This window comes from Helicobacter sp. (assembly GCF_022770205.1).
GTDB lineage: Bacteria > Campylobacterota > Campylobacteria > Campylobacterales > Helicobacteraceae > Helicobacter_D.
This window is the reverse complement of record NZ_JALEIK010000015.1, coordinates 1-57,228: the sequence shown is the minus strand read 5'-3', so window position 1 is coordinate 57,228 and position 57,228 is coordinate 1. Positions and strand designations below refer to the sequence as shown.

General features: G+C 36.2%; 62 protein-coding genes and 1 pseudogene (1 of these 63 only partly in view). 27 read left to right on the top strand and 36 right to left on the bottom strand.

Annotation, left to right across the window (positions count from 1 at the left end; all coding sequences use genetic code 11):
* Positions 1–1,204, top strand: partial view of a Vi polysaccharide biosynthesis UDP-N-acetylglucosamine C-6 dehydrogenase TviB gene (gene tviB, locus MRZ19_RS02585; protein ID WP_291030021.1) — the 3' portion only. It extends 65 nt beyond the left edge of the window; 1,204 of the gene's 1,269 nt are visible here — the last part of the coding sequence; the start codon falls outside the window, past its left edge; it ends in the stop codon at positions 1,202–1,204.
* 4 nt (positions 1,205–1,208) lie between these two features.
* Here tviB and MRZ19_RS02580 read toward each other — a convergent pair whose 3' ends face one another.
* From MRZ19_RS02580 to MRZ19_RS02540, 9 genes are all read right to left on the bottom strand, one after another.
* Positions 1,209–2,192, bottom strand: a complete 984-nt coding sequence (locus MRZ19_RS02580) for a hypothetical protein (RefSeq protein WP_291030019.1) — start codon at positions 2,190–2,192, stop codon at positions 1,209–1,211.
* Between the two features lie 243 nt (positions 2,193–2,435).
* Positions 2,436–3,614: a type II secretion system F family protein gene (locus MRZ19_RS02575; protein WP_291030017.1), complete on the bottom strand. Its 1,179-nt coding sequence runs from the start codon at positions 3,612–3,614 to the stop codon at positions 2,436–2,438.
* Complete coding sequence (locus MRZ19_RS02570; RefSeq protein WP_291030015.1) at positions 3,598–5,037, bottom strand: GspE/PulE family protein; 1,440 nt, start codon at positions 5,035–5,037, stop codon at positions 3,598–3,600. The genes MRZ19_RS02575 and MRZ19_RS02570 overlap by 17 nt, the downstream gene beginning before the upstream one ends.
* Complete coding sequence (locus MRZ19_RS02565) at positions 5,034–5,642, bottom strand: SH3 domain-containing protein (protein ID WP_291030033.1); 609 nt, start codon at positions 5,640–5,642, stop codon at positions 5,034–5,036. The genes MRZ19_RS02570 and MRZ19_RS02565 overlap by 4 nt, the downstream gene beginning before the upstream one ends.
* A gap of 40 nt (positions 5,643–5,682) precedes the next feature.
* Entirely contained in the window at positions 5,683–7,101 is a 1,419-nt protein-coding gene (locus MRZ19_RS02560; protein WP_291030013.1) for a pilus (MSHA type) biogenesis protein MshL, read from the bottom strand.
* 11 nt (positions 7,102–7,112) lie between these two features.
* Positions 7,113–7,418 (bottom strand): hypothetical protein, encoded by a 306-nt coding sequence (locus tag MRZ19_RS02555; RefSeq protein ID WP_291030011.1) that lies wholly within the window; start codon positions 7,416–7,418, stop codon positions 7,113–7,115.
* Positions 7,418–7,966, bottom strand: coding sequence for a hypothetical protein (locus MRZ19_RS02550; protein ID WP_291030009.1), 549 nt, complete (start codon positions 7,964–7,966; stop codon positions 7,418–7,420). The genes MRZ19_RS02555 and MRZ19_RS02550 overlap by 1 nt, the downstream gene beginning before the upstream one ends.
* Positions 7,963–8,586, bottom strand: a complete 624-nt coding sequence (locus MRZ19_RS02545; protein ID WP_291030007.1) for a hypothetical protein — start codon at positions 8,584–8,586, stop codon at positions 7,963–7,965. Before MRZ19_RS02545 ends, MRZ19_RS02550 begins: the two co-directional genes overlap by 4 nt.
* A gap of 4 nt (positions 8,587–8,590) precedes the next feature.
* A complete protein-coding gene (locus MRZ19_RS02540; RefSeq protein ID WP_291030005.1) occupies positions 8,591–9,100 on the bottom strand; it encodes a hypothetical protein in 510 nt (169 codons plus the stop codon).
* 91 nt (positions 9,101–9,191) lie between these two features.
* Here MRZ19_RS02540 and MRZ19_RS02535 point away from each other — a divergent pair, with 91 nt between their 5' ends.
* From MRZ19_RS02535 to MRZ19_RS02480, 12 genes are all read left to right on the top strand, one after another.
* Positions 9,192–9,437, top strand: a complete 246-nt coding sequence (locus MRZ19_RS02535; RefSeq protein WP_291030003.1) for a hypothetical protein — start codon at positions 9,192–9,194, stop codon at positions 9,435–9,437.
* Positions 9,437–9,940 carry a prepilin-type N-terminal cleavage/methylation domain-containing protein gene (locus MRZ19_RS02530; protein ID WP_291030001.1) on the top strand — a complete coding sequence of 168 codons (504 nt, stop codon included), beginning with the start codon at positions 9,437–9,439 and terminating at the stop codon, positions 9,938–9,940. Before MRZ19_RS02535 ends, MRZ19_RS02530 begins: the two co-directional genes overlap by 1 nt.
* Before the next feature lie 29 nt (positions 9,941–9,969).
* Entirely contained in the window at positions 9,970–10,209 is a 240-nt protein-coding gene (locus MRZ19_RS02525) for a hypothetical protein (protein WP_291029999.1), read from the top strand.
* A 17-nt stretch (positions 10,210–10,226) separates the two neighbouring features.
* Entirely contained in the window at positions 10,227–10,634 is a 408-nt protein-coding gene (locus tag MRZ19_RS02520) for a hypothetical protein (RefSeq protein WP_291029997.1), read from the top strand.
* Positions 10,635–10,698: 64 nt separating this feature from the next.
* Positions 10,699–11,574 carry an ATP phosphoribosyltransferase regulatory subunit gene (locus tag MRZ19_RS02515; RefSeq protein WP_291029995.1) on the top strand — a complete coding sequence of 292 codons (876 nt, stop codon included), beginning with the start codon at positions 10,699–10,701 and terminating at the stop codon, positions 11,572–11,574.
* Complete coding sequence (locus MRZ19_RS02510) at positions 11,571–12,830, top strand: adenylosuccinate synthase (protein ID WP_291029993.1); 1,260 nt, start codon at positions 11,571–11,573, stop codon at positions 12,828–12,830. The genes MRZ19_RS02515 and MRZ19_RS02510 overlap by 4 nt, the downstream gene beginning before the upstream one ends.
* Positions 12,827–13,261 carry a flagellar export protein FliJ gene (locus tag MRZ19_RS02505; protein ID WP_291029991.1) on the top strand — a complete coding sequence of 145 codons (435 nt, stop codon included), beginning with the start codon at positions 12,827–12,829 and terminating at the stop codon, positions 13,259–13,261. The genes MRZ19_RS02510 and MRZ19_RS02505 overlap by 4 nt, the downstream gene beginning before the upstream one ends.
* On the top strand, positions 13,258–13,812 hold the full coding sequence (locus MRZ19_RS02500) for a MotE family protein (RefSeq protein WP_291029989.1): 555 nt from the start codon (positions 13,258–13,260) through the stop codon (positions 13,810–13,812). The genes MRZ19_RS02505 and MRZ19_RS02500 overlap by 4 nt, the downstream gene beginning before the upstream one ends.
* A gap of 202 nt (positions 13,813–14,014) precedes the next feature.
* Positions 14,015–14,434, top strand: coding sequence for a 50S ribosomal protein L13 (gene rplM, locus MRZ19_RS02495; protein WP_291029987.1), 420 nt, complete (start codon positions 14,015–14,017; stop codon positions 14,432–14,434).
* Positions 14,435–14,444: 10 nt separating this feature from the next.
* Positions 14,445–14,834 carry a 30S ribosomal protein S9 gene (gene rpsI / locus MRZ19_RS02490; RefSeq protein ID WP_291029985.1) on the top strand — a complete coding sequence of 130 codons (390 nt, stop codon included), beginning with the start codon at positions 14,445–14,447 and terminating at the stop codon, positions 14,832–14,834.
* A 96-nt stretch (positions 14,835–14,930) separates the two neighbouring features.
* Complete coding sequence (locus tag MRZ19_RS02485) at positions 14,931–15,710, top strand: HesA/MoeB/ThiF family protein (protein ID WP_291029983.1); 780 nt, start codon at positions 14,931–14,933, stop codon at positions 15,708–15,710.
* Positions 15,711–15,748: 38 nt separating this feature from the next.
* Positions 15,749–16,759, top strand: a complete 1,011-nt coding sequence (locus MRZ19_RS02480) for an SAM-dependent methyltransferase (protein ID WP_291029981.1) — start codon at positions 15,749–15,751, stop codon at positions 16,757–16,759.
* Here MRZ19_RS02480 and MRZ19_RS02475 read toward each other — a convergent pair.
* On the bottom strand, positions 16,756–16,947 hold the full coding sequence (locus MRZ19_RS02475) for a hypothetical protein (RefSeq protein ID WP_291029979.1): 192 nt from the start codon (positions 16,945–16,947) through the stop codon (positions 16,756–16,758). The genes MRZ19_RS02480 and MRZ19_RS02475 overlap by 4 nt on opposite strands.
* 57 nt (positions 16,948–17,004) lie before the next feature.
* On the opposite strand from MRZ19_RS02475, the gene MRZ19_RS02470 reads away from it, so the two are divergent.
* Both MRZ19_RS02470 and MRZ19_RS02465 read left to right on the top strand, forming a co-directional pair.
* Positions 17,005–17,553 (top strand): queuosine precursor transporter, encoded by a 549-nt coding sequence (locus tag MRZ19_RS02470; protein ID WP_291029977.1) that lies wholly within the window; start codon positions 17,005–17,007, stop codon positions 17,551–17,553.
* Positions 17,550–18,128: an HAD family hydrolase gene (locus MRZ19_RS02465; RefSeq protein ID WP_291029975.1), complete on the top strand. Its 579-nt coding sequence runs from the start codon at positions 17,550–17,552 to the stop codon at positions 18,126–18,128. The genes MRZ19_RS02470 and MRZ19_RS02465 overlap by 4 nt, the downstream gene beginning before the upstream one ends.
* Before the next feature lie 12 nt (positions 18,129–18,140).
* On the opposite strand, the gene MRZ19_RS02460 is transcribed toward MRZ19_RS02465, so the two are convergent.
* The 11 genes from MRZ19_RS02460 to MRZ19_RS02410 form a co-directional block, all read right to left on the bottom strand.
* The gene (locus MRZ19_RS02460; protein ID WP_291029973.1) at positions 18,141–18,884 is read right to left on the bottom strand and encodes an aldolase/citrate lyase family protein; all 744 of its coding nucleotides are present in this window, start codon (positions 18,882–18,884) and stop codon (positions 18,141–18,143) included.
* Positions 18,881–20,329: an NAD-dependent succinate-semialdehyde dehydrogenase gene (locus MRZ19_RS02455; protein WP_291029971.1), complete on the bottom strand. Its 1,449-nt coding sequence runs from the start codon at positions 20,327–20,329 to the stop codon at positions 18,881–18,883. Before MRZ19_RS02455 ends, MRZ19_RS02460 begins: the two co-directional genes overlap by 4 nt.
* A 2-nt stretch (positions 20,330–20,331) precedes the next feature.
* Entirely contained in the window at positions 20,332–21,342 is a 1,011-nt protein-coding gene (gene iolG, locus MRZ19_RS02450; protein WP_291029969.1) for an inositol 2-dehydrogenase, read from the bottom strand.
* 9 nt (positions 21,343–21,351) lie between these two features.
* Positions 21,352–23,055 carry an L-arabinonate dehydratase gene (gene araD, locus MRZ19_RS02445; RefSeq protein ID WP_291029967.1) on the bottom strand — a complete coding sequence of 568 codons (1,704 nt, stop codon included), beginning with the start codon at positions 23,053–23,055 and terminating at the stop codon, positions 21,352–21,354.
* Positions 23,052–24,215 carry a Gfo/Idh/MocA family oxidoreductase gene (locus MRZ19_RS02440; protein WP_291029965.1) on the bottom strand — a complete coding sequence of 388 codons (1,164 nt, stop codon included), beginning with the start codon at positions 24,213–24,215 and terminating at the stop codon, positions 23,052–23,054. The genes araD and MRZ19_RS02440 overlap by 4 nt, the downstream gene beginning before the upstream one ends.
* On the bottom strand, positions 24,212–25,093 hold the full coding sequence (iolE, locus tag MRZ19_RS02435; RefSeq protein ID WP_291029963.1) for a myo-inosose-2 dehydratase: 882 nt from the start codon (positions 25,091–25,093) through the stop codon (positions 24,212–24,214). The genes MRZ19_RS02440 and iolE overlap by 4 nt, the downstream gene beginning before the upstream one ends.
* The gene (gene iolD / locus MRZ19_RS02430) at positions 25,093–26,937 is read right to left on the bottom strand and encodes a 3D-(3,5/4)-trihydroxycyclohexane-1,2-dione acylhydrolase (decyclizing) (RefSeq protein WP_291029961.1); all 1,845 of its coding nucleotides are present in this window, start codon (positions 26,935–26,937) and stop codon (positions 25,093–25,095) included. The genes iolE and iolD overlap by 1 nt, the downstream gene beginning before the upstream one ends.
* Positions 26,938–26,946: 9 nt before the next feature.
* On the bottom strand, positions 26,947–27,741 hold the full coding sequence (locus tag MRZ19_RS02425; RefSeq protein ID WP_291029959.1) for an ATP-binding cassette domain-containing protein: 795 nt from the start codon (positions 27,739–27,741) through the stop codon (positions 26,947–26,949).
* Positions 27,741–28,820, bottom strand: coding sequence for an ABC transporter permease (locus tag MRZ19_RS02420; protein WP_291029957.1), 1,080 nt, complete (start codon positions 28,818–28,820; stop codon positions 27,741–27,743). The genes MRZ19_RS02425 and MRZ19_RS02420 overlap by 1 nt, the downstream gene beginning before the upstream one ends.
* Positions 28,821–28,933: 113 nt before the next feature.
* Positions 28,934–29,833, bottom strand: a complete 900-nt coding sequence (locus tag MRZ19_RS02415) for a sugar ABC transporter substrate-binding protein (RefSeq protein WP_291029955.1) — start codon at positions 29,831–29,833, stop codon at positions 28,934–28,936.
* A gap of 70 nt (positions 29,834–29,903) precedes the next feature.
* Complete coding sequence (locus MRZ19_RS02410; RefSeq protein ID WP_291029953.1) at positions 29,904–30,812, bottom strand: sugar ABC transporter substrate-binding protein; 909 nt, start codon at positions 30,810–30,812, stop codon at positions 29,904–29,906.
* 354 nt (positions 30,813–31,166) lie between these two features.
* On the opposite strand from MRZ19_RS02410, the gene MRZ19_RS02405 reads away from it, so the two are divergent.
* Entirely contained in the window at positions 31,167–32,666 is a 1,500-nt protein-coding gene (locus MRZ19_RS02405) for a CoA-acylating methylmalonate-semialdehyde dehydrogenase (RefSeq protein ID WP_291029951.1), read from the top strand.
* A gap of 228 nt (positions 32,667–32,894) precedes the next feature.
* Here MRZ19_RS02405 and MRZ19_RS02400 read toward each other — a convergent pair whose 3' ends face one another.
* Positions 32,895–34,106: an argininosuccinate synthase gene (locus tag MRZ19_RS02400; RefSeq protein WP_291029949.1), complete on the bottom strand. Its 1,212-nt coding sequence runs from the start codon at positions 34,104–34,106 to the stop codon at positions 32,895–32,897.
* A gap of 90 nt (positions 34,107–34,196) precedes the next feature.
* Between MRZ19_RS02400 and MRZ19_RS02395 the strand changes: the two genes are divergently transcribed.
* From MRZ19_RS02395 to rlmN, 3 genes are read left to right on the top strand one after another with little or no spacing between them, the layout of a single operon-like run.
* Positions 34,197–34,442 (top strand): RNA-binding S4 domain-containing protein, encoded by a 246-nt coding sequence (locus MRZ19_RS02395; RefSeq protein WP_291029947.1) that lies wholly within the window; start codon positions 34,197–34,199, stop codon positions 34,440–34,442.
* Between the two features lies 1 nt (position 34,443).
* On the top strand, positions 34,444–35,034 hold the full coding sequence (locus tag MRZ19_RS02390) for a purine-nucleoside phosphorylase (protein ID WP_291029945.1): 591 nt from the start codon (positions 34,444–34,446) through the stop codon (positions 35,032–35,034).
* A 13-nt stretch (positions 35,035–35,047) separates the two neighbouring features.
* A complete protein-coding gene (gene rlmN / locus MRZ19_RS02385) occupies positions 35,048–36,112 on the top strand; it encodes a 23S rRNA (adenine(2503)-C(2))-methyltransferase RlmN (RefSeq protein WP_291029943.1) in 1,065 nt (354 codons plus the stop codon).
* 117 nt (positions 36,113–36,229) lie between these two features.
* Here rlmN and MRZ19_RS02380 read toward each other — a convergent pair whose 3' ends face one another.
* Both MRZ19_RS02380 and MRZ19_RS02375 read right to left on the bottom strand, forming a co-directional pair.
* A complete protein-coding gene (locus MRZ19_RS02380) occupies positions 36,230–36,409 on the bottom strand; it encodes a hypothetical protein (RefSeq protein ID WP_291029941.1) in 180 nt (59 codons plus the stop codon).
* A 6-nt stretch (positions 36,410–36,415) separates the two neighbouring features.
* Positions 36,416–37,510: a deoxyguanosinetriphosphate triphosphohydrolase gene (locus MRZ19_RS02375; RefSeq protein WP_291029939.1), complete on the bottom strand. Its 1,095-nt coding sequence runs from the start codon at positions 37,508–37,510 to the stop codon at positions 36,416–36,418.
* 73 nt (positions 37,511–37,583) lie between these two features.
* Between MRZ19_RS02375 and MRZ19_RS02370 the strand changes: the two genes are divergently transcribed.
* The gene (locus MRZ19_RS02370; protein WP_291029938.1) at positions 37,584–38,348 is read left to right on the top strand and encodes an MBL fold metallo-hydrolase; all 765 of its coding nucleotides are present in this window, start codon (positions 37,584–37,586) and stop codon (positions 38,346–38,348) included.
* A gap of 338 nt (positions 38,349–38,686) precedes the next feature.
* Entirely contained in the window at positions 38,687–39,268 is a 582-nt protein-coding gene (locus tag MRZ19_RS02365; RefSeq protein WP_291029935.1) for a Crp/Fnr family transcriptional regulator, read from the top strand.
* Between the two features lies 1 nt (position 39,269).
* Here the strand turns inward: MRZ19_RS02365 and fliR are convergent, their stop codons facing one another.
* The 5 genes from fliR to MRZ19_RS02340 form a co-directional block, all read right to left on the bottom strand.
* Positions 39,270–40,049 (bottom strand): flagellar biosynthetic protein FliR, encoded by a 780-nt coding sequence (gene fliR, locus MRZ19_RS02360; protein WP_291029933.1) that lies wholly within the window; start codon positions 40,047–40,049, stop codon positions 39,270–39,272.
* Between the two features lie 19 nt (positions 40,050–40,068).
* Entirely contained in the window at positions 40,069–40,707 is a 639-nt protein-coding gene (locus MRZ19_RS02355) for an ATP-binding cassette domain-containing protein (protein WP_291029931.1), read from the bottom strand.
* An 8-nt stretch (positions 40,708–40,715) separates the two neighbouring features.
* Positions 40,716–41,783, bottom strand: a complete 1,068-nt coding sequence (tsf, locus tag MRZ19_RS02350) for a translation elongation factor Ts (RefSeq protein ID WP_291029929.1) — start codon at positions 41,781–41,783, stop codon at positions 40,716–40,718.
* A 9-nt stretch (positions 41,784–41,792) separates the two neighbouring features.
* On the bottom strand, positions 41,793–42,605 hold the full coding sequence (gene rpsB / locus MRZ19_RS02345; protein ID WP_291029927.1) for a 30S ribosomal protein S2: 813 nt from the start codon (positions 42,603–42,605) through the stop codon (positions 41,793–41,795).
* A 178-nt stretch (positions 42,606–42,783) separates the two neighbouring features.
* On the bottom strand, positions 42,784–43,743 hold the full coding sequence (locus MRZ19_RS02340; RefSeq protein WP_291029925.1) for a D-2-hydroxyacid dehydrogenase: 960 nt from the start codon (positions 43,741–43,743) through the stop codon (positions 42,784–42,786).
* Positions 43,744–43,799: 56 nt separating this feature from the next.
* Between MRZ19_RS02340 and argB the strand changes: the two genes are divergently transcribed.
* The 4 genes from argB (at position 43,800) to MRZ19_RS02320 (ending at position 48,282) form a co-directional block, all read left to right on the top strand.
* Entirely contained in the window at positions 43,800–44,654 is an 855-nt protein-coding gene (gene argB, locus MRZ19_RS02335; RefSeq protein WP_291029923.1) for an acetylglutamate kinase, read from the top strand.
* Between the two features lie 112 nt (positions 44,655–44,766).
* Positions 44,767–45,774: a Fe(3+) ABC transporter substrate-binding protein gene (locus MRZ19_RS02330; RefSeq protein ID WP_291029921.1), complete on the top strand. Its 1,008-nt coding sequence runs from the start codon at positions 44,767–44,769 to the stop codon at positions 45,772–45,774.
* On the top strand, positions 45,771–47,372 hold the full coding sequence (locus MRZ19_RS02325) for an iron ABC transporter permease (RefSeq protein WP_291029919.1): 1,602 nt from the start codon (positions 45,771–45,773) through the stop codon (positions 47,370–47,372). Before MRZ19_RS02330 ends, MRZ19_RS02325 begins: the two co-directional genes overlap by 4 nt.
* The gene (locus MRZ19_RS02320; RefSeq protein ID WP_291030031.1) at positions 47,359–48,282 is read left to right on the top strand and encodes an ABC transporter ATP-binding protein; all 924 of its coding nucleotides are present in this window, start codon (positions 47,359–47,361) and stop codon (positions 48,280–48,282) included. The genes MRZ19_RS02325 and MRZ19_RS02320 overlap by 14 nt, the downstream gene beginning before the upstream one ends.
* Position 48,283: 1 nt before the next feature.
* Here the strand turns inward: MRZ19_RS02320 and cmoB are convergent, their stop codons facing one another.
* The 3 genes from cmoB to MRZ19_RS02305 form a co-directional block, all read right to left on the bottom strand.
* Positions 48,284–49,198 carry a tRNA 5-methoxyuridine(34)/uridine 5-oxyacetic acid(34) synthase CmoB gene (gene cmoB, locus MRZ19_RS02315; RefSeq protein ID WP_291029917.1) on the bottom strand — a complete coding sequence of 305 codons (915 nt, stop codon included), beginning with the start codon at positions 49,196–49,198 and terminating at the stop codon, positions 48,284–48,286.
* Positions 49,198–49,407, bottom strand: coding sequence for a hypothetical protein (locus MRZ19_RS02310; RefSeq protein WP_291029915.1), 210 nt, complete (start codon positions 49,405–49,407; stop codon positions 49,198–49,200). The genes cmoB and MRZ19_RS02310 overlap by 1 nt, the downstream gene beginning before the upstream one ends.
* 117 nt (positions 49,408–49,524) lie before the next feature.
* On the bottom strand, positions 49,525–50,118 hold the full coding sequence (locus MRZ19_RS02305) for an outer membrane beta-barrel protein (protein ID WP_291030029.1): 594 nt from the start codon (positions 50,116–50,118) through the stop codon (positions 49,525–49,527).
* Between the two features lie 116 nt (positions 50,119–50,234).
* Here MRZ19_RS02305 and MRZ19_RS02300 point away from each other — a divergent pair, with 116 nt between their 5' ends.
* Together MRZ19_RS02300 and MRZ19_RS08530 are read left to right on the top strand one after the other, a co-directional pair.
* A complete protein-coding gene (locus MRZ19_RS02300) occupies positions 50,235–50,438 on the top strand; it encodes an XRE family transcriptional regulator (RefSeq protein ID WP_291029913.1) in 204 nt (67 codons plus the stop codon).
* Between the two features lie 219 nt (positions 50,439–50,657).
* Positions 50,658–50,877 (top strand): annotated as a pseudogene (locus MRZ19_RS08530) (NAD(P)H-dependent oxidoreductase).
* On the opposite strand, the gene plsY reads toward MRZ19_RS08530, so the two are convergent.
* The 4 genes from plsY to dnaA all read right to left on the bottom strand — a co-directional run bounded on the left by plsY (position 50,874) and on the right by dnaA (position 56,390).
* The gene (gene plsY, locus MRZ19_RS02295; protein ID WP_291029911.1) at positions 50,874–51,521 is read right to left on the bottom strand and encodes a glycerol-3-phosphate 1-O-acyltransferase PlsY; all 648 of its coding nucleotides are present in this window, start codon (positions 51,519–51,521) and stop codon (positions 50,874–50,876) included. The pseudogene MRZ19_RS08530 and the gene plsY sit on opposite strands and share 4 nt — an antisense overlap.
* A gap of 11 nt (positions 51,522–51,532) precedes the next feature.
* On the bottom strand, positions 51,533–53,845 hold the full coding sequence (gene gyrB / locus MRZ19_RS02290; protein WP_291029909.1) for a DNA topoisomerase (ATP-hydrolyzing) subunit B: 2,313 nt from the start codon (positions 53,843–53,845) through the stop codon (positions 51,533–51,535).
* Positions 53,846–53,853: 8 nt separating this feature from the next.
* Entirely contained in the window at positions 53,854–54,921 is a 1,068-nt protein-coding gene (gene dnaN, locus MRZ19_RS02285) for a DNA polymerase III subunit beta (protein ID WP_291029907.1), read from the bottom strand.
* 176 nt (positions 54,922–55,097) lie between these two features.
* Entirely contained in the window at positions 55,098–56,390 is a 1,293-nt protein-coding gene (gene dnaA, locus MRZ19_RS02280; protein ID WP_291030027.1) for a chromosomal replication initiator protein DnaA, read from the bottom strand.
* Positions 56,391–57,228: the final 838 nt, after the last annotated feature.

The window sequence follows — 57,228 nt, the reverse complement described above, 5'->3', positions numbered from 1 at the left end:
GGTAGAATTTGGCAAAACTTATAAAGTGATAGGATTTGATATTTCTAAAAAGCGCATTGAGGAGCTAAAAAGTGGCTATGATTACACGCTAGAAGTAGATGCAGATGAGTTAAAAGCAGCAAAACATTTGCAATTTACAACACATTTAGACGACTTAAAAGAAGCACAAATCTACATCATAAGTGTCCCAACACCCATTGACAACTACAATAAGCCGGATTTAACACCGCTTAAAAACGCATCCATAAGCGTAGGGAGCGTGCTTAAAAGAGGCGATATTGTCATTTATGAAAGCACCGTGTATCCGGGCTGCACAGAGGAGGATTGCGTGCCAATTTTAGAGCGCAAGAGTGGATTGAAGTTTAATGTGGATTTCTTTTGTGGCTATTCACCAGAGCGCATTAATCCAGGAGATAAACAACACCGCCTTCCAAATATCAAAAAGGTAACTAGTGGTTCAACTCCAATTATCGCTGACGAAGTGGATGCGCTATACTCTAGCATTATCACTGCTGGCACGCATAAGGCTTCTAGCATTAAGGTTGCTGAGGCAGCGAAGGTGATTGAAAACTCCCAGCGCGACATTAACATCGCCTTTGTTAATGAACTTGCGTTAATTTTTGATAAACTTGGCATTGATACGCTTGATGTTTTAGAAGCTGCAGGGAGCAAGTGGAATTTCTTGCCATTTCGTCCGGGACTTGTTGGCGGGCATTGCATTGGTGTGGATCCCTACTATCTTACGCACAAAGCAGAATCGCTAGGCTATCACTCTCAAGTGATTTTAGCAGGGCGTCATATTAATGATAATATGGGCGTTGTGGTGGCAAATAAAGTGATTAAACTGATGGTGAAAAACTCCCATCAAATTGTTAAGGGCAAGGTTGCAATTCTTGGCATTACTTTTAAAGAAAACTGCCCAGATATTCGCAACTCACGCGTTGTGGATATTATTAAAGAACTCAAAGATTTTGAATGCCAAGTGGATGTGTATGACCCTTGGGCGGATACTAAAGAAGTTAAGCACGAGTATGGACTAACTTTGAGTGATTTTAATAAATTTAGTCTGCAAAACTATCAAGCCGTGATTTTAGCTGTTGCACACGATCAGTTTAAGACACTAGATTTTAGCAAGCGCGGAAAAGTCGTTGTGTATGATTTAAAAGGAATTTTGCCAAAAGAACAAGTTAGCGCAAGGCTTTAGAGCATTAGACTTTTGCCTCAAACACTAAGCTAGAGTGAGAGGCAATCTGCTCTATAAACGCTTCAATACTCTGCTCTAAATGCTTATTCACAGAATCTGCATCCTTAACTTCTAACTGCTCCACTTCTCCTGCAAAATATTCTTTTAGCACAGCCTTTTCCTCTGGCGTTAGCGATTCTATATCCCTATTTTGCTTAATTTTTGCAAGCAATTCCGCAGCCTTTTTACGTGCTTCCTCCTCCTCTTCCTCTGTGCTTTTGCCTTTCTTTTTTGGCTGCACCTTCATTTGCGCTTCTGCAAACATATCGGCAAGTTTATTTTCTTTTGCACTCAATTCTTTTTTGATAGCATCGCTAAAACTTCCTTGTGTTTGCTCTGCATAATCCTTTAAACCCACCTTGCCCTTTAAAGTCTTATCTGCACTAATAAACTCATTGACATAATCATCTAAGGTTTTAGAGAGAACAGAATCCTCACCCGCTTGGTAGCCCTGCACATTATAAACACCTGCACTTTTTCCAACAACTCCTTGTTTCTCACTACTTAAATCATAGGAATAGCCACTTGCAATCATCGCACGCTCTTTGCCTGAAAATTTACCATCCCCATTAATATCTGCCCTATCTGCTCCCATATTCTCTAAAAGCTCACTCAGCCAACCGCCTACATACGATTCTGCTTTACCGCTTAAACGCAACACCCCATCACTTCTTTGATAAAAATCATCTGCACTAAACTTCTCTCTTAAGCGCGCAATATTATCCTTTGTTAACATTAAATTGATACGCTCTTCATTAAGGCTAAACTGCACGATTCCATAGTTGTTTTTCTCATCTTGGTTTAGAAGTTTTACAGATTGTTTAATCCCAACATTTTTGTTTTGTAAATCCTGCTCTTCCTCAGCTTTAAGCATTGCTTCATCGCGACTTTTTGTCGCTAAATACACTTTGCTATACACATCAGCATTTGCGTTATTAATAAACATCATTCCTCCTTTATTGCCAAACCATAAAAACAGCTATAAGAATCTAACTTAGATTCTGCCCATGCCTCAACACCAAGGCTACCAATTAAAATCCCCACCAAAAAAATTTTCCTCATCATATACTTCTTAAAATTAAATTTTGTAGTGCAACTATTTTAGATTTTATAAAAACCAATACTTAATTTTTTATAAAACTATATAATTTTATTTTATAAATCCCAATCTTGTATCTTTTAGTAACAGATTCTACACTCCTTGCATTTGCAAGGGAAGTTCCCAAAGGGGCAGAAAAATTCCAAGCGCAAGCCATAACACAAGCACTCCAAGCACTAAAATCATTAAGGGTTCAATCGCTCCTAAAAGCACTTCTGAATGCGTTTGTCGTTCCTCCTGACACAGCTCTAGTAGCACTTCAAGGCTTTCTAAAAATCCCGCTTCATTATGTGTGCCACTTAAAAGTTGCACACCAAAGCCGTCAAACATCACACCAAGCGCATCTTTTAACTCCACGCCCTGTGAAATTCTGCTAAAGATTCCGCTTGCTTTGTGTTTAAAATACGCATTGTGTAACGCCTTGATAGAAATCTCTAAAACTTCTTGCAATGGGACTTTAGAGCGATACAGCCAAAAGAAGCTTAAAAGAAACTGCACCCTTTCAAAATCCTTTAGCACGCTGCCTAAAAACGGAATCTTTAAGAGCAGAAAATCAATGCGATACCTTAAGGATTCCATATTTTTATAAACCCAAAGGAATATTGCACAAAATAGGGCAAAAATACCCAAGCTAAAAAGCCCAAAATCAAGCACCACCCCACGCATAAAAAGCAAACTCCGACTCACAAAAGGCAGTTCTGTATCCACTCCACCAAATAGCACTTCAAATTGCGGCAACACAAAGAGCGTAATCCCTAAAAATACACACACCATTACACAAAAAACCACGCTAGGATAAAACATAACCTTTGTTAAGATTTTTTGATTTTTCTGCGTGTTTTTAAGACGCAAAATCACAAGCTCTACAGCTTCTAAGAGCAAATTTGTTTTTTGTCCAACCAAAAGCATCGCACAAATAAAATCTGAAAATCCCGCTTCCTTAAAGCTTTGCGCTAGATTTTTTCCAGAATTTAGCGCAAAAAGTGCCTTTTTAAAGCGTAGCCCTAGCATTTTATTTTTGCAGTGATTTTGGAGATTTTCTAACAAAATTTGCAAGGGCAAGCGTGCTTTTAAGCCTAATTTAAACTCATAAAATGCGCTTAAGTAATCCTTTGTGCTAATGTTTCTTTGCAATTCTAAAAGGCTTGATTTTGGCAGTATTTCTAGCACCCTAACGCCCTTTAGATTCCGTTCTAACTCCGCTTGTGAGCGTGCCTTAAACGCCTTTGTGTAAATTTTGCCTTGCAATTTGTATTTAACTAAAAAGCGCATTTTTTACCACGCGATACACTTCACATTCATCGGTAATTCCTAGTTTTACTAACTCTCTAGCCTTTTGTTCTAGCGTGAAATTTGGTGCAATGGAATCTAAAATTTCTAGCATTTTTGCTTTTTGGATTCTACCTTTTATAAAATTCTCTAAATCCCTAGAAGCGCACACCACCTCAACAATTGCAATCCGCCCAAAATAGCCTGTGTAATTGCATTTCACACAGCCTTTTGGCAGCCAAACTTCCCCTTCTTTTTGCTTACAATCACAGAGTTTCCTAAGCAATCTTTGCGCTAAAATTCCACTTAAGGCTTGCGTGATAAAATGCGCTTCCACACCCATATCTAGCAATCTTACAATGGAATCTAATGCGTCATTTGTGTGCAATGTCGCAAAGACTAAATGCCCTGTAAATGCCGCTTGAATGGCAAGCTGCAAACTCTCTTTATCCCGCACTTCGCCTAAACTTATCACATCAGGATCCTGCCTTAACACATTGCGCAACACACTTGCAAACTCCACCTCCTTGCTCATCGCCACTTGATTGATATGCTCCAAGCGGTATTCCACAGGGTATTCAAGCGTGATGATTTTTAGATTCCGCCCTTTTAAAAGATTTAAGATTCCATACATCGTTGTGCTTTTTCCACTGCCTGTTGGACCTGTGATTAAAATTAGCCCAAAAGGAAGCACGGATAAATTCTTAATCATCTCTAATTCTTGCTCCCCAAAGCCCAAAGATTCTAGCGGCATCAGCGTTTTATGCTTGTCTAAAATCCTAAGCACGATAGATTCTCCTTGCACCAAAGGAAGCGTTGAAACGCGAAAATCAAAGGTTCTTTGTAAATTATTATCATCTGTTAAGTTTAGACTAAAACGCCCATCTTGTGAAAGCTTGGACTCTGTTAAATTTAAATGCGCTAGAAGTTTTATGCTCGTGCTAAGTGGCGCAAACACCCACGATTCCAAGCAAAATCGCTCCACCAAAACCCCATCAATACGGAATCTAACACGCATATTTTGTAAATCTAGCTCAAAATGCACATCGCTTGCTCTCTCTAGCACAGCCCTTTGTAAGATAAAATGCACCAACTCCTGCACGCTAGATTTGCCACCATTTAAGCCTTTATCATTGGAATCTAATTTGATTTCTTGCTTGATTTTCTCTAGTAAATTTTGTAGCGTTTCTTTTTGCTCTACTTCTTGCAAATACTCTAAAAATTTGGATTCCGTAGTTTCTGTAAATTCCACTTCTAAGGGCTTAAAAAGGCTTTTTAAAGTGTCTTTATGCGGATTACTCTCTTGCTTTAGAAGTGCTAGTTTTAAGCATCCTCTATTGAAGCGTTCTTCGTTTAAGTATTCTTGGTTTTCCTCTAAAACCATTGCTCCAAAGTAACGCATTTGCGCACTATTTAAATGCTTCAAATTTTCTCTCCTCTGCGCATTTGCTCTAACAGCTCTAAAAGCCCTGTATCAGGGCGTTGCGCTAGGATTTTTTGCAACACTAACATTGCTTCATTTTTGTTTCCCTCTAAATACAAAGCCCTAGCAAAAATCTCCCAACTTGCAATGTTTTTAGGATTTTGCTGATTGATTTTTAAAGCAAGCGTTTTAGCCTTTGTATAATCTTGGTTAAAAATTGCAAGGCGCGCAAGCTGCAAATCATCTTCTTTTGGCGTTTTTTGCGTGCTTGTTAGCAAAATTTTAGCTTCTTTTTTAGACACAGAAGCATTTGCGAGCTTTGGCTTTTCCACCCTTTGATGAAGGCTTAAATACTTTGTAGAAACATAGCCACTAGCAAGGCGCAAAAATCCATTTTCTACACCAAAATATTCACACACTTTAGCGCCCTTTGACAAGGTCTGTAAGATTTGCGCTTGTGTGTTTGGGGCTTGCCTTACATTTAACGCATTTGCCTGCACATAAAAACAAATCTTTTCTTGCAAATTTTGCGCTTGTTTTGCCGTTTTGGATTCCAACATCAAAACCAACACCCCTAAACCCACACAAAACATAGCAATGCGCAACATCACTCCCCTCCTATTAGCGTGTATCCAAGTTTTGCCAAGCTTAACTCTTCTTCAATAATGCGTGGCGTGATGATAAACACCATCTCCTCTGTAAAAGCGCGTCGTGCGTGTAAGAAAACAGCGGCTTAATGAGTGGAATATCTCCAAAAAGCGGTATTTTATTACTCTCTTTAGTCATATTTTGCGCAATAAGCCCACCTAAAACCACCTTTTGATTATTCTTAACCTTCACAATGGAACTTAATTGATTTGTGGTAAGATTTGGTGGTGCATCAAACGCATTTGCAGCGATTTTTGTTTGTGCATCCTTTGTTTTTGTAATAGAAGGATTCACCTTAAGCATTATGGAATCCTCAAACACCAAAGGCGTAATATCAAGCAAAACGCCCGCAAAAATGCTAGGATACTCGTTGTTTGTATTTGTAAGCGTGGTTTGGGCGTTTGTATTTTGGTAAATGCTACTCTTTTTGTAGCGCAAAATATCACCCACACTGATTAATGCAGGCTGATTATTTAGCATTAGCACCTTAGGATTTGAGATAGATTGCACCTCACCATAACCCTTTAAAAACTCCACGATACGATTTAAACTAAGCCCCGCTGAAAAGATATTTAAACCATATTGCACAACCCTCCCTTCACTTCCACCAACAAGACTCAAACCACTTGTATTGCCCACCACATTCCCACCCTGCCCATTCCCGACAAATGTCGCACCATCACTAAAAGGTGGAATCGTAAGGTTTTGGAGATTGTAGAGAGAATCCCAGTTTATTCCCATTGTTTTAATATCACTATGACGCACGCTTAGAATTTGCACATCAATTAGCACTTGTTTTTGCAATCTTTTATGCAAAACTTCAATGTAGGATTCCACCTTTGCAAGCGACTTTTTATCGCCCTTTACACTAATTAGCCCAGCCCCCTTATTAATAATCACGCTTCCCTTATTTTCACTCATCCCAAGCAGTGCTAAAATCTCTGTGTGAATATGCTCCCAAAAGTTAAAGCCATCTTCACTTTTAATCCTAATCCCCGATTGACTAACCCCATCTTGTGAATTTTGATGCTCTTCGTTATTGATTGACACGGCGGTGTTGCTGATCCCTTGCCGATTTGTGCTAAGATAGTTGATTTTAAAAGTCTTAGTTTTTTGCGCATTTAAATGCAAGACATCTCTGCTAAAATCATAATGCAAATTTGCCGCACCAAGAAGTAAGTCTAAGATAAAATTTAAATCCTTATCCTTAATATTAACCATTGATAACTTTTGCTCTAAATGCGATTCCACCTCTGCTTCATTCCACACCACGCTAAAATGGCAAACATTTGAAAACTCACTTAAAATCTCCTGCACACTCGCTACATATTCTTGTATGCTAAGATTAAACACGCGATTTTTACACGCCCAAAGCTCCCCACCAAACACACAGAGAAAAATTACCAAAAACCACTTCACTTTAAACCGCCTCACTTTTGCCTGCCTTCTTTGATGAATTTAGGCTTATCCTTGCAAAGTTTTTGTCGCATTTTAGATTCCATATTTTCTACAACCACACAAGAATTTTGCAACTCTATAAGCTTGAAATTTACATTTTCTAGCACAGAATTTGTGTGCGTAAAGCTTGCATTAAGCCCCACCCACTGCCCATTAATGTTTGCCTTAGTGTGCAAAATTCCATAAAGCTTTAACTCCTTTTTAAGCTCCCTATCCCCATAATAAAATGGGTCGCTAGAGAGCATTTGAGCTAGCAAAATTATCACAAAATAGCGCATTAATCCCCTTGTATTTGCAAAGCTACATACAGCATTAAATCCCTTAAAGCTTGGTTTGGATAAAGCTGCATTGCAAAAAGTGAGAGTTTAGGCTGATTTTGCAAAGATTCTAAAAAATTAAGCATAGAAGGATATTTCCCCCTTGCCTCTAGGTAAATTGCCCCATTTTCTTGTGCGATTTTCACACCATAGAATTTATTAACATCTGTTAATTCTTTTAAAAAATACACGCTAAATTTCTCTAATGATAGCCTTTTGCGCTCCTCTTGTGTTGCAATTTTTTTCTCCATTAAAGCAATTTCTTTATGGATTGTTTCTGCGTCTTGCATATTTAAATTTTTCTGCGCCACAACCGCATTTTGTAAGGCAAGCAAGGATTGATTTAACTCCGCATTTAACGCCTTTTTCTGTGCAATTGCACTGCCATCAAACAACACCACAACAACAAGCGCAAATCCTAGCATAAAAAGTAACACAAAAAGTAACACCATCTCGCGCATTGAGCGCAGTTGTAAAAAAGATTCCATTTGCAAGCTAAAGCCCTTCATCGCTCAACCTCCCATCCTTTAATTTCCCACTTGTAAGTCTCCAATCTTTGAATCTCCCATTGAATTTCACTCCACAAAAATGCGCCATACTCCCGCATCACTCGCACTTTTCCTAAGGATTGCTTTTCTATTGCTTCTAAAATTTTTAGAGCGTTTTTTCCTATCAAAAGTAGCGTTACACTCTCTTTTTCTAGCCCAAAATATGCGATTTTGACATCAAAATTTTCTAAATGTGGATAAAGCACCCTAAAAAATTGCGCCACTTGAAAATCCGCCTTACCAAAACTCTTTAGCGATTCTAAATTTGCCTGATACACCGCTTGTAAATTTTGTAATTTTTCTTGCAAGTTTATTAGTGTATCTTGCGCTTGTGAGCGACTTTTTCCTAGCATTTGAAGTTCATTTTGTAGTGCATTAATTTGTGCGTTTAAAACTTGACTTTTTCTTTGTTCTAGCAATTCTAAAAAGGCTAAAACTCCCACTATCAAAAGCCCTAGCATAATCCCAAAGACAAAGCAACTAACAGCCACTCCCAAGCGCGTTTTTAGAAACGCAGGGGATTTCTCTAAAGGATTAAAATTACAGGACTCTAACAACTCTATGTTTTCTAAATTTTGCACAATGCTACGGCATAAGAAATTTAGATTCCAACTTTTTTAGCTTTTCGTTTTCAAGGGAAGCAATCTCCCCTACTTCCCACAACCAAAACATATCTAAACCCAATAATTCCAACTTTTCACACACTTTATCCAAATTCTCTAGCGTATAAAAATCCACAATATTTTGCTCTTTAAATCCTACAAAAACCCAATTTAAATTCCAATCTTTTATCAAAGCATAACCTTCTTTAACAAACTGCGCACACAAAAAGCAAGGATGGCTTAAATACTCTGTCGCATTGCTCACATAGCTTGCTAAAACTTCTTTGTCCAAAAGCACACAATGGTAAGCATTCCCACTATCAGACAAGCTATAACGCAAAAAATATTCCTGCTCTCTTGGCAAATTTAACACCAAGCAAATTTTTGCTTCTAAAAAGTCGCACAAATTCTCATTATTTATTTGATTTTGCATTTCTTTTTCGTCTAAAAACAGCGTGTAGAATATTATGCAATCGCTTTTAAAGCATTTCAAAATTTGATTCCTAAATTTTGATTTTAAAACTTAAACTTAACACAAATTAAAATAAATTTTACTTTTCAATCATAAGTGTATATAATTTTTTATGAAAGCCTTTGCACTCTTAGAATTTTTAGTTTTTATGGCAGTTTTAAGCGTTATTATTGTTGCGATTTTAGGAAATTTTAAGCAAAATTTTAGTGAAAATTCACAAAGCACACAGGATTTTTCCTATGAATTTGTAACATTTTGTAACAAAATAACTCCAAATTGCATTTTGGATTCCAACATCCCAACACCTTCACCACTCTTTGAAGTCAATACCACAGAGCCTTCTTTCAAGGACAATTAATGTTTAAAAACGCTTTCACACTCTTAGAAGTTTTACTTGCTTTAATTTTACTAGGAATTTTTGGAATTTTTAGCACAAAATTAATCTTAGGAGTCTATCAAAATTACAATATAAAAAACAAAAATTTTCAAAAACAATTAGAAGCACAAAATGCTCTTTTACAAATTAAACGCCTGCTTGAAAACGCCCATTTAGCAAGCCTTCAAATCCTTCCTAACGCACAAATCTCCACAACACCAACAAATCTGATGGGAAAATCTCTCATCTTTTATGAAAAACTAGAGCATTTTGCGCCACAAGGAGATTTTGCAATTCCGTGTTTTCACGGCGTTTTTAACCCAAAAAGTCTAAAGATTACAAACAATACCCTAAGCCTAGATTTTTTAAACCCTCCCCCACAAAAGCCTGCCCCTTTAACCTCCCAAAAACCGCCCTTATCATCACTGATAATTTTATCGCCCCGCAAGACTTTTATAACCCAAATTTTCAAGGCAGAATTTTAGCCTTCAACGCAAATTCTATAACACTAGAATTGCCCAACGCATTAAGATTCCAACCACTAATAAAAATTTCTCCCAAGCTTTATTTTCTAAATCCTCCCACGCTTTTGCACTTTCACAATGCCATTGTTTTAGAACAAAATGGAATCCAAATTACACTTTTAGAAAACCTAAGCCACTTTAGCATAAAATCCCACGATTTAGGGCTTTATATACGCCTTTGTTTGCAAAAGGATTCTTATTGCGCTAGTAGCGTGATTGTGGAGTTATGATGCAAAAGGGAATTGTTTTGCTTCCTTTAATTCTCTTTGCAATCTTAGGCGCATTTGTGCTAATCCTTGCTACAAAACTTGAGCAAAAATCCCACACGCTAGAGCATTTAAACCCACACATTTTATGGCTTGATTTGCATTTAGTAAGCGTCAAAGAAAACTTAAAAATTGCATTAAAAAACAAAACTTTAACACCCATTAATTTTACAAAATTTACATTGCAAATTGGGGATTATCACTACATTGCCATCTTAAAACAACTCACCCCCACACTTCAAACAGCACAATCCCAAACCCTAGCCTATTATTTTGTAGATGTTTTTGGAATCTACAACGACTCTAGTAAAGCAGTTTTGCAAGAATTTTCCACAAGGCGCAGCTTCATTTTAGCCCTACCCTTAGAACACCCCCACATAAAACCTTAACCCAAAGTTTTACACAAATATGCTACAATCTCTGTTTTTAAATCCAAGGGAAGGAAATAAATTTGTGATTTTAAGCCACGAGATTCCGCAAGGTTGCAAGCTTTACTTTGGCAAAAGTGCGCAACTAAAGCGCGAAATTGAAGCCTTTGCTAGTGCGATTTTGCAGAAAAATGGGTATCAAGAGATTATCACGCCGACTTTTGCATATTTAGAGCATCAGCGCGACATAAAAAGCAGGGAAGTTGTGCGCACTAATAATCAATACAATCATCAAATTGCATTGCGCAACGATTCTACCATTGACACAATCCGTCTTTTAGCACCACATTTGCGCGAAAATACCAAAAATAAGCGTTGGTTTTATATCCAACCCATTTTCATCTATCCCACAACAGAAATCCATCAAATCGGCGTGGAAAATTTAGAAAATTGCAACATTGCACCTTTCATTACAATGTCTTTAGAAATTTTGGATTCCAACTTTTTAGCAAACACGCCTTTAAAGCCCCATTTGCAACTTGCAAATGTCCGTATTCCACAAATTTGCGCAGAGATTTTTAAGATTCCACTTATTGCGTTTAAAAACATTGATGTAGAAGCCATCACAAAGGCTAATCCCATTATGCAAGAACTCTTATGCGTGCACAATCAACAATCCTTGCAAGAGTTTTTACAACGCAATAGCACGCTAGAGCGGAATCTAAAATACGCCCTAGAGCAACTCTTAGGGCTTGCAAAAGAAATTCCCTATGCAAATTGCACCATCTCACCTTTATATTGCGCACCAATGCACTATTATACAGGACTATTTTTCAGGTTTTTTGCAGAAAATTCCACACTAATTTTAGGCGGAGAATACACAATTTTAGAACAAAACGCTTGTGGTTTTGGAATCTACACAGATGATTTCATTCAATATTTATTAAGGAGCGATGGTTGAGCAAGGCAGATTTGATTGTGGGAATCCAATGGGGAGATGAAGGCAAAGGTAAAATGGTGGATTTGTTAGCACGCAATTATGATTTTGTCGTGCGCTATCAAGGCGGACATAATGCAGGACACACAATCGTTGTTGATGGACAAAAATATGCCTTGCATTTAATCCCATCTGGAATCCTTTATCCTAGCTGTAAAAATATCATCGGTAATGGTGTGGTGATTAGTCCAAAGGCACTCATTGCTGAAATGGCACAATTTGAAAATCTACACGGAGGGCTTAAAAACAGATTATTCATTAGCACAAAAGCACATTTAATTCTTTCTTATCACGAATTACTAGATAAACTTAGCGAAGAGAAAGCTAAAGTTGCTATTGGCACAACAGGTAAGGGGATTGGACCAGCATACACCGATAAAGTCGCACGCAATGGAATCCGCATTGAAGAACTAAAAGACACGCAATCTCTAGCACAAAAAGTCTTTGATAAACTCCAAACCCTAAACACAAAAGAAAATGCGATTCCAACTTTTAGCCTTGACTCTATTAAAACCGAGCTAGATTCCTATGCGAAGGCACTTTTACCCTATCTTACAAACACCACAGCAATGCTATGGAAGGCAATGGATAATGATGAAAAAATTCTATGCGAAGGAGCGCAAGGCAGTATGCTTGATATTGACTTTGGGACTTACCCTTTTGTAACAAGCTCCACCACAACAGCAGCAGGGGCTTGTAATGGAACAGGAATCCCCCCAAACGCACTAGGCAAAGTGATTGGCATTACAAAAGCTTATTGCACGCGTGTGGGTAATGGACCATTTCCCACTGAAGAGTTAGGCGAAGTTGGCGAAACTTTGCGCACAAAAGGTGGTGAGTTTGGTGTAACAACAGGGCGCGCTAGGCGTTGTGGTTGGCTTGATGCAATGGCAGTGAAATATGCTTGTCGCATTAATGGTGTAAGCACGCTTGCGATGATGAAACTTGATGTGCTAGATGGCTTTGAAGCCATCCAAGTGTGCACAGGCTATAAAGACAGCAAGGGAGAGATTTTAGAAGATTTTCCAAGCGATTTAGCGCAAGTTACACCGCTTTATACAAGCTTTAAAGGCTGGGATAAAACCGCTAGCGTTAGAGAATTTTCCGCTTTACCACAAACCGCACAAGAGTATATTTTGTCTTTAGAAGAATTTATCGGCGTGAAAATCACTATGATTTCCACAAGTCCTGATAGAAACGATACGATTTTTAGAGTATGAAAACAAAATTCACACAACTTGTGCTTTTGTGTAAAAGAAAAGTTGAGGAAGTAGAATTAATGCTCCAAAAAAACACACAACAAATTCTGGCAAAACAAGGTGAGATTGATGCACTTGTAGCAGAATTTGCCACGCTAAAAGAGCCACAAAGTGGAATCTATCAAGCCTTTTTAACTTTTGCGCACCACAAAGAAGAATATCGCTCTAGCATTGATTTTAAAATGCAAGAATTGGCAGCATTAAAACAACAAAAAAGGGAGCTACAAGAACATTTTAAACTCCAAAATGTAGAATACGAAAAAGCAAAATATTTAGATGGCTTGGAAGTTAAAAAATTGCTTGAAAAAGCACGCATTCAAGAAAGCAAAGATTTAGATGAAATCTCTGTGATACTCCACGCAAACAACAAACACGAAAGGAATCCACAATGAAACGCTTTTATTCTCTTATCCTAAGCACGCTTGCCCCCTTTTGCCTTAGCGCAAATGAAGGCAATAGAGTCATTGATTGTAATATCATTTTTGAACAGCGCAAAGGCGAGATTTTAAGAGAGCTTGAAAAAATTGATGAGCAACAACAAGCCTTGCAAGCCTTGCAGAGTGCGACACAAAATGTTCTAGACCAAAAAGAACAAGACCTTAAAAAACGCGAACTTGCCATCGCTCAAACCCAAGAAGAAATAAAAGAAAGCCAAGAAAAAATTGAACGCTTATTAAAACGCAATGAAGACATTCTAAAAGAGATAAAAGGCATCACGCAAAGCAAAATTGGCGAAACTTACGCCACAATGAAGGATTCCAAATCCGCAGCAATTTTGCAGAGCTTATCTGATGATGAAGCTGCTACAATCCTTTTTGCGCTAGACACAAAAATCACAAGCAAGATTCTCTCTAAAATGGAGCCCCAAAAAGCAGCCACACTGACAACACTTTTGCAAAAAGGTCCTCCTTTTAAAAAGGATTCTACAGATGCAACAAACTAGACGCTCCTTCTTTGACACTATATCGCGCTAAAACCAACACAAAGCAACTTAAGATGCGCCAGCATTTTATTCTCCAGCCCATAATATTTTCATAAATTATAACTTAAATTCAGCTACATTTAATAAAGTTAAGTTATAATTGCGCCTTTATTCCAAAAGATTTTTGGACTTTTTAGCAATACACTTTAGAAAAGGCAATGCAATGAATAGCACCAAAATGGCAAAAGCCAACGAAATTAAACGCGAATGGATTGTTCTAGATGCAAAAGATAAGACATTTGGTCGTCTTATCACAGAGATTGCAACACTCCTTAGAGGAAAGCACAAGCCCCTTTACACACCAAATGTAGATTGCGGGGACTTTGTGATTGTGATTAACGCACCAAAAGCTAAATTTAGCGGTATGAAATTAGAAGATAAAGAATATTTCACGCATTCGGGGTATTTTGGAAGCACAAAATCTAAAACACTCAAAGAAATGCTAGAAAAACATCCTGAAAAGCTTTATAAGTTAGCAGTTAGAGGTATGCTCCCAAAGACAAAATTAGGACGCGCAATGCTTAAAAAATTAAAAGTTTATTGTGATGCAAATCATCCACACAGCGCACAAGTTTCAAAGTAAGGATTAAATAATGGCAAAAATTTATGCAACAGGAAAGAGAAAAACAGCAATCGCAAAAGTTTGGCTAGCTCCCGGTAGCGGCAAATTAAGCATTAATGATACAAATCTTAACGATTGGCTTGGCGGACACGAAGCCATTAAAATGAAAGTAATGCAACCTTTATTGCTTACAAAACAAGAAAAAAGCGTAGATATTGTAGCGCAAACGCAAGGCAGCGGCTACTCCGCACAGGCAGAAGCATTGCGCCACGGAATCTCTAAAGCATTAGCATTGTATGATACAAACTTTAGAGCAATTCTAAAACCAAAAGGCTTATTAACACGCGATTCTAGAGTTGTTGAGCGTAAAAAATACGGCAAGCGCAAGGCAAGAAGAAGCCCACAATTCTCAAAAAGATAATAATTTTCTCAAAAGAGTCCTTTGACTCTTTTACCAAAAGTTTAGATTCCATATCTCTTATTTTAAACTTAATTTTAAAGACAGACAAAAAACATAATGGAATTATTACAAGAAGAATTAGAGCGTTACAATCGCAATATTTTATTAACCGGAATCGGAAAAGCAGGGCAATTGAAACTCAAAAATGCAAGCGTTTTTGTAGCGGGTGCTGGTGGGCTTGGCTCACCCATTTTATACTATTTAACCGCTTCTGGAGTAGGAAATATTGGAATTTGTGATGGTGATGTAGTGGATACAAGCAATCTGCAACGCCAAATTTTACACAACACACAAGATTTAAATAAAAACAAAGCTGATTCTGCCTTTGAAAAACTGCACTTGCTAAACCCAAATTTAAATTTAAAAATTTTTAAAGAACATTTAACTCCACAAAATATCTTAACACATATCAAGAATTATGAGATTATCGTAGAAGCCACTGATATTTTGAGCGCAAAATTTTTAATTAACGATGCCTGTGTGTTGGCAAATAAAACCCTAGTGCGCGCAAGCGCACTTGCCTTTAGCGGACAAGCAATGAGTGTGCAACCAAAAAAGAGTGCGTGCTATGCTTGTCTTTTTAATGCACCCCCAAAAATGACTATGCCAACGGGTGCTACCATTGGAATCCTAGGGGCAGTTGCTGGGCTATTTGGTTGCATTCAAGCCAATGAAGTAATAAAAATCATCACAGGCGTTGGTGTGCCCCTTTTTGACAAACTGCTAACTTGCGATGTGCGTTCAATGGATTTTAGAACCATCACCATTAAACGGAATCCAAATTGTCGCGTGTGCGGAGATTATGGAATCACAAAATTAGACAGCACACTTTATTAATGCTACTAAAATCTCAAAAATTAACTTTCGGTAATTTTATGCAAGAATGGCTCTATGGCGATGGGGCTGTTTTTGGTAAAAAAGGCTATTATCAACAAGCCCGCATTGGCAAAGATTTAGATTTTTACACAAATGTAAGCGTGGGAAAATTTTTTGGATATTGCATGGGTTACTATCTCCACACAATCCTTACACAAAATGCCCTAAAGGGAAAAATCCCTGTTGTAGAAATCGGCAGTGAAAAAGGAGATTTAATTGCTGATATTGCGGAGTTTTTTAGTATTTTTTACCCTGAATGTGCGTTAGATTTTGCCACACTTGAACCCCTAGAGTCTTTGCGGATTTTACAGCAAGAAACCTTTAAAAGACGGAATCCTAATTTAGGATTCCATACTTTTTGTGATTTTAAAGCCCTAAAAAACGCACAATATGATTACATTCTTTTTGTGAGCAATGAACTTTTAGATGCCTTCGCTTGTGAGCTTATTTGGAATGATAAAATGGCTTTTATCCACAAAGAAACCCTAGAGCTTACTTTTGAGTCTGCTAGCAAAGAAGTGCTTGAACTTGCAAAAACTTTTAAAATCACAAAGGGAGAAATCCCATTGCACGCCTTTGGTTTTGTGGAATCTCTAACAAATTGTGCATCAAAATGGCTTTTTTTGAGTTTTGATTATGGCAGCTTAGAATCACGCAACGCCTTTTCCTTACGCTTTTATCAAAAACACACAACAGAAAATCTTTTTTTAGATTCCACAACACAACACTACAACAAAGAGCTTTTAAAAAATTTTGCACTTATGGATATGACTTATGATGTGAATTTCACGCTTTGGCAGGAAGTTTTTTCACGCTTCAAAGGCAAACCTTGGTTTATCCACCACCAAAATCGCGCATTAGTAGAAATGGGATTAGACAAAATGTGCTCTTTGTATATTGAAAAATTTGGGTTAGAATCCTATGCTCAACAAAGCAACAAGCTCCGCACACTCATCTCTCCGGGAGCTTTTGGAGAGCGATTTTTTGGCTTTGTGTTTGCAAATTTTTAAGCCTTCAATCTACTTATTTTGTTTTGCTTGAATTTTTTCCAAAACTCTTTCTTTGTTTTCTCTTCCCATACTGATATTATATTGCACAGCAAATCCCAAAAATTTATCTCTATACGACAAACTTTGGCTTGTCCATTATCTTGCCAATCAGGAGATACCAAACTCTCCACGAAAATATTTAATTTCATACACCCTTAAACTCTAAAAATATACAATACACAACGATTTTTCAAAAAAGGATTCCAATGTCAAATGCTGTGATGGTTTTTTCTGTGATGGTTTTTACGGCTCTTATTGTTGCTTCAAACTACCTTGTGCAGTTTCCCCTTAATGACTTTTTTACCTATGGTGCGCTGACTTACCCCTTCACCTTTCTTTTAGCAGATATTCTAGCAGAACGCTACACAAAGCAGGAAGTCTTAAAGGCAGTGCGCATTGGAATCCTTTTTGCCTTTATTCCTTCTATGTTTTTAGCAGAGTTTAGAATCGCAATTGCAAGCGTAAGTGCATTTTTCATCTCTCAACAAGCCGATGTTTATGCGTTTTATTGGCTGAAATCTAAGCTGCCAAAAGTCTGGTGGCTAAGAAGTGCTGGAAGCACAGCATTTTCACAATTTATTGACACAATGATTTTCTTCCACATTGCATTTTTGTTTGTAATGCCTTGGCAAAATGTTCTTATGCTAATGCTTGGAGATTATGTGATGAAATTTATTTTCGCCTTTGCCAATACACCGCTTTTTTACCTTTTTGGAATTAAAATGCAAAAACTTTTTGGAGTGTTTGCACGATGAATTTGGAATCCAAAAAACGCAAAATCGTGTTTTTTGACCGCGATGGTGTAGTGAATTTAGAAGATGAGCCTTATGGTTATAAGATTGACACATTCTATTTTGCTCCCCATTTTATAGAGCTATTTTTAGAACTCAAAAAACAAGATGCTTTGTGCTTTGTAGTAACAAATCAATCGGGTATTAATCGTGGAATTTTTACGCAAAAAGACTTTGAAATTCTCACTTCTTTTATGCAAAGCTGTATAAAATCCTGCTTGATGATTCCCTTAAGGGAAAGCGGTTTTGTGCCTAAAAACATAGGCTTTGATAGCGTGTATTTCTGCCCACACACTGAAGAGGAGCATTGCGCTTGTCGCAAACCAAATTCTGCAATGTTAGAACAAGCCCTAAGGGACTTCAATTTGGACCTTGAAAATTACGATTCCTATATTCTAGGCGATAAAGACACGGATATGCAAGCAGGGCTTAAAGCAGGCATTAAAACACGCATTTTAGTTGGCAACAACGAAGCACCAAACGCAACACACAGGGCGAAAGATTTAAAAGAAGCGATGCGAGTTCTTTGTTGTTGGTAAATCAAATAAAGCTCACTGAAATTTAAAAGCTTCCGCTGCTTTTTTTGCCCCATCAAGCATAAAAAACGCATCAGAACCAATGGTTACAAAATTAAAGCCTAAGTCCGCCATTTTTCTTGCATAATGCGCACCAAGATTATGAATCCCTGCATATTTTTTATGTCTTTTTGCTTGAGATAAAATCATTTGAATTGCCTCTAATACAATTTTCTCTTCTTGATCAAATCTTGGGGCAACACCCAACGCACAGGAAAGATCAGCAGGACCCACATATACCCCATCAATCCCATCAACAGATAAAATATCAGAAAGATTTTCCAATGCTTGCTTTGTTTCAATCATTGCTAAAATTAAGAGATGGTGCTGTATAAAATAGTCTCCTTCACAAAGAAATTTAGCCCGAATAGGACCAAAGCTCCGCTCTCCTTTAGGGGGATAATGGCAAAACTTTGCCAATTTTAACGCATCTTCTTTGTGATTAATCATTGGACAAATAATTCCCATTGCTCCCGCATCAAGCGTTTTCATAATAATTCCTTCTTCAAGCCAAGGCACACGAACAAAACAAGGAATTCCCTTTAAAACTTGTAGCATTGGCAAAAGACTTGAGTAATCACTAATTCCGTGCTGCATATCAATCGTAAGAGAGTCAAAACCCGCATAAGACATTATTTCAGCCCCAAAAGCATTGTTTAAACTCAGCCAACCATTTATTGTCGGAATCTGCTTTTCCCACTTACTTATAAGTCTTTTCATAATCCTAGGAACCTTTGAGTAATAATCTTAGACTGCAAATATTCCTGCATACCCTCTACACCACTTTCTCTTCCAAAACCGCTTGCTTTAATCCCTCCAAATGGAACTTCTGCTGCTGCTAGGGCAAAACTATTAATTCCAACCATTCCCGCTGAAAGATGCTCTGCTATTAAATGCGCCTTTTCCAAAGAAGTTGTAAAAGCATAAGAGGCAAGCCCATATTCTGTGTTATTTGCCCTTTTTAAAACCTCATCTAAATCTTCAAAACTTTGTATCAAAGCAATGGGTCCAAAAATTTCATTGCACAATAAATGGGAATCATCAGGTAAGTCCCTAATCACTGTCGGCTCAAAAAAATAGCCTTTATCAAAACCTTGCACTCTCTTCCCACCCGTAAGAATTTTTCCTCCAGTTTCTTTTGCTTTTTGCATGAAAGATTGAATCTCTTCTAGTCTTTTTTGTGTAACTAAAGGTCCCATATCCACAGATCCATCAAGCCCATTGCCAAGCTTAAGTTTTCTTGTTTCTGCCACAAAAACTTCACAAAAAGAATCCATCACGCTCTTATGTATATAAAATCTTGTAGGAGAAACACACACTTGTCCAGCATTAGCAAATTTAACCTTCACACTCATTGCCGCTACTTCCCTAACATCAGTGTCTTCACATACAATCACAGGGGCATGCCCTCCAAGCTCCATTGTTACTTTTTTCAAAGTTAAACTTGAATCCCTAATAAGCTGTTGTCCAACAGCCGTAGAACCTGTTAAAGACACCTTTCTTACCCGAACATCTTGCATAAGCACTGATGAAATCACTGATGCTTTCCCGCACAAAAGCGCAACTAAGCCTTTAGGAAATTGCGCTTGGTGCAAAGCTTCAAATAGCTTCATACTAACAAGGGGTGCAATGTCTGTGCTTCTGACAATCACCGCACAACCTGCTGCTAAGGCAGGGGCAAGTTTGCGCGCTGTTAATAATAAAGGAAAATTCCACGAAGAAAAAGCTGCCACAATTCCAATAGGCTCATACTTCACATACACTTCTGTGCTGGGATTGCGACTTGAGATAATCTGCCCATTAATTCTTTTTGTTTGTTCGCTAAACCAAATAAATTGATCAATTGCCAAATTAGTTTCTCTCACACTTTGAGCAATGGGCTTACCTGTTTCAAGAGTAATACTCTTTGCAATCTCATTAAGATTTTCCCTTAAAAATGTTGCCACTTTGAGTAATTTTTCTGCTCTCTCCCAAGCATGTAACTTAGAATACTCTAACATTGCTTCTTGGGCATAATCTATTGCTTCTCTAATTTGTTGCTGGGAAGCAATGGGTGCTTGCCCTAAAACTTCTTCATTGAAAGGATTAATCACATCAAAAACCCCATCTTTGCCCTCTATAAAACTTCCATTAATGTATAAGCCATAATCAAAATAACTTTTCATTTTCATCCTTTTATGTATTGATTGCGGATTGCTTCCATTGAAATTGAGCAATTTTGCTTTAGCGATTCCATTACCCCTAAAGCAATCAAAGTCGCCTCAATGCTTTCTTTAATCCCAACGCTTGGAGATTTTTTTGCGCAATATTGAGAGATAAAATCCTCCAACTCATTACGATAAGAATCCGCATAACGCTCCAAGAAAAAATCAAGAGGATTAGAGCGACTCTCACAATGAGCATTACATAAAAGCACAGAATTTTCATATTTATTCTCACAAGATACTCTCCCCTTTCTCCCAAAAACTTCAACTCTTTGATCATAACCATAAACAGCCTCTCTACAATTTTCAATGCTTGCAAGCGAACCATCATCAAGCACCAAGGAAATCAACGCACTATCAATATCAATATCTCCATAATCACTGACTAAAGATGCACCCCTTACATACACTTCTTGAACTTCCCTATCCGTTACATAACGCAACATATCAAAATCGTGAATACTCATATCCAAAAAGATTCCGCCTGATTTTTCAACATAACTTCTTGGCGGAGCAGAAAAATCGCGGGAGACAATTCTCGTATGCACCAATCTTCCAACTTCCCCTTTTCGCACCAATTTTGCAATTTGCTTAAAATTTGAATCAAACCTTCTATTAAATCCAATTTGCAAAAAAACATTATGCTGCCTAACAAGATGTTCAATCTCTAAAATTCTTTGCAAATCTAAATCAACAGGCTTTTCACAAAAAATTGCCTTTTTCCCAGCAATAATTGCGCTTTTAATCAAATCATAATGCGTATCGCTTGAAGTGCAGATAAACACCACATCAATGTCTTTATGCGTTAAAACATCTTGACTATCTCTGCTAAAGGGAAGCTGCAAAGATTGGACAAATTCTTCATCAATGTAAGGATCTGCAACTAAAACAACTTTCACTTGTGCATGATTAACTAAATTTGAAATATGGATTTTTCCAATCCTTCCCGTTCCTAAAACACCAACATTTAACATAAGACTCCTTTAAAAAATTCTTGGTTCTAAGTGGCTACGATTTTCAGTTAAAAAATCAAAATCACAACCCTCGTGTGCTTGTGTTACATATTCTGTATACAACCTTAAATACCCACTACTATAATCCCTCTGTGGAGGCTTATACTCCTTTCGCCTTTGATTTAACTCCTCCTTACTTAAACAAACTTCTAGCAATCTTTTTTCCACATCAATACAAATGATATCTCCTGTCCTAACAAGTGCTAAATTCCCTCCAATATAAGATTCCGGACTGATATGCAAAACACAAGCTCCATAACTTGTTCCACTCATTCTTGCATCAGAAATTCTTAATAAATCTTTTATTCCCTTTTTCAATAACTTCTTGGGGATTGGCAACTGCCCCCATTCAGGCATTCCTGGTGCGCCTAGAGGTCCTGCATTCTTTAAAACAAGCACTGTATTTTCATCAACATCTAAATCCTCTCTATCAATATTTGCCTTTAATTCTTCAATATCTTCATACACTAAAGCCCTACCTTTATGCTTTAAAAGTCTTTTTTCGCAGGCAGATTGCTTTAAAATTGCTCCATTTAAACAAAGGTTTCCTTTTAACACTACTAAACTTGGCTCTGTGCTTAAAGGATTCTCTAATGTTCTAATCACTTCAGAATTAAAAATTTTTGCCCCCTCAATATTGCCATACAAATCTCCTTTAATGGTTTGAATATTATGTAACTTTGTTTTTAAAGTATTTTGCAATGCTTGAATACCTCCTGCATAATAAAAATCCTCCATCACATATTTTCCTGATGGCTTAAGATTTAAAAGCAAAGGAATCCCTTTTCCCAAACGCTCAAAATCCTCTAACTCTAACACAATCCCTGCCCTTCTTGCTAATGCAATAAGATGAATGATTGCATTTGTAGAACCTCCAATGGCATGTAAAGTGATGATTGCATTTTCAAAACATTCTTTTTTCAAAATATCTAAAGGCTTAATATCCTCTCTTACAAGCCGAACAATTTCAACTCCGCACTCTCTAGCCATTCTCCGATGATTTGAATCCACTGCCGGAATAGAAGAAGCTCCACTAAGACATAAACCAAGCGCCTCTGCCATTGTCATCATTGTTGCTGCTGTTCCCATAGTCATACAAGTCCCAGCACTCCTTGCAATACCCTTTTCTAACCTTCTCCACTCACAATCCCCAAAACAACCTGCCTGTCTTAAATCCCAATACTTCCAAACATCTGTTCCGCTGCCTAAAATCTCTCCATCAAAATTCCCTCTTAACATTGCTCCTGCTGGCATATAAATCATAGGAAGATTAAAAGAAATTGCCCCCATAAGCACAGCAGGCGTTGTTTTATCACATCCCCCCATAAGCACAGCACCATCTACTGGAAAAGCTCTAAGCATTTCCTCAACCTCCATTGCTAAAAAATTTCTAAACATCATAGAGGTAGGCTTAATGAGTTGCTCTCCAACACTCATACAAGGAATCTCCATAGGAAACCCCCCTGCTTGTAATACCCCCCTTTTAATATCCTCCACTCTTTCTTTAAAATGCGTGTGGCAGGTATTAAAATCATTCCAAGTGTTAATAATAGCAATGATAGGTTTACCAATATACTCTTCAGGCGCATAGCCCATTTGATTCACTCTTGAACGATGTCCAAAGCTTCTTAAATCATCTTTTTCAAACCACTTTAAACTGCGCAGCTTTTTCATATTTCCATCTCCAATTTCACTTGTTCTTTAATCGTATTGGATTCTATGATTGCCCCAAGCACTTTTGCCACTCTAGCTGCTGATTGAAAATCCGCATAATAGGGATAATTCTTATCAAAAATTTTCCCTAAAAAATGTGCAATTTCTAAGGTTTTTAAATCATCATATCCAAGTGAAGTGCCATTAGAGGGATTGAAATATTGATGAAAAGGGTGTACAGGAGAAGAATAAATTTTCCTATAACCACTTGATTGCTCGTCTCCTTCAAGATACAACTCTAATGTATTCATCTCCTCAAAATTCCATTTTACACTGCCCTTTGATGCATGAATCTCAAAGCTATGTTCAGAAGTAGGACCAACAAAACAACGCGATGTGTCAATAAAGCCCTCTGCGCCATTACAAAAACTCACTCTAGCACCCACATAATCCTCATTAGTTACTTCCTTTTTTGCATCGCTTTCCTTCCCCCTTGCATAATGACTTGCTCCTTCTTGAGCTAGGGGTCGCTCCTTAATAAAAGTTCGCATAACTCCACTAACACTTTTAATATCACCAAGTAAATATAATGCCATATCAACAGCGTGGCTCATTAAATCTGTAATCGCACCTAAACCATTTTCCTTTTCAAATCTCCACGAGTAACAACTAAGGGCATCTGCTGCATAACACGAAAAAAATCTGCCTTTATAGCTATACACCTCTCCTAATTTCCCACTATCAAGCAACTCTTTAACATACTGCACCAAAGGCGCCCAACGATAGTTGAATCCAACAAAAGTTTGATAAGGATAATTTTTAACAAGATTATAGGCTTCAATACTTTGCTCTAAAAATGCCCCCACAGGCTTTTCACAATTTATATGCTTACCCTTTGCAACACAATATTTTATAATTTCCAAATGCAAAGCATTAGGAGCAGTAATCTCAACAATTTCTACGCAATCATCATCAACCACATCTTTCCAATGCATACTATACTTTTCAAAGCCAAATCTTTCTTTTGCCTCTTTTGCCCTCTCCTCAATCACCTCACTGCAAATTACAAGTCTTGGTATAATTCCTGTGTGTCCAAATTTTAGACGATAATTGATATAAGCACTACTATGGGCTTTCCCCATCCAGCCCATACCAATCACACCAACACCAATTGTTCTCATGGCTGCCCTTTCAATAAATCTTGCACTAAAGCATAGGCTTTTTTAGAGTACTCATAAGGATCTGCCTTCTTAGGATCTTGCTCTGCTTCAATCACTAACCAACCTTCATAGTTTGTGGTTTTTAAAAAGTCAAGAATTCCCTTAAAATCAATCACACCATCTCCAGGAGTTGTATAAACTCCTGCAATAACAGATTCCAAAAAACTACTATCTTTTTGAAGCATTTCTTGCTTAACTTGTTCTCTAACATCTTTTAAATGAATATGTTTCACACGATGCAAATGTTTTTTAAGTTCTTCTAAAGGATTTGCACCCGCAAAATAAAAATGTCCTGTATCAAAAGTCAATCCAGATCCTAAAGAAGCATATTGTAAAAACAAATCCACTTCATTAGCATATTGAAAAATTGCTCCCATATGATGATGAAAGCCCATACTGAAGCCCTGCTTGCTAACAAAAGCATTTAAAGAAGAGTATTTTTCTGCATATTCCTTAATTTCGTCCTGTGTTAAAATAGGCTTTTTACTTAAGCCCAAAGGCTTTCCTTGTATCGTATTAGAACATTCTGCATACACGAGTTGATAACAATCACAATAGGCTCTTCGCTCCATTTCCCTTAAAAGACTCTCTTGCTCTTGGGCAACACTTTGCACCAATAAATTCCCACTAAACCATCCTCCAGCAAGCTCTAAATCATAATCCTTTAAAATGCGTTTAAGCTCTTTCTTGTCATAAGGGAATTTATATCCAAGCTCCACTCCATCAAAACCGATTTTTTTCGCATCACTCAAAAACACTTCCAATGGTGTTTCTCCACCCAACTCTCTTAAATCATCATTACTCCAAGCAATTGGAGCAATCCCTAATTTCACTTGCATTACACACCCTTTCTTTGCTTATTTGCATTGCTTTCATACATTGCTCTTGCCCGCTGTATCTTTTCTTTTTGACTCACCTCTGGTACACCCACTTCCCACCAAGTATCAGCATATTCCGTCCAATCATACTTAGAAACTTTAATATGAATAATAAAAGTTACCGCACTTTCTCTTGCTCTCTTAAAGGCAGATTCAAATTCCTCTAAGGAATCCACAAAATTCCCATCAGCTCCCATACTCTTTGCGTTTGCAACAAAATCCACCATAAAAGGTTCTATTGCTAATTTACAATCTTCAATCAAATTATTAAAAGGCTCCCCTCCTTGATTTATCTGCAAACGATTAATTACTGCATAGCCCTCATTATCGCAAACAATCACTATCATTTTATCACCACTTAATACTGATGAATAAATCTCACTATTTAACATCATATAAGAACCATCTCCAACAAGCACAATGCTATCTCCATCTTTATGGGCAATCGCAGAGCCATACCCCCCTGAAACTTCATACCCCATACAAGAATAACCATACTCGTGGTCTATGGAATTAAAACTAAGATTTTTCCAAAGCGTATTAAATTCTCCGGGCAAGCCTCCCGCAGCAAGAATTAACCTATCCTTTTGCGTTGTAAGCTGATTGAGTCTTCCAATCACATTTGCGTAAGTAATACTTTCCTTTTTCTCATTGATTTTTGACTCTATAAAAAGATGATATTGCTGCCTATGCGCAAAAGCCTCTGATACAAAGTTTTCGTCATTTCTAAAATCTCTGCACAATTCCAAAAGCTCCTTTAATGCCTCTTTTGCATCACTGACTAAAGCAATGCTTCTATGCTTAATTGCATCAATGCTTTGCGTATTAATACTAATAAGTTTAGTATGGTGGCTAAAATTTGCCCACGAACCTGTGCTAAAATCTTGCAATCTGCTACCAATTACAATCACCACATCAGCCTTTTTAATAAGATGATTTGCGCTACAAGACCCAAGCACTCCAACAGGTCCAATATTAAATTGTTCCTCGTATAAACTTAAAGACTTTGCACCTGCTGTTGTTACAAAAGGAATGCGGCATTGATGAACAAATTGCAAAAATTCTTTTTGCGCTTCAGAATAAATCACCCCCGCCCCTGCAAGAATCACAACTTTTTTTGATTGCTTAATGCAATCGCTTGCCCTTCTGATTGCCATTTCATCAGCTCTTATGCGAGGAATGCTGTGGATAGTTTTTTCAAAAAATTCTAGGGGATAATCATAACTCATTGCTTGAACATCTTGACAAAGCCCCAAAAAAACAGGACCACAAGTGGAAGGATTTAACATTGTTTCTAATGCTAAAGGAAGAGAATGCAAAATCTGTTGAGGTGCCGTGATTCTATCCCAATATTTTACAATTGGCTTAAAACAATCATTTGCCGATAAAGTCGCATCATAACTTTGTTCAATTTGTTGCAAAACAGGAGATGGCAACCTATGGTTAAAATAATCTCCAGATAAAACCAATAAAGGCAAAGAATTAGTATAAGCCACTCCACAAGCAGTAATGATATTTGTTGCTCCAGGACCGATAGAAGAAGTAACGAACATCATTTGCTTTCTATTTTTTGCTTTAGTGAATCCTAAGGCAGCCATTGCCATAGACTGCTCATTTTGCCCCCTGTAAGTTGGCATTTGCTCTTTAGCATCATAAAGAGATTCCGCCAAACAAGTTACATTGCCGTGTCCAAAGATTCCAAACCCCCCATAAAAAATCCTTTCTTTCTTGCCATTAATACTAATATACTGCGATAAAAGATAACGCACCAAGGCTTGTGTTGTTGTTAGTTTAATTGTCTCCATAAATCCTTCCTATAAACCCTTAGTATCTGTTCCTAATTCTGCAGTAAGATCTTGTATTGTTTTATCTCCTGCCATTTTATTTTGTAGTTGCTCCGTGGTAATTTCATTTTTCTTAAAAGTCCCCATTGTTTTACCTCGATTTAAAATTGTAAAGCGATCTCCAACAGCATAAGCGTGATAAACATTATGGGTAATAAAAATCACCCCTAAATTTCGTCTTTTTGCTTGCAAAATATATTTTAACACCATAGAAGACTGCGCCACTCCTAAGGCAGAAGTTGGTTCATCAAGAATTAAAACTTTTGCCCCAAAATGCACTGCCTTGGCAATAGCTAAACACTGCCTCTCTCCACCACTTAATGTGCCAATGGGCTGACTTGGCTCACGCACATTAATCCCAATATCTTTCATTGCCTTAATGGTGATTGCATTTGCCTTTTTAAAATCAAGCACCTTAAAAAATAAAAATCTTTTTTCAATCTCCTCTTCTCTTCCCAAAAAGAAATTTCTTGATAAAGACATCAAAGGAACAGTAGATAGATCCTGATACACAGTTGCCACACCTTCATCTAAAATTTTATGCGGGGTTGGAGCAATAACATCTTTACCATTAATGCGATAAATTCCTGAAGTTTTTTCATACACTCCTGCCAAAGTCTTAATTAAAGTGGATTTCCCCGCTCCATTATCCCCTAAAAGACACATTACCTCACCTGCATAAAGGTCCATAGAAATACCATTTAAAGCAATAATATTTCCAAAATGTTTTGTTACATTTTCTATATGAATAATTGGTTCTGCCATCACTGCCTCATTACTTTTTTTCTTACTGAATCACTAAAAACAACTGCTGCTAGGAGCATACAACCTAAAAACACCCTAAAATAATCACTATCAATTCCAGTGTAACTAATCCCAATATTAACCACACCAAAAATCAAAGCCCCCAAAGACGCTCCAATCACCGTCCCATATCCTCCTGTAAGCAAAACTCCACCCATAACCACAGCAATGATTGCCTCAAACTCTTTTAAAACTCCTCTTTGCGCATCTGCAGAGCCATAATCAAAGACTTGACAAGCAGCAAAAATACTCGCACATAAAGCCGTCAGCATAAATAAACAAATCTTAACTCTATCTGTTGGAACGCCCATATTTTTTGAAGCTTGCTCATCTCCTCCTGTGGCATATATCCAATTCCCATATTTAGTTAATCTAAGAATAATCACTCCAACAATTGTTAATCCTATCCACCATACAACAACCATTTTAATCCCTGTTACAATAGGAGTGCCATCATCATAAGTTGCGATAATCCCAGCTTTTGCCAAAAAACTAAATAGCGCAGTGAAAGTTTCTCCTCCAAAAAAAGCTGCTAAAATGCTACCTTCTGTGTGAGAATTGACGCCTGAAACTAAGGTTTGATTTGTCAAAAGCCTACTTAACGCCACAGTTAAGCCTCTTAAAATAAACAAACTTCCTAAAGTAACAATAAAAGAAGGCAAGCGGGTTTTAATCACCAAATATCCATTTAAAAAACCAATCCCTAAAGAAACAAGCATTGTTAAGACAATAGCCAAAGAAGGATTCATCTCAAATTCAACAATTAAAATTGCCATCATCATTCCCGCAAAACCTATCATAGAGCCAACAGATAAATCAAACTCCCCAGCAATCATAAGCAAACACACTCCAACAGCTAAGATTCCAATTAATGCGGCTTGCTCTGTCCAAGACATTATCCCTTCCAAAGAAAACATATCACCGCTTGCTAGAGCCAAAAAGACAGCAAAAACCAATACCACCCCAAAAACAGGAGGAAATTCAGGTCTTTTTAATGCTTTTAACAAAGCAGTTTCTTGTTTTAGTCGTTCATCAGCCATTTATTTTCCTTAAATAAAATCATTTTTATAATTTGATATTGAGCAATAAACCCTAGCAGCACATTGCTCAATATGAAATTGCTACAAGGTGGGCAAAGCCACCCCACGCATTGCTATCTAAATTTTCCTGTTAATTTATCCACTAAATCAACATTTTCTTTTGTTACTAAAGCTGGTCCTGTATAAATATCTCCATCAGGCAACAATCCATAAGGAACATATTTTGAAAGCAAAATCACAGGCAAATATCCTTGCAAATAGGGCTGTTGATCAATTGCTGATAGCAACACTCCCTCTTTAATCCCCGCAATAATTTCTGGGCTTAAGTCAAAGGTTACAAAATGCTTTTTCATTCTTTTACTTTTCAAAAGCCCAATAGTTGCTCCAGCAGATACAGGACCTAAAGTTACAACCGCATCAACCTTATCTAAATAAGGGGCTAATCTTTTTTGTATCTCACTAGGATCACTACTAGAATCAAGCATATTATTTTTAACACCTAAACCATCAGCAAAGCCTTGACATCTTTGTTCTAAAACTGTATTTGTGATTTCTTGATTCACACAAACAAAACTTTGAACACCTGCCTTTTTTGCTTGCTCACCAAGCAACATTCCACCTTGATATTCATTAGAGCCAATATAATTTTTAATCCCCAATTCCTTGCCTGCTTCTACACCCGCATTAACATTAATCACAGGAATTTTTAAATCTAAAGCCCTTTTAATATCTTTACCTAAAGCATCTTTGTCAGGAATAGAAATAATGATTCCATCTGGTCGTTGCGAAATGGCTGCTTGTAAAATTCTTGCCATTTCTGTTCTATCTCCTGTTGGAGAATTACGATAATCCACTCTTGCATCAACTTCTTTAGCCGCATCATTAATTCCATTTTTAATCACATTCCAAAAAGGATCAACATCTAACCCATTGCTAATAAATACAAAATGCAACTGCTTTGCATAAACTGCCCCCACACACAACAACATGCATAAAACGATCTTCTTAAACATTTTTCTCCTTTGAATTTAAAAATTACCATACATCAAAATGTATAGCTTTACGCCATTAAAAAATAACCAATTACCTATATTTTCCTGCAAATTTCTGCACGCTATCAACATTACTTTTTGTTACAAAAGCAGGTCCAGTATAGACATCATTAGCAGGAATCACTCCATATTTCGCATACTGCGTTAAAAACACTATCGGCAAATAACCTTGCAAATATTGTTGTTGATCAATCGCAAAATCAATGCTACCATCTTTAATCGCATTTGTGATTTCTTGGCTTAAATCAAAGGTTACAAAATACTTTTTCATCCTTTTTTTCTTTAACAAATCAATTGTTGAAGACGCCGAAACAGGTCCAATGGTTAAAATCGCATCAACTTGACTCAAATAAGGTTCTAATTTCTTCTGACTCTCGCTTGGATCAAATCCTGCATCAAGCATATTATTTTTAACACCTAAACCATCAGCAAAGCCTTGACATCTTTGTTCTAAAACTGTATTTGTGATTTCGTGATTGACACAAATAAAGCTTTTCACACCTTCTGTCTTTGCTTTTTTGCCAGCTAATAGTCCTGCTTGGTATTCACTATTGCCAATATATAACAAAGCTCCTAATTCTTTCCCTGCCTCTGCTCCAGAATTTACATTAATCACAGGAATTTTTAAATCCACAGCTCTTTTAATATCCTTCGCCAAAGCGTCCTTATCTGCAATAGATACAACTAAACCATCAGGTCGCTTAGAAATAGCTGATTGAATAATGCGCGCCATCTCTGTTCTATCTCCATTAGCGGCATTGCGATATTCAACTTTTGCTCCCATATCTTTAGCAGCATCCATTGCTCCATTTTTCACTACACTCCAAAAAGGATCAGCGTCAATTCCACTGCCAACAAACACAATATTTATGTCCTTGGCAAATAAAAATCCACAACTCAAAAAGGTTGCAACTGCCATCTTTAAAATTTGATACAACATAATAAACTCCTTGAAAACGAAAACTAAAATCGCCATATAAGAATAACATAAAATTATCTCCAGCGCTGTCCAAGCGATAAAAATCATCAAAAAAAATTTTATATGTATATTTTTGAAACATTTTTTCCAATGTGGTGTTAATTTTGTGAAAAAAATTCACAAATTAACCAATATATTTCCCAATCTTCTATTAGCTATTCTCAATATTTCATCAAACCTAATCTTTTTTTGTTATCATTTAACACAAAAATAAGGTTTTATTTAAGGTTCATCGCTTAAAATTTCTACTTTCAAACCGATGGTAGTCAAGCAGCTTTACACATAAAAATACAATAATATAAGGAGTTATTCGTAATGAAAACAATTCAAGCATTAATTAATGGAACTTTTAAAGAAAGCAAAACAACGCATTTCGCACAATCACTCTCTCCGCTTACTCAAGAGATATTAGCGCAAGTGCCCTGCATGCTAAAAGAAGAGATTGATGAAGCAGCAACAACCGCACATAATGCCTTTTTACAATGGAGAGATACATCAATTATGACAAGAGTGAGGGTTATGCTAGAATACCAAGCATTAGTTAAGAAAAATCTCAACACACTTGCAGAAATTTTATCCATTGAACAAGGAAAAACCCTAGATGACGCAAAGGGCGATTTAACAAGAGGGTATGAAGTCATAGAGTTTGCTTGCTCTGCACCTACTTTGCTTATGGGAGAAACCATAGAAAATGTTTCTAAAGGAATCAACACTTTTTCCTACAAACAACCTTTAGGTGTTTGCGCGGGAATCACTCCTTTTAATTTTCCCGGTATGATTCCTTTGTGGATGTTTCCTTTAGCAATTGTAGCAGGCAATGCTTTTATCCTAAAGCCTTCAGAAATGGTGCCACAAACAGCAATGAAATTAGCGGAACTTTTTATGCAATGTGATGTTCCAAAAGGAATCTTACAAGTTGTTCACGGACAAAAAGAACAAGTTGATATGCTGCTTGATCATCCTTTAATCAAAGCTTATTCCTTTGTTGGCTCTCCAAAAGTTGGGGCATATATCTACTCACGCGCCACAGCAAATCTTAAGCGCGCCCAAGCATTAGTTGGAGCAAAAAATCATCTTGTTGTTATGCCAGATGCTGATGAAGAAAAAGCCATCAATGCACTCATTGGAGCTTCTATGGGAGCTGCTGGACAAAGATGTATGGCAATCTCTGTGGCAATTTTTGTAGGAGATTCTAAAAAACTTATCCCAACACTCATCAATAAATTAAAAGCCATAAAACCCGGAGCTTACAATAACCCTAAAGCAGCTTATGGTCCGCTTATCACCAAGGCAGCATTAGAACGCGTATTACAAAGCATTGAAGAAGGAATCAAAGAGGGAGCAAACCTTATTCTTGATGGCAGAAATATCTCCATAGAGGGTTATCCTAATGGCAATTGGCTTGGACCTTGCGTTTTTAGCGAAGTTACAACCTCTATGCAAATTTACAAAAAAGAAATTTTTGCACCCGTGCTGTGCATCTTAGAGGCAAAAAATCTCAACGAAGCCCTAGACATCATTAATAACAATGAGTTTGGTAATGGCACTTCTATCTTTACCAACTCCCTTGCAAGCGCATCGCATTTTACAAAAGAAGTTAATGTTGGACAAGTTGGCGTTAATGTGCCTATTCCTGTGCCTTTACCATTTTTCTCTTTTACAGGCTGGAAAGGCTCATTTTATGGTGATTTACACGCCTATGGCAAACAAGCGATGACATTTTACACGGAAACAAAAACAATAACACAAAAATATTTTCTGCAAACAGAGGAAGATGCAATTATGTTTAATTTTCAAGAAAATCATTCTAAATAATATTATATCTAGTGTATTACTATACTTAAGATACCTCTAACTGGAACTATCTCTATAAGCTTGACCTTGGGCAATTCCTACCCTAGGTTATGGTATAAATATTCTACAATAAAAACAACTTATCTCACCATTTGTTAATCCACTCCGCTCAAGTTTACCTTCTTGCATAGCATTTTGTAAGCTGTCAAGGTTTTTATATCTCTAAATATTCACTTATTAACACGCAAATTATTTGCGTGCAATTCCCGCAATAATAAATCTTAGCGCATTAAGCTTGATAAAGCCGCCGGCGTCTTTTTGGTCATACACGCAATCCTCTTCAAAAGTGCTATAAGCCGCATTAAAGAGTGAGTTTTTAGATTCTCTACCTAAAATTATAACATTGCCTTTATAAAGCTCTAAACGCACAATTCCCTCAACCTTCTCTTGCGTCTTGTCAATCAGTGCTTGCAAGGCTTCTCTCTCTGGGCTAAACCAATATCCATTATAAATTAAGCTTGCGTATTTTGGCATAATCTCATCTTTTAAATGCGTTTCCTCTCTATCAAGGCATAACGATTCTATCGCACGATGCGCTTTTAAATAAATTGTCCCGCCCGGAGTTTCATAACAACCGCGTGATTTCATTCCCACATAGCGATTTTCTACCAAATCTAAACGCCCAATTCCATTTTCTCCTGCAAGCTTATTAAGCTTCTCCCAAAAGTTTGCAGGGCTTAGTTTCTCTCCATTAATTGCGATTCCATCTCCGTTTTTAAACTCTATGGTAAGAATCGTTGGTGTATCCGGGGCGTTTTTGGGCGAAACACTCCAACGCCACATATCCTCTTCAGGCGCAACGCTAGGATCTTCTAAAATTTGCCCTTCATAGCTAATGTGTAAAAGGTTTGCGTCCATTGAATAAGGCGATTTATTTGCCTTTTTTTCAATAGGGATTCCAGAATTTTGCGCATAAGCAAGCAGTTTTTCACGGCTATTTAAATCCCATTCCCTCCAAGGAGCAATCACTTTAATATCAGGGTTTAATGCGTATGCGCCAATTTCAAAGCGCACTTGATCATTCCCCTTGCCTGTTGCGCCGTGTGAAATTGCATCAGCTCCTACTTCTTTGGCAATCTCTACTAAGCGTTTTGCAATAAGTGGGCGCGCAATGCTTGTGCCTAGCAAATATTCCCCCTCATAAATCGTATTTGCCCTAAACATTGGGAACACAAAATCGCGGATAAACTCCTCTCTTAAATCTTCAATGAAAATATTTTCAGGCTTGATTCCAAGCTTTTGCGCCTTTGCTCTTGCGGGCTCTACTTCCTCGCCTTGTCCAATATCAGCCGTAAATGTTACCACCTCACAACCATAAGTATCGCCAAGCCATTTTAAAATCACGCTTGTATCTAATCCTCCGCTATATGCTAGAACCACTTTTTTGAAGCTTTTCTGCATTTAAACCTCCTATGTAAATGTGAGTCGCATTATACCCTTAGACAAATTAATCTTATTTTAGCTAGAATGCTACAAAGAATAAGGATAAAAATGCGAGTGGATAAGTTTTTAAATGCAGTCAATATTGTCAAAAGGCGTGCAATTGCTCAAGATATGCTTGAAAATGGTGTTGTAAAAATTGCAGGTGTGAGCGTGAAGGCAAGTCGCAATGTTAAGGTTGGCGATGTGATAGAAATTGCCTTTTTAGAAAAATCAAAATTCTACCAAGTTTTACAAATCCCAGAGCAAAAAACCATTAAGAAAAACACATCGCATTTGTATTATAAGGAAGTGTAAGTTGATTTATTGTGCAGGAAAAATAGAAAACTTTACCTTTGCAAAAAGTATTGGCGTGGGCTTGATAGACTCCGCTATCCATCTTACGCGCTCAATCCTGTATGATAAACCTGATGAAATCGTGTTTATTGGCACTTGCGGAAACTACTCTAGTAATCAACCCTTGCTAGAAGTCTTTGAAACAGCAAGCGCTTGCAATATTGAACTCTCATTTTTACAAGGGCAATCCTACACGCCTTTGGATAATCTTTTAACAAATGTTTCACGTGAAACAATGCCAAAAGATTCTAATCCGCTCACGCAAGATTTTGCTAAAACACAAAGAATCATTAACTCTAGCAACTACATTAGCACTGATTCTAAGCTTGCAGAAAAAATGGTAAAACTTGGAATCCTCTATGAAAATATGGAGTTTTTTAGCGTGTTGCAAGTGGCGCAAACCTTTGATTTGCCAGCAGTTGGAATTTTTTGTAGCACAAATCATATCCATAAAGACGCACAAAAAGAATTTTTTGCTAACCACAAAATAGCAATGCAAAAGTTGGAATCCTATATCAAAAATAAATTAGATTCCACACTAGGCAAACCATAAAAGATAATATTCAATGAAAGAAAATATTTTTAGCTACTCTCTTAATGCGTTAGGCTTGAAACTTCAAGCCGATGGTTTTCAAAAATTCCGCGCCAAACAAATTTACCACTGGCTCTATGTCCGCTATGTAGAAGATTTTGAAGCAATGGATAATCTCCCAAAGGAGTTAAAAGCCTATTTAAAAGAAACTTTCACCACCACAAGTGTGCAAATTTACAAACAAGAAAAAAGCCTTGATGGAAGCGTGAAATATCTCTTCCAAACGCAAGATGATCTAACCTATGAAGCGGTGTTTTTAAAAATGAAGGAAGATAAATTTACTCTATGCTTATCTTCGCAAGTGGGTTGTAAAGTCGGTTGTAGTTTTTGTTTGACTGCTAAGGGCGGATTTGTGAGAAATCTTAGCGCGGGGGAAATTGTGTATCAAGTTTTAGCGATTAAAAAAGCGCAAAACATTCCACACAATAAGGCAATCAATATCGTGTATATGGGGATGGGAGAGCCATTAGATAACTTAGATAATGTTACAAATGCGATTCAAATCCTAGCCGAACTTGATGGCTTAAGCATTTCTACACGCCGTCAAACCATCTCCACAAGCGGAATCGCACCAAAGATTAAAAAGCTAGGCGCACTCAATCTTGGCGTGCAGCTTGCAATCTCTTTGCACGCCGTTGATGATAAGCTAAGAAGCGAGCTAATGCCCATCAACAAGGCTTACAACATCCAAGCTGTGATTGATGAAGTGGCGCAATTCCCTATTGATCATCGCAAAAGAGTAATGTTTGAATATTTAATGATTGATGGGCTAAATGATGGCTTAGATAGTGCTAAAAAACTTGTAGCATTGCTAAATAAACTTAAGGCAAAGGTCAATTTGATTTATTTCAATCCCCACGAAGGCAGCATTTACAAACGCCCAAGCGCAGAAAAGATGGAATCCTTTAGGGAGTTTTTGCTTAAAAAAGGACTTTTATGCACCATTAGAGAATCCAAAGGCTTAGACATTAGCGCAGCGTGTGGGCAACTAAGGGAGCGTGCAATCACAGAACAAACAAGCACACAGAAGGAAGAATAATGGGCGTATTGGATAGTATTTTAGTAGTGTTTTTAGCATTTGTTTTTGTCATCGGAATGGGAGCATTTTTGTATTATGCGTATAAAAAATAAATCTTAAACCTATGGCAAACTCTTTTTACATTATTGACAAAATATTAAATTCCGATTCTAACTCCTTGCGATTTTCAAAGCCCTTTAAAACCTTATCTCTTTCTTTTTTAAACTCCATACGCAATAGGGAAAGAGTTGTTTGCGCTTCAAGGTTGCCTTTTCTTGCTTGTAAAATTAAAAATCCTAAATCGTATTTAGATTCCAACTTTAATTAAAACCCCAGCTCTTTATACAAAGACACCGCATATCTATCCGTCATAGATGCGATATAGTCCGCACACACGCGATGTGTTTTTTCACCATTTTGGATACGCTCTTGTAAATCCTTTGGCAGTAAATTAATATCCCCATTAAAACATTCATAAAGCTTACGCACACAGCGTTTTCCCATAAACATTTTTCTAGCAATTTCCTCGTGGTGATAGAGTGATTTAAACAGAATCTTTTTTAAAATTTTAATCTCTTTATCCATCTCTTTTGTATGCACAAGTGGCAAAGGCTCATCTGCATCGTATTGAAAACATTGTGGAATCTCTTGTTGAAACCTTGCGTTATTTTCTATAATATCATACACAAGCAAAGTGATTAAGCGCGAAGTGAAGCGGTGCCTAAAGATGGAATCCTTTTTTGTAATTTTCTCTTGCCCTTCCACATATTCTATCGCCCTATTTACAAGCGCACTACTACTCAAGCAATCAAAACTAATCAATCCATACTTAATGCCATCATCAATATCGTGGCTAAGATAGGCAATCTCATCAGATAAATCCACAAGAATCGCCTCTAGGCTTGGGTGAAACTCTAGCTTGAAAGTCACCTTAAGATTTGCATTTAAAAAGGGCTTCTCATAGGGATAAGAATGCTTTAAAATCCCCTCTAATGTCGCAAAAGTAAGGTTTAATCCATCAAAATCTTTGTAACGCTTCTCTAATTTTGTTACCACACGAAAAGATTGAAAATTATGCTCAAACCCATTTTTATATCCATATTTGCGCATCACTTTATCCAATTCATCTCCCCCTGCGTGTCCAAAAGGAGTGTGTCCTAAGTCGTGTGCTAGGGCAATTGCCTCTGCTAACTCCGCATTTAATCCTAAATGTGTTGCTAAAGTGCGCGCAATTTGACTCACTTCCAAGGAATGCGTTAAGCGCGTGCGAAAATAATCTCCGCTATGGTTTAAAAACACTTGCGTTTTGTATTCCAAACGCCTAAAATACGAGCTATGTATAATCCTATCTCTATCCCTACTAAAAGGATTTCTAAAGTCTGGATTTGCTGGATAAAAGCGTTGTGCGACAAATTCCATATTTTTGCCTTTTTTGTATTATTTTAGCGATTTTGCGTTAAGATTTGCAAAGATTTTTAAGAAAAGGAATATTATGCGAGTTTTTGACAATGACTTTTTTTATGTATTGCGTAAGCCCTTTGGAGAATACCAAACAAACTGCTATTTAGCCTTTAGCAAAACCAAAAATGAAGCCTTAATTATTGATCCGGGAATTGGCGCAAGCACTTGGGTGATTGACACGCTTAAAAGCACGGGGGCAACTCCCCTTGCAATTTTAAACACGCACGGGCATTTTGACCACGCGTGGAGCAATGCAGAGTTATTGGAGCATTTTGCAGAGATTCCTTTGCTTTGCCCCTACGAAGACGCCTTTATGCTAGCACAAGATTGCTTTAATACGGGACTGCCAAACTCAATTCCTACACTTTTAATTGGCGCAACAGAAAATGATAAAATCTGTGAAAAAACTTCCAACACAGACAATTTAGGGCGCAAAAACACCTTTAGCTATGGAGATTTTAACATCACATTTATTTGCTATCCCGGACACACACCCGGTTGTAGCATTGTTATTATTAGCCACAAGGACTCCAAAAAAGATTCCACAAATATAGAATCTAAAACAGATTTAAAATCTCTATCTCAAGGCAACGCAGTAATGTTTAGCGGAGATTTTATTTTTAATCGTTCCATTGGCAGAAGCGATTTTCCCTATTCATCGCACACAGCAATGAAGGCAAGCTTAGAGAAATTTTTAACCTTGCAAGAAAATATGCTCATCTTGCCCGGACACGGAGAAGCAACAAGCGTCCTACAAGAGCAAAATAACATTCCCTTTTGGCTACCACGCCTTTAATACTCGTTTTCATAAAACATAAATTCAAAGCATTGCGCTATCATTTGCGCACGCTGCAAAATCCCATAAGCAACTTCTCATCGCTAAAAATTTACTTCAAACTCTATTCAAACAAACCTAACCATATCTTAAAATACTCTCTAGGAAATGGTAACAACTCCAAATGCACTTTTAAGAGAGTGCTAGAATAATCGCCCTCTCCTATGCCATTTTCATCCACACGAAGCTTTGCATTTTTTCTACTAAAATAACCAAAAAATAGTCACGCACAAACTAATGCTTAAAGTTGATAATTGTTAAGATTTTAGTTAAAATAAATTTAAAACAAAGGGCAAAAAGTGGAAAATTATTTTAAACTACTTTATAGCATAGGCTACAAGCGGTTTTTTAATGAAAACGAAATCTTATTTCTTGAAGGGGAAGTCCCAAAAACCCTTTTGATTCTTTTAAGCGGAAAGGTTAGAATCTACAAATCCACACAGCTTACCAAAGATTTAGACCCTAGAGAAAAAACATTGCGCTATGTTACCGCTCCAAGCTTCTTAGAAGAAATACCAAGCCTTTTGCAACAGCCCTTTTCAACAAGTGCGGTTTGTACCAAAGATTGCGAAGTTTTAGAAATTAACCTTGAAACTTTACAAAAACAATGCGCTAAAAATCCACTCTTTTTTCAACAACTTATCGCTTCTCTTTGCCAAAAAATTAAATCCCTAGAAACATTAATTATGGAATCACATCTCAACTTAAAAGACAAGCTAATGTCCTTTTTACAAGACAATGCGCAAAACTTAAACGCACTCACACAGCGCGAAATTGCAAAGCATCTTAACACAAGCCCAGAATCACTCTCACGCACAATAAAAGAGCTAAAAACACAGGGTAGAATTGATACAAAAAAGGGGAAAATTATCTTTAAATAGCCTAAAAACTATTTTGAAAAAGAATACTCAAAGCATCAAATGCACTTAAAAATTCTCTTTTAAAATGCAATATAACAGCAGGCACAATCACAATAAGCACCGCAAAGGCAATAGTAATTTTCACAGGAAAACCAATGGCTAGCAAATTAAATTGCGGATGCGCTTTCATAATCATTCCAAAAATAATATCGCTGAGTAGAATTAATGCGATAATAGGAAAAGACATTGTAAGCCCAACTACAAAAAGATGTGAAAAAGATTTGATAATGTATTCAACATAATTTTGAGAATATATAAAACCACCTAATGGAATCTCTTTGACACTCTCACTTACAAAATAAAAAAAGAGATGATGGTAATCAAGCCCTAGCATAATTAAAAGTGCAAGAAGCGTTAAAAGCTGCCCCACAATAGGCTTTTGCGCACCTGTTACAGGGTCATAAGCATTTGAGATTGTTAAACCCATCGCAAAAGAGATTAACTCGCCACCAAAAGAAATCATAGCAAACACAATTTGTAGCACCATAGAAGCAAGAAACCCTAGCATAATCTCTGAAAGTCCTGCAATAATAAAGCGTAAAATCGTCCAATCAACAGGTGGCACAACATCAAGAATGGGAATGAATAAAATCGTTAGGAAAAAAATCAATGCACCCTTTAGCTGTGCGGTAATGAGTTGATTTTCAAAAAAAGGAAAAAAAGCGATAATCCCAGCAAAGCGCAAAAGTAAAAGTAAGAAGTTTGCAACATTACCTTCTGTTAAGTATGCTAAAAGCTCCATAAATCTCCAAATCTTAACTTTAGTTAAGTGTGTTTAACGCAGTGTTCTCAAGTCTATAAGCATACATTGCCTTTTTTGCTAAAATAGGATCGTGCGTTGCGAAAATCAGCAAGGATTGCGTGAATTTCACATAATCAAAAAGGAGTTGCATCACACTAAATGCAGTTTCTCTATCTAAATTTCCTGTTGGCTCATCTGCAAAAATGATTTTAGGACGCTTTGTTAAGACTCTAGCAATAGATAAGCGTTGTTGTTGCCCGCCACTTAGCGTGCCTACACTTTGGGATAAAATCTTAGAGATTCCAAATAGACTTAAAATCTCTTCATCAATCTTTTCTCCGCTTAAAAGTGTGGCAACTTCTAGGTTTTCTTGCGCACTAAATCCAGAAAATAAATAATGGGATTGAAAAATGATTCCAATATCATTGCGACGGAGTGAGAGAAGTTTGCTTGAAGGGAGCGTGTAAATGTTATGATTAAGCATTCTAACTTCACCACTCTGGGGCTTTAAAAAGCTTGATAGGATATGCAAAAGCGTGCTTTTACCACTTCCACTAACCCCCATAACAGAAAGCGTTTCCCCAGCATCTAATTCCAAAGAAACATTTTCTAAAATGGGCTGTTCATAGCCAAAAGAGAGATTTTCAGCTACCAACATAAACCATATTAGCCAAGTTGTGCTGCAACTTCATCGGCGAAATTACAAGCTTGCTTTTCAATGCCTTCACCAAGTTCAAAACGCACATATTCTACCACTTCAATAGAATCGCTGAGTTCTTTTGATTTATCTGCTAGCACTTGTGCGATTGTTTTTTTATCATCCATTACGAAAAATTGCCCAAGTAGCGTTAATCTTTGATCTAAAATTGTGGAATCTGCCTTAAAACGCTCCATTTGACCCGGAAGGATTTTATCCCAAATTGCCTCTGGCTTACCTTGGGCTTTAAGCTCTGCTTTTAAGACTTCTTCTTGCTTTGATAAAATCTCATCTGTTAGCTCGAGCTGACTAATGTATTGTGGAATCTTATGCAAGGGCTTGCCAAGTCTTTTTAGCTCCTCATTTTCCTTCTCAAGCTCCGCAATAATCGCAGTTTTTTCAGCATTCACAAAGTCTTTGTCAAAAGAATGGTAAGAAATCACTTTTGGCTTCATTGCCGCGGCGTGCATACAAAGATTTTTTGTAAGTTCTGCTAGCTTTGTAGTGCTTTCTTCATTTTGGCATTTAAGTGCGATAATCACGCCAACACGCCCATTTGAATGCACATAAGCATTCACAATTCCACTGCCTTGTGCTTGCACTTTTGCAATTCTTCTAACAACGATATTTTCGCCGATTTTTGCAATCTGTGTTTTTAGATACTCTTCAAACTTCGCCCCATCAAAATCTAAAGAATGCAACTCTTCAGCAGTTGAAACATTGGAATCTTGCACCATTGCAATGGTTTTTGCGCTCAATTCTTTAAAGCCATCATTTTTTGCAACAAAATCTGTTTCAGAGTTAATCTCTGCCATACTTGCCTTTTTAAAATCGCTTGAAACTTGAACACTAATTGCACCCTCTGCTGCAACCCTATCTGCCTTTTTAGCGGCTTTGCTTAAGCCCTTTTCTCTTAAATATTCAACAGCTTTCTCTAAGTCGCCACCAACTTCTACAAGAGCTTTTTTACAATCCATCATTCCCGCATCTGTCATCTCGCGGAGTTGTTTTACTAATTGCGCGCTAATTTCTGCCATAAATTCTCCTTATTCCGCACTTTGAGCGTTTTGTGTGAAGTCTCCTTCACTTATTATTTCTTCACGCATTGCTTCTTCAAGCACTTCTTGTTTTTCTTCTTCACTAGCTGGTGCTGCTTCTTCACTAGCAATAACTTCACCGCCAGCAATCGCACGCCCTTCAGTAATCGCTTCTGCCATTTCTTTGCAAAAAAGCTGAATAGAACGAATCGCATCATCATTTCCCGGAATTGGATAATCCACAGCATCTGGATCACAATTTGTATCAAGCGGTGCAACAACAGGGATTCCAAGTATTCTAGCCTCTGCAACAGCAATTTTTTCCTTTGCTGCATCAATGACAAAAATCATATCAGGGGCTTTTTTAAGGTGGCGCACACCGCCAAGATATTGCGTTAATTTCTCTTTTTTACGCAAAATCATTAATTTTTCTTTCTTTGTTAAAAGATCAATTTGCCCGCTAGATTCCATTTCTTCAATGATTTCAAGCTTGCGGATAGATTTTCTAATGGTTGAAAAGTTTGTGAGCATTCCACCAAGCCAACGGTAATTTACATACGGAGCTTCCACACTCTCTGCATATTGCTTTAGCGTCTCACTTGCTTGCTTTTTTGTTCCTACAAAAAGAATCGTTTTGCCCTCTGCTGCTGCATCACGCACGATATTATAAGTGTAACGGAAGTAGCGCAAAGTCTTTTGCAAATCAATAATATGAATATTTTTTCTTACGCCAAAAATGTATTTTTTCATTTTTGGATTCCATCTTCTTGTTTGGTGTCCAAAATGCACACCACATTCTAAAAGATCTTTCATTGTTACCATAATTTCTCCTATTGTGTTTTGGTTTTCCCTCCACGCTCCATAACGCAATGCGCAACCTAACTAGGATTAGCGTGTGTGAGTTGATAAAATAAAAGGGTTTGATTTTACTGAAAGTTTATTTAAGTTTAGCTAAATTTAAAGAAAGAATAGATGTAAAGTTGGAATCCAACTTTTAAGTTTAAGCATTAATAAACTCCGCAATGTTTTTTAAGATCCCTTCTATTAAAATCTCTTTGCTCTCTTCATAGCCCCACGCATTATGCGGTGTTAGCACAAGTTTGTTTGCAATCTCTTTATCAAGCAAGGGGTGATTTTGCGCCATAGGTTCTTTAACAAACACATCAAAGCCTGCATAAATTTCACGCTTTTTTAGCTCTTTTGCTAAGTCCTCTTCATTCACGATTCCACCACGCCCAGCATTAATGACAATTGCTCCCTCTTGTAAAAGCCCTAAATTACTCGCATTAAGTAAGTTTTGTGTGCTAGGATTAAGCGGTGCGTGGATAGAAAGAATTTGCGATTCCTTTAACAATGTTTCTAAAGCCTTATGGGGATATTCTGCATTGGTGTTTTTCCCGCTTGTAGAATAATAACTCACTTCCGCACCAAAGGCACTTGCAAGCTTTGCAACATTTTTCCCAATATTACCTAAGCCTATAATCCCCCATTTTTTTCCTGCAATTAAATGCAAGGGGTAAGAAAGATTCACAAATAAAGGATTCCTAGCATATTCCCCACTCTTGCAATACGCATCATAAAAGGGTAGTTTTCCACTAAGAGCAAGCACCATCATTAGCGTGTGTTGCGCCACACTTTGCGTGGAATACCCTGCAACATTTTTCACTAGGATTCCAAACTCTCTAGCAGCCTCTAAATCCACATTATCCATTCCTGTTGCTGTAATGCACACAAGCTTTAAAGAATCCTTTAAAATCTCTAAAATCTCCCTATTTAACACAACTTTATTGGTTAGCACTATTGCAGCACCCTTAGCGCGCTCTAAAACCAAACTTGCTTGTGTGATGCCAAATTCTACATATTCAAAGCGTTCTTTATACATTTCTAATTGCTGTTTTAAAGTATTCTTGCCTAAACTCAATCCATCTAAAAATACAATTTTTTCCTTACCATTTTGCATTTGCAATCCTTGTGCGTTATAATTTCAATCCATTTTACCAAAATAAAAGAGACAAAATGCACAATCCTTCTAAAATCGTTTCAATCCTCCTTGATGCACTCCCTTATATCCGCTTTTTTCGTGGTTCAAAGATTGTCATTAAATACGGCGGTGCTGCACAAATTAACCCTGAGTTAAAAGAGCAATTTGCTATTGATATTGTGATGCTTTATATGTTAGGGATTAAGCCAATCATCATTCACGGCGGTGGGAAGCGCATTAATGAACTCCTTGATGCACTAAAAATTCAAAGTGAGTTTATAGAAGGACTACGCGTAACAAGCATTGATGCACTAAAAATTGTTGAAATGGTGCTAAGTGGTGAGATTAATAAAGAAATCACAGCCTTTTTAAATTTCCACGGCGTTAATGCGCTAGGCATTAGCGGTAAGGACGCTTCATTGTTTCAAGCAATCCCAAAAGATAATGGAAAATATGGTTACACCGGCGAGATTACCCAAACCAATGGCGAAGTCATTAATAATCTCTTAGCACAAAATTTTGTTCCTGTGATTGCTTCTATTGCTTGCGGTGAGGAAGCAGGACATCCGGGATTTAATATTAATGCGGATTCTGCTGCAAGTGCTATTGCAATTGCCACAAATGCTAAAAGGGCAATTTTTTTAACAAACACTAAAGGTGTGCTAGATAAGAGTGGCAACATCATAGAATCCTTAAATATAGCACAAACACAAGAACTATATACAAACGGAACAATTAGCGGTGGAATGCTTCCTAAAGTTCAAGCGTGTTTAGATTGTGTCAGAAATGGTGTAGAAAAAGCACACATCATTGATGGTAGGATTCCACATTCCTTACTTTTAGAGCTTTTTACAAGTGCAGGAATTGGCACAGAATTCACAGCAGAATAATACTTAAACATTAAAATACTCAAACTCCATTAAATCACACTAATAATTAAGCTATTATTAAAAAAATAATAGTAATATTCTTTATCATAATCAAAACCAAAAAGGAAACGCAATGAAAAAATTGTTTTTATTCGCACTTATGCTGTGTTCATCAATGCTTTTTGCAAATGAACTAAACATTTACTCCACTAGACATTATGACGGGGATTTTGAAATCATCAAAAGATTTGAGGAGCAAACAGGAATCAAAGTTAAACACACGCAAGCAAATGCTTCAGAGTTGATTAAAAGACTCCAACTTGAAGGTAAAAACTCTCCTGCTGATATTTTTATCACTGCTGATGTTTCAAACCTAACAGAAGCCAAGAATTCAGGCGTTTTAGCCCCTGTGAAGTCTAAGTTTCTTAATGACACCATCCCTGCGCATTTAAGGGATAAGGATAATCAGTGGTTTGCCATCACAAAGCGCGCTAGAATCATCGCTTACAACAAAAACGCAAACACTGACATAAGCCGTATGAAAAACTACGAAGACTTAGCAAAGCCAGAGTTTAAGGGGCAAGTTTTAATGCGTAGCGCAACAGCACCTTATAGTAAGACTCTACTTGCATCTATCATAGCCAACGACGGAGAAAAAAAGGCAAAAGAATGGGCTAAAGGCTTACTAGATAATCTTGCCACACCGCCAAAAGGAGGCGATAGAGATCAGGCTAGACAGGTTTTTGCAGGAGAGGCTAAGTTTGCCGTGATGAACACCTATTACATCGGGCTTTTGAAAAATTCTAAGAATGAAAAAGATGTAGAAGTGGGTAACGCACTTGGAATCATCTTCCCTAATCAAGATGGGCGTGGGGCGCATATTAACATAAGTGGAATCGCAATGACAAATTCTAGTAAAAATAAAGAAGCGGCGCAAAAGTTTATGGAATTTATGCTAACTCCTGAGATTCAAAAAATCTTAACAGATGCTAATTTTGAGTTTCCTGTAAGAAATGATGTAGAAGTGAGCCAAACGGTAAAGGATTTTGGAAAGTTTAAAGAAGACAAAATTCCTGTAAGTAAAATCGCTGAAAATGTTAAAAAAGCGGTAAAAATTTATGATGAAGTCGGCTTTAGATGACTTTAAAGGCACTAAAAATAGGGGCAATTTTACTTGCCCTTTTTATGCTTCTACCTGTTATTAGCATCTTTATAGAACTTTTTTACATTCTGATTCAAAGTTTCAATTCCCAAAATTTAACTGAAATTGTAACCATTAAAGAAAATTTGGCGCATTTTTTTAATTATTTATTTTTGAAATTTGTTAAAGATACCTTTATTGTTACAATTGGTGTTGTAATCTTAAGCTTATTTTTAGGATTAACAACAGCTTATTTAATTGCGAATTTTAACTTTTATTTTTCCAAAGTCTTAGAAAATATTTTAATTCTTCCCTTAGCAATCCCTGCTTATATTTTGGCATTTGTTTATGTTGGAATTATGGATTTTAATGGATTTTTTCATAATACCTTTGGAATTAGGATTGATTTTTTCAATATTTATGGAGTGATTTTTGTCTTAGCCATTTCTTTATATCCTTATGTTTATCTCTTTGCAAAAACAAGTTTTAAAACCGAAGCAAAAGAAGTCTATGAATTAGCAAAAATCTCGCATTATACAGAATTTAAATTTTTCCGCAAATTTGCCCTGCTTATTGCTAGACCTGCAATTTTAGCTTCCATTATGCTAATTGTTATGGAAACTTTAAGTGATTATGGTGCTTCAGCTTATCTAGGCATGGATACTTTCTCAGCAGGGATTTTCAAGCTTTGGTATGACTTAAGCGATTCTTATAGTGCAAGCGTTCTCTCTGGTTTTTTAATGCTATTTATTTTTTTACTTATGTTTATTGAATACCAATATAAAATGAAAAAAAAATATAGTTTCAACCAAAATTTAACACATTCTCTACCCAAAAGGAGATTAAGCCGTATCCAACAAATTTTTGCAAGCCTATATTGCTTAATCATTGCAGCTGTTGGTTTTATAATACCTTTTATTTGGCTAATATTTTGGGCATTAAAAGACGAAAAACTCTTACAAAGTGAATTTTATATCATAGCATTTAAAACACTTGCACTAGCTTTCTTAAGCGCATTAATCATTGTTGCACTAGCTTTATTTTTAAGCTTTATAGCAAGAATTGTAAAAAATAATCTTTTAGCCATTTTTATTTTAAAAACAAGCTCTCTAGGGTATGCAATACCCGGAGCAGCTATTGGTATTAGCATAATGATTGCTTTTATATTTTTAGACAAAATCAGTGGGACTTCTCTCTTTGGGCAAAGTTTAGTTGTCCTTGTTTTTGCTTATATCATACGCTTTTTAGCCACAGCAATTTACTCTTTAGAAAGCGGTTACACAAAAATCCATCATTGCATAGATGAAGCAAGCTTACATTTAAAGGTAAGTTATTGGAATCTATTTTCTAAAGTGCATTTGCCTTTATTAAAACATTTTTTACTCTTAGCATTTATTGTTGCATTCATTGATATTGTCAAAGAACTTCCATTAAGTCGCATCCTAGCACCCTTTGGGTTTGAAACACTCAGTGTTAAAGCTTTTTGGTATGCAACAGATGAACGCATTTATGATGCTGCCTTACCCTCACTTTTAATTGTGCTTTTATCGCTATTAGCACTTATGATTTTTACAAGGAAAAATGATGTTACAACTTAGAAATTTAAAAAAGAGTTTTGGAACTAATAATGTCCTAAATAATTTATGCTTAGATTTAAAAAAGGGAGAAATTTTAAGCATTCTAGGGGGGAGTGGTAGTGGAAAAAGCACACTATTGCGCATTATTGCGGGTTTAGAAGAAGTTTATGAATGCGATGATTTTAAATGCCCTAAAAAAGTTTCTATGATGTTCCAAAATTATGCTTTATTTCCGCATCTTAATGTGGAGCAAAACATTCTTTTTGCCCTGCACGATTTTCCAAAACAAGAGCAAAAAAAGTGCTTACAAGAATTATTACAAACTTTTGAAATTGAAAGTTTAAAATTAAAAAATATTAGTCAAATTTCTGGCGGACAGGCTCAAAGAGTAGCTTTTGCAAGAGCTATGTCTAGGGGTTGTGAGTTATTACTTTTAGATGAACCTTTTTCTAACCTAGATCAAGGATTAAAAAGTGAATTAAGAATGGAGTTAAAAAAACTCATTAAAAATCAAGGCATATCCGCCATTATGGTAACACACGATATAGAAGATGCCTATTGTATGTCAGATAAAATTGCATTATTAGAAAAGGGAAAAATCATAGATTATAACACTCCAGAAGATCTTTATTTTCATCCTAAAAATAAAATGAGTGCAAAGATATTGCCCAACTTAAACATTGTAGAAGAAGCACTTGATTTAAAGGATACATTCCTAGCTTGGATAAATTCTAAAGGCGGAATCTTTGGTTACACAGAAATAGAGCTTAATGGAAAATTTGAAGCAGTTGTTGTAGAAAAAGAATTTTTAGGTGCTTTTTATCGTTTAAAATTAAATTATAAAAACATTTTATTTTTTATGCTAGTAAGTTCAAGCCACATCATAAAAGAAAAAGTTTATTTTCAGCCCATTAACTTTAATGGAGAATGATTCAAATTTTTCTCGCTTTTAAATACGCTCTCCTTGGAGCAGGATAGCCCTCAAGCGTTCTCTCCCCTGTGGAATCTAAAAAGTCTTCTAGCGATTCCTTACTACTCCATTGTGTTTTTCTCTGCTCATCAAAAGTGGTTTTTAAAGTTGTAATATGTAAAACCTCCTTAAATCCACAAGATTCTAGCCAATTTGTAAAAGTCTTAAGAGTAGGGATAAAATACACATTAGGCATTTTTGCATAACGCTCCTTTGGGCAGAGTGCAATTTCACCATCCCCTTCAAGAATAAGACTATCAAACACCACTTCACCACCCTTTTTAAGAGCGTCATACACTAACTTTATGGAATCTAACGGGCTTTTTCTGTGATATAGCACGCCAAGGCAAAGCATTACATCAAAAGAATTTGTAAAAAAACCTAGCTCCTCAATCCCTAAAAGTTCAAAGTTTAAACGCACTTCCTTAGCAAAAAACTGCAAAAACTGATATTGCAAAAAGCATAAAGGCATAGGATCAAAGCCTACACAAGCTTTAGGATTTTGCGCTAGCATTCTAAACATATAATAGCCATTGTTACAGCCTATATCACCAATCATTTTATCCTTTAAATCCAAATGTGGTTCTAGCAAATTATACTTTATCGCGCTATTCCACTCACTAAGGATTTCTAAACCATTGATTTTAAAAGGACCTTTGCGCCAAGGAATCAATGCCCTAGCCACTTCACAAACTAATTCAAAAGATTCTGTGCTAATGTGTGGAATCTCTATTGCAATACTATTTTTATAAAAAATTTTAATGTCTGTTAATTCAGACATTGGAATCGTATTTAAAGATTCCAACTTTTTTTGTAAAGGCAAAATGTGTTTAAAGGTTAAGGAGCGATTGCGTGTAATTCTTGCTTGCTTTAGCATCACCAAACTTCTTGTTCTTGCTGCTGTTTTAAAACTTTATCTTTATAAATGATATTATCTGGACACACTTCGTGGTATTTGCCCTCTGCATCGTAATAATAGCGTTTTTCATCCCAATAAGAATTAGAAATTCCACAAGCATTTTGATAAAAGCAACCACTAAAGCCAATAGCGATAAAAAGAGAAAAAAGACTTGTTTTAATCCACATTTTTTGCCTTATAATTTTATGTGGAAGTGTATAATGTGAAGCAAAAGAAACTGCTTAAAGTTGGAATCCAAAAAGGATTCCAACTCAATTTTAAGGAGATTAAAATTAGAATTAGAATTAGAATTTGTAGTTATAGCCGATGTATAGCCCTAAATTTGTTTGTTTAAGCTTTCCTGCATCTTCTACTTTATACGATACTTGATCTGCTTTAAATCCCACTTCAATCTCACCTGCTCCAATTTCATACAACGCACCAAGTTTTGCGCCATAGATAAAATGACTTCCTGAAGCAGATATTGTGCTAATATATTGCACATCAGTTGTAACTCCTGTAACATCAAAATTAGCAATAGCAACCCCACCATAAACACCCACAACAGCTCTAGTGTTTGTAGCAATTTCTGGGGTAATATCAAAACCCACTAAAAACTTATGCACATTAATTTCTGCTTCCTCTATCCATTCGCCATAATTATTTACATACCCATAATTGCCTTTAGCCTTTGTTACATAATTGTATGCACCATAGGTTCTAAAGTTTGGAGTGAATCTATATCCCATTTTGATTCCAAATGCTGGCACATTATCTTTTAAAGAAATATCATCTCCTTTAAACTTACTATTTATCATTCCACCTTCTATCCCCACAAATGCTCCGCTTTCATTTGCAAGTGCTACTGAAGCTACAAGGCTAAGCCCTACGCCTAAAATTTTTTCATTAGTTGCATCACTAACTCCTTTTTATTGAATTAAATTATTATCATAAGTTGAATGCAGATTCTATATTTTTTAAAATATTTTTTCAACTTATATCAATAAGGTAAAATTTGCTAAGTGATGCGCAAATCAAAGAAATCCATAAAATCATCGGCAAAAATGTTGCAAAAATTCGCAAAGAAAAGAAATATTCCCAACTCAAACTCTCTTTAGAAATGGGGCATAACTCTGTAAGTTTAGTTAGCTTTGCTGAAATTGGATTAAAAGGAGCGCATTTAATATTGAACATTTATTACAAATTGCTTCTATTTTAGAGGTAGATATTACAGAATTTTTTAAAGACATTCATTTATAAAGATTTTATCACTTACATTTAAAGCTGTGCTACAATTCAAGTGCATTCTATTTTATGGAGTTTTTATGAAAATGCTATTACTTTTTTCACACACATTTTTTAAGGATTCTAAAGTCAATAAAGCATTGCTAGAATCCTTTTTCAGTTTCCGCTATTTTGGTTTAGCACACCAAGTTTAATGAAAGAATGGCAAGCAATTTAGCATTATCACCACTGCTGGCGGCGATGAGAAAAGTTATGATGGACATCACGGATATAGCCTTGAAACTCTACTTTCCCCCATTTATCATTCTTTTGCTTATTTAGGTTGTAAGATTCTGCCAACTTATTGTATTGACAATGCTAATGCTGAAAAACTCCCTACAAAAGAGTATTTATTACACTTAAACAAAAATTAAATAACTTTTTCTTCTTTCTTTTGGATTAAGCGCACAATATTTGGAATATGCTTGTAAATCACAATCACAGCGATTAAAACCAAAGGCGTGTGCGTGCTAATATGTGGAATCTCTGGGTGAAGGATGAAGCTAGAAGCTATCCCTACAAGCAACCCTAACAAAGATGCAAGAGAAGAGATTTTTAAAAACCTCCCCACTAAAAACCATACTATTAAGCCTAAAACTGCTTCAATGGGTAAAAACACGGCAATCACACCAACCGTTGTTGCCACGCCCTTGCCCCCTTCAAGTTTCAAAAATAAGCTAAAGCAATGCCCAAGCACAGACAAAAACGCAAGCATCCATTGTGCTTCATAACTAAGCCCTACAAGCTTTGCAATTCCAATCACTAGTGCACCTTTTAGTGCATCACTTAACATTGTAAGAATCGCAACTTTTTTTGCAAGCTTTGGATTGCTTTGTTTTAACGCACGCAAAACATTAGTAGCCCCTATGCTTCCACTCCCTACTTTTCTAATATCCACACCGCCTAGATATTTTCCATACAATAACCCAAAAGGGATTCCACCTACTAAATACGCTAAGACATAAAAGATTCCATTAATACTAGTAAAAAAGTCAATAATACCTGATAAAAAATACATTATAATCCTAACTATATATCTAAATGCTTCACATCTTTTGCGTGCGCTTGAATATACTCACGGCGTGGTTCTACTTCATCACCCATAAAAAGAGAAAAGACATCACTAGCAGTGCTATCATCTTTAATTTCTACGCGAATTAAACGGCGATTTTCTGGAGTCATCGTTGTTTCCCATAATTGTTCAGGGTTCATTTCCCCCAAACCTTTATAGCGTTGGATATACGCCCCTTTTTTACTACTCTCTTCAATCTTTTCTAACATTGCAATAGGATCTTCACCCTCTAAAAATGAAAAATCTCTCTCTTGCATTTTTCTATACACATAACGCGCTTCTTCAAAAAGCGGATGAGCAAAGAGTTCATCATCAATTTTAATATCCACTAAACCAGAATCCGTTTGCACATACAAATGAATTTTTTCTTCATCAATGGTTTGATTTAAAATATTAAAATTTAATGCTGTGATTTGTTCTTTAATGATTTGATTTAAAGCATCATTTTGAAGTGCAATAACATCGGGATTTTCAATCAAAAACTTCACAATTTCAATGAGTGAAAAGCGTTTTTTAAGATTTTGCAATATTGTGCGATAATGCGCTGTGATTTTGAAAAATTCCATTAAATCTTTATTTCCAATTCCACTAAATGCAAAATTTTCAATCCCATTTTCAATTAAATATTCACTCAAAGCCTTTTCATCTTTTAGATAAATCTCTTTTTTGCCCTTTTTAAAACGATAAAGTGGCGGCTGGGCTATGTATAAGTATCCTGCTTCAATAATACCCTTTAAATAACGGAAAAAGAAAGTCATTAAAAGAGTTTGGATATGGCTACCATCAACATCAGCGTCTGTCATTATGATGATTTTATTATACCTTGCTTTTTGGATATCAAACTCTTCGCCAATCCCACAACCAAGCGCGGTGATAAGGTTTTTAATTTCTTCACTTTTTAAAATTTTATCAAGGCGCGATTTTTCCACATTTAAAATTTTCCCCCGCAAAGGTAAAATTGCTTGATACACTCTATCTCTCCCTTGCTTTGCTGAACCCCCTGCAGAATCCCCTTCTACTAAGTAAATCTCACTAATGCTAGGATCTTTGCTTTGACAATCTGCAAGTTTTCCCGGGAGTGTTCCTACACTAAAGGATTCCTTTTTACGCGTAAGTTCCCTTGCTTTTTTTGCCGCTTCTCTGCCCCTTGCTGCAAGCAAAGCTTTTTGCATAATTGCCTTTGCTTCATTAGGATTTTCTTCAAAATATTTTGAAATCTTTTCATGGGTGAGTTTTTGGACAATGGGTTTTACAAAGGTGCTTCCAAGCTTGCCCTTAGTTTGTCCTACAAATTGTGGGTCAATCACTCTAATTGAAACAATCGCAACAAGCCCTTCTCTAATATCATCGCCTGTAATTTTGGAATCCTTTTCTCTAGCATTAGCATTGGCTTCAATGTAATTCATAATTGTTCTTGTAAGCCCTGCTCTAAAGCCTGCTTCGTGCGTCCCACCTTCACTTGTATTAATGTTATTAACAAAACTTAAAACTTTTTCATCAAAGCCTTCATTGTAAGTTAGGGCAATCTCAACTTCTACATCTTCATCTTTGCCTTCAAAACTTAAAATGCTTACAAGGGCTGGCTTTTTATTAATATCTGTGATGAATTGTGATAAACCCCCTTCAAAATGATAAATTTCGCTAAATCCATCGCGTTCATCAGTAAAATGAATTGTAATTTGATGATTAAGATATGCAAGTTCTTTGAAGCGTTTTTTTAAAATTTCTTTGTCAAACTCTACCACTTCAAAAATGCTAGAATCTGGGATAAACTCAATGGTTGTTCCATTTTCTTTTGTTTCACCGATAACTTCTAAGTCATTTTGTGGAATCCCTTTTGAAAAATCTTGGCGATAGATTTTATTATGCTTATAAATTGTCATTTGTAGCATTGTGGAGAGTGCATTAACAACAGAAACACCAACGCCGTGTAAGCCCCCTGAATAAGTCTTTTGATCAAACTTACCCCCTGCGTGTAGAATGGTTAGTGCAACCGTTGCTGCAGGGATATTTTCTGTGGGGTGGATATCAACAGGGATTCCGCGTCCATTATCTGTAATCTTTGCTCCCCCATCTTTTGTTAAAATCACATCAATTTTAGTGCAATATCCTGCCATTGCTTCATCAATACAATTATCCACAACTTCATAAATTAAATGGTGTAAGCCATTTGTGCTTGTATCACCAATATACATTCCTGGGCGTTTTCTAACCGCTTCTAAGCCCTTTAAAACCTTAATACTTTGGCTTGTGTATTCTAAATCTTCCATAGAGTCCCTTAAAGTATAATTGGCATAATAACTGTGGAAAAGTTTTCACTCTTTAGAATAAAGGGTTGATTTTTACCATTTAATATCCAAGTGAAAGTAGCTGTGTGAATCTGTGTTAAAAAGTCCAAAACATGGCGGGAATTTATACCAATTTCTATTTCTTCATTAATGGGTAATTCAATTTCTATTTGTGTTTTTGCTTCAGAATTATCTTGACTTAAGGATTCAAATAAAATTTCTTGTGCTTTAAAAGTCATTTTAATGTCATTTGTTACAGAATTAATGACTTTAATCCCTTCAATGATACTTGCTTTTGAAATGTTTAATTCTATTTGCATATCTTTTGGCAGAATCTTTTCATAATCTGGGAATTTTCCATTAATGAGATGGGAGAAGAAAACATAATTTTGAGATTTAATGATGACATTTTTTGTGCTATAAAATAGTTCTACATTGTCAAAAAATAATCTTTGGATTTCTGTGATTGCTTTTCTTGGGAAAATTAGAGAGAGATTTTTGCCTGAGGGTTTGTCAAATTTAATCATTGCTAAACGCTTAGTGTCTGTGGCAATAAAATTATAAGAATATTCTTTAATGTCTAAAAGTGCGCCGTTTAATTCTCTTCTTTGATTATTTATATCAATAACAGGAAAAATTTTTTTCATTGAAGTAATAAGTTCTAAGGAATTGATTTCTAATTTAGGTAGATTTTCAAATTCTGGAAAGCTTGGAAATTCTTGTGCATTGAACATTGGGAGTTTAAAGGAACTTTTGTTTTGTTTAATGTGGAGATTTTCATTATTTGTGTAAAGATTGATTTCTCCTTCTTTTAAGCGTTTAATAATATCTAGGATTTGTTTTCCATTAACTGTTGCAATACCTTCTTCTTTAATATCTGTGCAATCTGTAATGGTGTAAAGTCCCATTTCAAAGTCTGTTGCTTTTGCAATGAGTTGATTATTTTTAGTTTCTAAGTAAATGTGAGAAGTGATTTGACTGGAATCTTTTTTATCTAAGAAAGGTTGTAAAGATGTGAATACATTATCTAAGATACTATTTGGAATTGTAATGTTCATATGCAATCTCCTTTTATTATTTTTAAATTTTAGAAGTATTAGTAGGGGGGTTGAATTGTTGAATAACTTCTACAAGCTTCTAAAATTAGGGTTTTTATTGTGTGTAAATGTTATTTGGATATTTCACATTAATGCACAATTTTAGCAAAAGTTTGTTTGTGTCGTGTTTAAAGAAATTACTTTATTTTATTTTTGATTTCTTCAATAATGGTTTTAAAGTTTTGATTTTCGTTAATTTCATTTTGGATGCTTTTCATTGCTTTGCTCACTGTGCTATGGTCTTTCATTCCAAAGTAATTTGCAAGGTAGGGCATTGAATTTGGTGTAAGCGTGCGTGCTAAATAAATTACAATTTTACGCGCTGTTACAATGTTTTTAGAGCGGCTTCTACCTTTAATATCTGAAGGTTTAAGATTATAGTATTTTGAAACAGTTTCAATGATAGAATCCATATCTACGCTTTCTTTAGATTCTTTAATGTATTCTTTTAAAATATCTTTAACAAAATCAAGACTAATTTCTTGGATATTTGTAACATTCATTGAGAAGTTGAGTTTTACCAAAACACCTTCAATTTCACGGATGTTATCATTAATGTTTGCTGCAATAAAATTAGTGATGGAATCGTTTAAATGGATTCCATCTAATTCACATTTTGCGCGGATAATGTTAATTTTAGTTTCTAATTCTGGAGGTTGAATATCTGCTAGAAGTCCGGAGGTAAAGCGTGTTTTTAAGCGTTCTTCTAAACCATTCATATTTTTTGGGGGGCGGTCAGAAGTTAGCACGATTTGCTTATTATTTTCTTTAAGTTCATTAAAGGTGTGGAAAAATTCTTCTTGAATTTGATCTTTACCACTTAGGAATTGAATATCATCAATGAGCAAATAATCACAAGCGCGGTATTTTTGACGGAATCGTTCCATTGTGTTATTGCGGATGTGTAATAAAAAGTCATTTAAAAATTGTTCACTTGTAGTGTAAATGACATTTTTTCCTACGCTGACATTTGCATTGCCAATTGCGTTTAATAAATGCGTTTTACCAAGTCCAGTGTTTCCATAAATGACTAAAGGATTATAACTTGTACTTTGGTTTTGTGCCACCGTTTTTGCAACATTAAAGGCAAAAGTATTAGAATTACCTACTACAAAAGAAGCAAAGGTAAATGAAGGATTGAGATTTGAAGCAGAATTTTGTTTGCGAATATTGGGCTTGTTTTCTTTCTTTTTGTTAGGATTTGATACTTCTATAATGACTTCGGGTTTAAAACCACTATGCGTCTCAAAAAGATATGCAATTTTATTAGCATATTTTGTTTTTATCCAACTTACTATAAAAATATTGGGTGCATTTAATACGATTCTATCATCACGGGAATATTTTTCATTATAGGATAACTGACTGATATAGTTATCAAATTCAAAAGGTGTAAGTTCATTTTTTAATTGTAAAAGCACAGAATGCAAGAGACCTACCAAAGTTATTTATTAAGAATCTAAATTTACTTAAAATTATTCTATAAATTTTTATATTAATTCAATATTAAATTTTTAAAACTTTGCTCTTTTTTTGAAAACCTTTTTATACCCCTTTAATACGCATTTACAAAGCCTTTAATGGCTCATAATCTTTAAAACTATTGCCCTTACGCTTTTTATAGGTAGCTTCTCTTAAGCCCCTATTTTAAGCACTTTTATTAACCATTACACCCAAAACCTTTATAATCAATGGACTTTTGTGATAGATTTGTGAAATGCTTCAAGCTCCCTTTTACTAAGCATTTAGAAGCCATTTAAGGGCATTTTGTGATGTTTTAAACCTTAAATATGTAGATGAAAATGAAATGATTCTAAGGTTGGATTTTCATTTCTAAAAACTTCATAAAGCATTTTAACTTTCTTAAAAAATCTGTACTTAATTATACAGAGTCACTCATTTTTTACCTTTCAGTCCTATATAAAGTCTAATAGTAGTTTTTTAAAAAGTTACCTAAAGGATTCCTTCCCATCTTACAAACCACCACTCCAATTGTTTTAAAAAAATAAATTGTGCTCCTTATTCTAGTAACCTTAAAATTAAATTTACAGCCTCAAACATACTGCTGCAATCTTAAATCTCATAACAATTAATAATTGCCTTGATTAACTTTGGATTTTAATTTCTTTTTTTAACCCTATAAAAATAATACAATTCTAAAAGACAAGAATAAAGTAAGAACAAAGATTAGTAAATGTAGCACACAAGAAAGAATCTCTTTTAACACATTCTATTACACTCTCATCTCCGCACCGTCCTACTTTACCA

Excerpts from the sequence above, each read along its gene's own strand:
- MRZ19_RS02465 (WP_291029975.1), top strand. The coding sequence starts at position 17,550 with ATGAATTTGGAATCCAAAAAACGCAAAATCGTGTTTTTTGACCGCGAT.
- fliR (WP_291029933.1), bottom strand. The coding sequence starts at position 40,049 with ATGGAGCTTTTAGCATACTTAACAGAAGGTAATGTTGCAAACTTCTTA.
- dnaN (WP_291029907.1), bottom strand. The coding sequence starts at position 54,921 with ATGAACATTACAATTCCAAATAGTATCTTAGATAATGTATTCACATCT.
- MRZ19_RS02420 (WP_291029957.1), bottom strand. The coding sequence starts at position 28,820 with ATGGCTGATGAACGACTAAAACAAGAAACTGCTTTGTTAAAAGCATTA.
- gyrB (WP_291029909.1), bottom strand. The coding sequence starts at position 53,845 with ATGGAAGATTTAGAATACACAAGCCAAAGTATTAAGGTTTTAAAGGGC.
- MRZ19_RS02555 (WP_291030011.1), bottom strand. The coding sequence starts at position 7,418 with ATGCGCTATTTTGTGATAATTTTGCTAGCTCAAATGCTCTCTAGCGAC.
- MRZ19_RS02455 (WP_291029971.1), bottom strand. The coding sequence starts at position 20,329 with ATGAAAAGTTATTTTGATTATGGCTTATACATTAATGGAAGTTTTATA.
- plsY (WP_291029911.1), bottom strand. The coding sequence starts at position 51,521 with ATGTATTTTTTATCAGGTATTATTGACTTTTTTACTAGTATTAATGGA.
- rplM (WP_291029987.1), top strand. The coding sequence starts at position 14,015 with ATGAATAGCACCAAAATGGCAAAAGCCAACGAAATTAAACGCGAATGG.
- iolD (WP_291029961.1), bottom strand. The coding sequence starts at position 26,937 with ATGGAGACAATTAAACTAACAACAACACAAGCCTTGGTGCGTTATCTT.
- MRZ19_RS02395 (WP_291029947.1), top strand. The coding sequence starts at position 34,197 with ATGCGAGTGGATAAGTTTTTAAATGCAGTCAATATTGTCAAAAGGCGT.
- MRZ19_RS02485 (WP_291029983.1), top strand. The coding sequence starts at position 14,931 with ATGGAATTATTACAAGAAGAATTAGAGCGTTACAATCGCAATATTTTA.
- MRZ19_RS02355 (WP_291029931.1), bottom strand. The coding sequence starts at position 40,707 with ATGTTGGTAGCTGAAAATCTCTCTTTTGGCTATGAACAGCCCATTTTA.
- MRZ19_RS02530 (WP_291030001.1), top strand. The coding sequence starts at position 9,437 with ATGTTTAAAAACGCTTTCACACTCTTAGAAGTTTTACTTGCTTTAATT.
- MRZ19_RS02550 (WP_291030009.1), bottom strand. The coding sequence starts at position 7,966 with ATGAAGGGCTTTAGCTTGCAAATGGAATCTTTTTTACAACTGCGCTCA.
- MRZ19_RS02500 (WP_291029989.1), top strand. The coding sequence starts at position 13,258 with ATGAAACGCTTTTATTCTCTTATCCTAAGCACGCTTGCCCCCTTTTGC.
- rpsB (WP_291029927.1), bottom strand. The coding sequence starts at position 42,605 with ATGGTAACAATGAAAGATCTTTTAGAATGTGGTGTGCATTTTGGACAC.
- MRZ19_RS02400 (WP_291029949.1), bottom strand. The coding sequence starts at position 34,106 with ATGCAGAAAAGCTTCAAAAAAGTGGTTCTAGCATATAGCGGAGGATTA.
- MRZ19_RS02375 (WP_291029939.1), bottom strand. The coding sequence starts at position 37,510 with ATGGAATTTGTCGCACAACGCTTTTATCCAGCAAATCCAGACTTTAGA.
- MRZ19_RS02310 (WP_291029915.1), bottom strand. The coding sequence starts at position 49,407 with ATGTGGATTAAAACAAGTCTTTTTTCTCTTTTTATCGCTATTGGCTTT.
- MRZ19_RS02330 (WP_291029921.1), top strand. The coding sequence starts at position 44,767 with ATGAAAAAATTGTTTTTATTCGCACTTATGCTGTGTTCATCAATGCTT.
- MRZ19_RS02440 (WP_291029965.1), bottom strand. The coding sequence starts at position 24,215 with ATGAGAACAATTGGTGTTGGTGTGATTGGTATGGGCTGGATGGGGAAA.
- rpsI (WP_291029985.1), top strand. The coding sequence starts at position 14,445 with ATGGCAAAAATTTATGCAACAGGAAAGAGAAAAACAGCAATCGCAAAA.
- MRZ19_RS02535 (WP_291030003.1), top strand. The coding sequence starts at position 9,192 with ATGAAAGCCTTTGCACTCTTAGAATTTTTAGTTTTTATGGCAGTTTTA.
- MRZ19_RS02505 (WP_291029991.1), top strand. The coding sequence starts at position 12,827 with ATGAAAACAAAATTCACACAACTTGTGCTTTTGTGTAAAAGAAAAGTT.
- MRZ19_RS02415 (WP_291029955.1), bottom strand. The coding sequence starts at position 29,833 with ATGTTTAAGAAGATCGTTTTATGCATGTTGTTGTGTGTGGGGGCAGTT.
- iolG (WP_291029969.1), bottom strand. The coding sequence starts at position 21,342 with ATGTTAAATGTTGGTGTTTTAGGAACGGGAAGGATTGGAAAAATCCAT.
- MRZ19_RS02475 (WP_291029979.1), bottom strand. The coding sequence starts at position 16,947 with ATGAAATTAAATATTTTCGTGGAGAGTTTGGTATCTCCTGATTGGCAA.
- MRZ19_RS02480 (WP_291029981.1), top strand. The coding sequence starts at position 15,749 with ATGCAAGAATGGCTCTATGGCGATGGGGCTGTTTTTGGTAAAAAAGGC.
- MRZ19_RS02565 (WP_291030033.1), bottom strand. The coding sequence starts at position 5,642 with ATGTTGCGCATTGCTATGTTTTGTGTGGGTTTAGGGGTGTTGGTTTTG.
- iolE (WP_291029963.1), bottom strand. The coding sequence starts at position 25,093 with ATGCAAGTGAAATTAGGGATTGCTCCAATTGCTTGGAGTAATGATGAT.
- MRZ19_RS02425 (WP_291029959.1), bottom strand. The coding sequence starts at position 27,741 with ATGGCAGAACCAATTATTCATATAGAAAATGTAACAAAACATTTTGGA.
- tsf (WP_291029929.1), bottom strand. The coding sequence starts at position 41,783 with ATGGCAGAAATTAGCGCGCAATTAGTAAAACAACTCCGCGAGATGACA.
- rlmN (WP_291029943.1), top strand. The coding sequence starts at position 35,048 with ATGAAAGAAAATATTTTTAGCTACTCTCTTAATGCGTTAGGCTTGAAA.
- MRZ19_RS02405 (WP_291029951.1), top strand. The coding sequence starts at position 31,167 with ATGAAAACAATTCAAGCATTAATTAATGGAACTTTTAAAGAAAGCAAA.
- cmoB (WP_291029917.1), bottom strand. The coding sequence starts at position 49,198 with ATGCTAAAGCAAGCAAGAATTACACGCAATCGCTCCTTAACCTTTAAA.
- MRZ19_RS02410 (WP_291029953.1), bottom strand. The coding sequence starts at position 30,812 with ATGTTGTATCAAATTTTAAAGATGGCAGTTGCAACCTTTTTGAGTTGT.
- MRZ19_RS02470 (WP_291029977.1), top strand. The coding sequence starts at position 17,005 with ATGTCAAATGCTGTGATGGTTTTTTCTGTGATGGTTTTTACGGCTCTT.
- MRZ19_RS02370 (WP_291029938.1), top strand. The coding sequence starts at position 37,584 with ATGCGAGTTTTTGACAATGACTTTTTTTATGTATTGCGTAAGCCCTTT.
- araD (WP_291029967.1), bottom strand. The coding sequence starts at position 23,055 with ATGAAAAAGCTGCGCAGTTTAAAGTGGTTTGAAAAAGATGATTTAAGA.
- MRZ19_RS02325 (WP_291029919.1), top strand. The coding sequence starts at position 45,771 with ATGACTTTAAAGGCACTAAAAATAGGGGCAATTTTACTTGCCCTTTTT.
- MRZ19_RS02580 (WP_291030019.1), bottom strand. The coding sequence starts at position 2,192 with ATGATGTTTATTAATAACGCAAATGCTGATGTGTATAGCAAAGTGTAT.
- argB (WP_291029923.1), top strand. The coding sequence starts at position 43,800 with ATGCACAATCCTTCTAAAATCGTTTCAATCCTCCTTGATGCACTCCCT.
- MRZ19_RS02460 (WP_291029973.1), bottom strand. The coding sequence starts at position 18,884 with ATGAAAAGACTTATAAGTAAGTGGGAAAAGCAGATTCCGACAATAAAT.
- MRZ19_RS02340 (WP_291029925.1), bottom strand. The coding sequence starts at position 43,743 with ATGCAAAATGGTAAGGAAAAAATTGTATTTTTAGATGGATTGAGTTTA.
- MRZ19_RS02320 (WP_291030031.1), top strand. The coding sequence starts at position 47,359 with ATGTTACAACTTAGAAATTTAAAAAAGAGTTTTGGAACTAATAATGTC.
- MRZ19_RS02575 (WP_291030017.1), bottom strand. The coding sequence starts at position 3,614 with ATGCGCTTTTTAGTTAAATACAAATTGCAAGGCAAAATTTACACAAAG.